This is a genomic window from Shewanella sp. Sh95 (genome assembly GCF_001308045.1).
In the GTDB taxonomy this organism is placed as follows: domain Bacteria; phylum Pseudomonadota; class Gammaproteobacteria; order Enterobacterales; family Shewanellaceae; genus Shewanella; species Shewanella xiamenensis.
In genome coordinates this window covers 1-52,887 of the sequence record NZ_LGYY01000185.1, presented here as the reverse complement: position 1 = coordinate 52,887, position 52,887 = coordinate 1, and the positions used below count along the sequence as shown (strand labels likewise).

39 protein-coding genes and 1 pseudogene are annotated in these 52,887 nt (G+C 47.4%); 25 read left to right on the top strand and 15 right to left on the bottom strand.

Features of this window, described 5'->3' with window-relative positions; genetic code table 11:
- Positions 1-453: 453 nt before the first annotated feature.
- The gene (locus AEA42_RS13705; protein WP_037416024.1) at positions 454-930 is read left to right on the top strand and encodes a MarR family transcriptional regulator; all 477 of its coding nucleotides are present in this window, start codon (positions 454-456) and stop codon (positions 928-930) included.
- 68 nt (positions 931-998) lie between these two features.
- Here the strand turns inward: AEA42_RS13705 and AEA42_RS13700 are convergent, their stop codons facing one another.
- Positions 999-1,631: a peptidylprolyl isomerase gene (locus AEA42_RS13700; RefSeq protein ID WP_047532932.1), complete on the bottom strand. Its 633-nt coding sequence runs from the start codon at positions 1,629-1,631 to the stop codon at positions 999-1,001.
- Between the two features lie 507 nt (positions 1,632-2,138).
- Here AEA42_RS13700 and malQ point away from each other — a divergent pair.
- The 9 genes from malQ to AEA42_RS13655 all read left to right on the top strand — a co-directional run bounded on the left by malQ (position 2,139) and on the right by AEA42_RS13655 (position 20,523).
- Positions 2,139-4,544, top strand: coding sequence for a 4-alpha-glucanotransferase (malQ, locus tag AEA42_RS13695; RefSeq protein WP_055648013.1), 2,406 nt, complete (start codon positions 2,139-2,141; stop codon positions 4,542-4,544).
- Positions 4,545-4,561: 17 nt separating this feature from the next.
- Positions 4,562-6,799: a 1,4-alpha-glucan branching protein GlgB gene (gene glgB, locus AEA42_RS13690; protein WP_055648012.1), complete on the top strand. Its 2,238-nt coding sequence runs from the start codon at positions 4,562-4,564 to the stop codon at positions 6,797-6,799.
- A complete protein-coding gene (gene glgX, locus AEA42_RS13685) occupies positions 6,796-9,054 on the top strand; it encodes a glycogen debranching protein GlgX (protein ID WP_055648011.1) in 2,259 nt (752 codons plus the stop codon). Before glgB ends, glgX begins: the two co-directional genes overlap by 4 nt.
- 2 nt (positions 9,055-9,056) lie before the next feature.
- Positions 9,057-11,570 carry a glycogen/starch/alpha-glucan phosphorylase gene (locus AEA42_RS13680; RefSeq protein WP_055648010.1) on the top strand — a complete coding sequence of 838 codons (2,514 nt, stop codon included), beginning with the start codon at positions 9,057-9,059 and terminating at the stop codon, positions 11,568-11,570.
- 118 nt (positions 11,571-11,688) lie between these two features.
- Positions 11,689-12,951, top strand: a complete 1,263-nt coding sequence (gene glgC, locus AEA42_RS13675; RefSeq protein ID WP_011717793.1) for a glucose-1-phosphate adenylyltransferase — start codon at positions 11,689-11,691, stop codon at positions 12,949-12,951.
- Between the two features lie 67 nt (positions 12,952-13,018).
- Positions 13,019-14,608 (top strand): glycogen/starch synthase, encoded by a 1,590-nt coding sequence (locus AEA42_RS13670; protein WP_055648009.1) that lies wholly within the window; start codon positions 13,019-13,021, stop codon positions 14,606-14,608.
- 109 nt (positions 14,609-14,717) lie between these two features.
- Entirely contained in the window at positions 14,718-17,741 is a 3,024-nt protein-coding gene (locus tag AEA42_RS13665) for an EAL domain-containing protein (protein WP_055648008.1), read from the top strand.
- A gap of 201 nt (positions 17,742-17,942) precedes the next feature.
- Complete coding sequence (locus AEA42_RS13660) at positions 17,943-19,313, top strand: DEAD/DEAH box helicase (protein ID WP_055648007.1); 1,371 nt, start codon at positions 17,943-17,945, stop codon at positions 19,311-19,313.
- Between the two features lie 106 nt (positions 19,314-19,419).
- Positions 19,420-20,523: a GTP-binding protein gene (locus AEA42_RS13655; protein ID WP_055648006.1), complete on the top strand. Its 1,104-nt coding sequence runs from the start codon at positions 19,420-19,422 to the stop codon at positions 20,521-20,523.
- 10 nt (positions 20,524-20,533) lie between these two features.
- Here the strand turns inward: AEA42_RS13655 and AEA42_RS13650 are convergent, their stop codons facing one another.
- Positions 20,534-21,310: a transporter substrate-binding domain-containing protein gene (locus tag AEA42_RS13650; RefSeq protein ID WP_055648005.1), complete on the bottom strand. Its 777-nt coding sequence runs from the start codon at positions 21,308-21,310 to the stop codon at positions 20,534-20,536.
- 342 nt (positions 21,311-21,652) lie between these two features.
- On the opposite strand from AEA42_RS13650, the gene AEA42_RS13645 reads away from it, so the two are divergent.
- Positions 21,653-22,174 carry a DUF3087 domain-containing protein gene (locus tag AEA42_RS13645; RefSeq protein WP_037425867.1) on the top strand — a complete coding sequence of 174 codons (522 nt, stop codon included), beginning with the start codon at positions 21,653-21,655 and terminating at the stop codon, positions 22,172-22,174.
- A gap of 113 nt (positions 22,175-22,287) precedes the next feature.
- Here AEA42_RS13645 and AEA42_RS13640 read toward each other — a convergent pair whose 3' ends face one another.
- Complete coding sequence (locus AEA42_RS13640) at positions 22,288-23,832, bottom strand: MFS transporter (RefSeq protein WP_055648004.1); 1,545 nt, start codon at positions 23,830-23,832, stop codon at positions 22,288-22,290.
- A gap of 422 nt (positions 23,833-24,254) precedes the next feature.
- Here AEA42_RS13640 and AEA42_RS13635 point away from each other — a divergent pair, with 422 nt between their 5' ends.
- From AEA42_RS13635 to AEA42_RS22935, 6 genes and pseudogenes are all read left to right on the top strand, one after another.
- Positions 24,255-25,601, top strand: coding sequence for an MATE family efflux transporter (locus AEA42_RS13635; RefSeq protein WP_037416048.1), 1,347 nt, complete (start codon positions 24,255-24,257; stop codon positions 25,599-25,601).
- Positions 25,602-25,830: 229 nt separating this feature from the next.
- Positions 25,831-27,342 carry a hypothetical protein gene (locus AEA42_RS13630; RefSeq protein WP_055648003.1) on the top strand — a complete coding sequence of 504 codons (1,512 nt, stop codon included), beginning with the start codon at positions 25,831-25,833 and terminating at the stop codon, positions 27,340-27,342.
- Between the two features lie 803 nt (positions 27,343-28,145).
- Positions 28,146-28,691: a hypothetical protein gene (locus tag AEA42_RS13625; RefSeq protein WP_197278440.1), complete on the top strand. Its 546-nt coding sequence runs from the start codon at positions 28,146-28,148 to the stop codon at positions 28,689-28,691.
- A gap of 68 nt (positions 28,692-28,759) precedes the next feature.
- Entirely contained in the window at positions 28,760-29,272 is a 513-nt protein-coding gene (locus tag AEA42_RS13620) for a hypothetical protein (RefSeq protein ID WP_037425858.1), read from the top strand.
- 121 nt (positions 29,273-29,393) lie between these two features.
- Positions 29,394-30,023, top strand: coding sequence for a DUF2441 domain-containing protein (locus AEA42_RS13615; protein WP_157173863.1), 630 nt, complete (start codon positions 29,394-29,396; stop codon positions 30,021-30,023).
- A 190-nt stretch (positions 30,024-30,213) separates the two neighbouring features.
- Positions 30,214-30,341: pseudogene (locus tag AEA42_RS22935) on the top strand (transposase); the annotation flags it as partial.
- Positions 30,342-30,441: 100 nt separating this feature from the next.
- On the opposite strand, the gene AEA42_RS13610 reads toward AEA42_RS22935, so the two are convergent.
- The 8 genes from AEA42_RS13610 to nadK all read right to left on the bottom strand — a co-directional run bounded on the left by AEA42_RS13610 (position 30,442) and on the right by nadK (position 41,310).
- Positions 30,442-31,620: an AAA family ATPase gene (locus tag AEA42_RS13610; RefSeq protein ID WP_037425855.1), complete on the bottom strand. Its 1,179-nt coding sequence runs from the start codon at positions 31,618-31,620 to the stop codon at positions 30,442-30,444.
- A 142-nt stretch (positions 31,621-31,762) separates the two neighbouring features.
- Positions 31,763-31,933, bottom strand: a complete 171-nt coding sequence (locus AEA42_RS22680) for a hypothetical protein (protein WP_181159879.1) — start codon at positions 31,931-31,933, stop codon at positions 31,763-31,765.
- A gap of 211 nt (positions 31,934-32,144) precedes the next feature.
- On the bottom strand, positions 32,145-32,714 hold the full coding sequence (locus AEA42_RS13605) for an LUD domain-containing protein (protein ID WP_037425853.1): 570 nt from the start codon (positions 32,712-32,714) through the stop codon (positions 32,145-32,147).
- A gap of 1 nt (position 32,715) precedes the next feature.
- Positions 32,716-34,110: a lactate utilization protein B gene (locus tag AEA42_RS13600; RefSeq protein ID WP_055648002.1), complete on the bottom strand. Its 1,395-nt coding sequence runs from the start codon at positions 34,108-34,110 to the stop codon at positions 32,716-32,718.
- Positions 34,111-34,120: 10 nt separating this feature from the next.
- Positions 34,121-34,864 carry a (Fe-S)-binding protein gene (locus tag AEA42_RS13595; protein WP_037416062.1) on the bottom strand — a complete coding sequence of 248 codons (744 nt, stop codon included), beginning with the start codon at positions 34,862-34,864 and terminating at the stop codon, positions 34,121-34,123.
- Positions 34,865-35,165: 301 nt separating this feature from the next.
- Positions 35,166-37,970, bottom strand: coding sequence for an FAD-binding and (Fe-S)-binding domain-containing protein (locus AEA42_RS13590; RefSeq protein ID WP_055648001.1), 2,805 nt, complete (start codon positions 37,968-37,970; stop codon positions 35,166-35,168).
- Positions 37,971-38,036: 66 nt separating this feature from the next.
- On the bottom strand, positions 38,037-39,680 hold the full coding sequence (locus AEA42_RS13585) for an L-lactate permease (RefSeq protein WP_047535865.1): 1,644 nt from the start codon (positions 39,678-39,680) through the stop codon (positions 38,037-38,039).
- Between the two features lie 751 nt (positions 39,681-40,431).
- A complete protein-coding gene (gene nadK / locus AEA42_RS13580; protein WP_156312340.1) occupies positions 40,432-41,310 on the bottom strand; it encodes an NAD(+) kinase in 879 nt (292 codons plus the stop codon).
- A gap of 99 nt (positions 41,311-41,409) precedes the next feature.
- On the opposite strand from nadK, the gene grpE reads away from it, so the two are divergent.
- Complete coding sequence (grpE, locus tag AEA42_RS13575; protein ID WP_037416074.1) at positions 41,410-42,030, top strand: nucleotide exchange factor GrpE; 621 nt, start codon at positions 41,410-41,412, stop codon at positions 42,028-42,030.
- A gap of 120 nt (positions 42,031-42,150) precedes the next feature.
- On the opposite strand, the gene dxs is transcribed toward grpE, so the two are convergent.
- From dxs to xseB, 3 genes are read right to left on the bottom strand one after another with little or no spacing between them, the layout of a single operon-like run.
- Complete coding sequence (gene dxs / locus AEA42_RS13570) at positions 42,151-44,019, bottom strand: 1-deoxy-D-xylulose-5-phosphate synthase (protein WP_055647999.1); 1,869 nt, start codon at positions 44,017-44,019, stop codon at positions 42,151-42,153.
- Between the two features lie 21 nt (positions 44,020-44,040).
- Complete coding sequence (ispA, locus tag AEA42_RS13565) at positions 44,041-44,922, bottom strand: (2E,6E)-farnesyl diphosphate synthase (RefSeq protein ID WP_055647998.1); 882 nt, start codon at positions 44,920-44,922, stop codon at positions 44,041-44,043.
- 2 nt (positions 44,923-44,924) lie between these two features.
- On the bottom strand, positions 44,925-45,164 hold the full coding sequence (gene xseB / locus AEA42_RS13560; RefSeq protein ID WP_011623480.1) for an exodeoxyribonuclease VII small subunit: 240 nt from the start codon (positions 45,162-45,164) through the stop codon (positions 44,925-44,927).
- A 314-nt stretch (positions 45,165-45,478) separates the two neighbouring features.
- On the opposite strand from xseB, the gene pomA reads away from it, so the two are divergent.
- From pomA to thiI, 3 genes are all read left to right on the top strand, one after another.
- Positions 45,479-46,246 carry a flagellar motor protein PomA gene (gene pomA, locus AEA42_RS13555; protein WP_047535853.1) on the top strand — a complete coding sequence of 256 codons (768 nt, stop codon included), beginning with the start codon at positions 45,479-45,481 and terminating at the stop codon, positions 46,244-46,246.
- Positions 46,247-46,249: 3 nt separating this feature from the next.
- Positions 46,250-47,170 carry a flagellar motor protein MotB gene (locus AEA42_RS13550; RefSeq protein WP_037425837.1) on the top strand — a complete coding sequence of 307 codons (921 nt, stop codon included), beginning with the start codon at positions 46,250-46,252 and terminating at the stop codon, positions 47,168-47,170.
- Positions 47,171-47,386: 216 nt separating this feature from the next.
- On the top strand, positions 47,387-48,841 hold the full coding sequence (gene thiI / locus AEA42_RS13545; protein WP_055647997.1) for a tRNA uracil 4-sulfurtransferase ThiI: 1,455 nt from the start codon (positions 47,387-47,389) through the stop codon (positions 48,839-48,841).
- A 130-nt stretch (positions 48,842-48,971) separates the two neighbouring features.
- On the opposite strand, the gene AEA42_RS13540 is transcribed toward thiI, so the two are convergent.
- Positions 48,972-49,205 carry a hypothetical protein gene (locus AEA42_RS13540; protein ID WP_037416521.1) on the bottom strand — a complete coding sequence of 78 codons (234 nt, stop codon included), beginning with the start codon at positions 49,203-49,205 and terminating at the stop codon, positions 48,972-48,974.
- A 176-nt stretch (positions 49,206-49,381) separates the two neighbouring features.
- Here AEA42_RS13540 and AEA42_RS13535 point away from each other — a divergent pair, with 176 nt between their 5' ends.
- From AEA42_RS13535 to rlmM, 4 genes are all read left to right on the top strand, one after another.
- On the top strand, positions 49,382-50,293 hold the full coding sequence (locus tag AEA42_RS13535; protein ID WP_037416523.1) for a transcriptional regulator GcvA: 912 nt from the start codon (positions 49,382-49,384) through the stop codon (positions 50,291-50,293).
- The gene (locus AEA42_RS13530) at positions 50,274-50,927 is read left to right on the top strand and encodes an alpha/beta fold hydrolase (RefSeq protein ID WP_055647996.1); all 654 of its coding nucleotides are present in this window, start codon (positions 50,274-50,276) and stop codon (positions 50,925-50,927) included. The genes AEA42_RS13535 and AEA42_RS13530 overlap by 20 nt, the downstream gene beginning before the upstream one ends.
- Before the next feature lie 93 nt (positions 50,928-51,020).
- Positions 51,021-51,413, top strand: a complete 393-nt coding sequence (locus tag AEA42_RS13525) for a DUF423 domain-containing protein (protein WP_037416529.1) — start codon at positions 51,021-51,023, stop codon at positions 51,411-51,413.
- Between the two features lie 153 nt (positions 51,414-51,566).
- Positions 51,567-52,652 (top strand): 23S rRNA (cytidine(2498)-2'-O)-methyltransferase RlmM, encoded by a 1,086-nt coding sequence (gene rlmM / locus AEA42_RS13520; RefSeq protein WP_037416532.1) that lies wholly within the window; start codon positions 51,567-51,569, stop codon positions 52,650-52,652.
- Positions 52,653-52,887: the final 235 nt, after the last annotated feature.

Genomic DNA, 52,887 nt, shown 5'->3' with positions numbered 1-52,887 from the left:
GTCGAGGTTACGGATAGAGATAGCGGGAGCGGCCATGATGAATTACCTGCAAAAGAGAGTAATAGATCAGAATGACCGATCGCCGTCAAGTTTTTTAAATCGAAAATTAGGTGCGGAATGACGGATATATCCACCTATTTGCTTGTATATTAAATTTGTTTCTTTCTGGTGACCAAACTACCAATTAAGGGGTAGCCAAGTTGTGATCTAGATCGGTTTAGATAGATTCCTGAGGTGAAATTCGCACTAAAGTTGGAACTAGATAACTAAATAATGAATTTTTATGACAGAGATTAAGGGCTGCATACGCTATGTTTTTTAACGTTTTTTTCAGCTTTTGCTTGTTTAGTTAAACTCAGATTATTACGCGATAAAATTGCCTGCCAAGGTGAGTTGTGGTTGAGTTTCTGGTAAGGTGCGGCCGTTGAGTTGATGAGGAGTATGTGAAGTACGATGGAAAAATATGAACAACTGCTGATTTCACTGCGCCGCGTGATCCGCGCTATCGACATTCATTCGCGGCAACTCAATAAGCATTCCGGCTTGACGGGACCACAGTTGATGGTGATGCAGAAAATTGCCCAACTCGGCGCTCCCTTAGCCAAGCAGGTGGCCGAAGAAATCACCCTCAGCCCAGCCACTGTGACGACGATTATTGATAGGCTCGAAGGGCGGGGATTAGTGATCCGCAAACGCAGCGAGTCAGATAAGCGTAAAGTCCATTTGTATTTAAGTGATGCGGGGCGCGCACTTTTAGAGGCGTCTCCTAAACCACTTCAGGAACACTTTATTAAGCAATATCAAAATCTTGAAGAGTGGGAGCAGAGTCAGCTACTCTCATCGGTGGAGCGAATTGCGGCCATGATGGATGCCGATAAAATCGACGCAGCACCTATGTTGTTAGTGGGTAAAATTCAAGGGGATGAATAATCTCCTTGGGCCGAGAATAATAAAAAGCACTGATAAATCAGTGCTTTTTATTTAACCCCGAGTATTTATCAAGCTTTGGGGCAGTTGGTTTCTGTCACACTATTAATCAAAATCTCAGTCACTGGTGTGTCGTTAAAACCGTTACTGGTTTTGGTCGGCACAATGCTTATCTGATCGACCACATCCATCCCTTCGATGACTTTACCAAACACAGCATAACCATAGCTGCTCGCCGAAGCATCGAGCTGGGGATTATCCAACACATTGATAAAGAACTGTGATGTTGCCGAATCTGGCACTGTGGTACGCGCCATCGCGATAGTGCCTCGTTTGTTACTGATGCCGACCGCGGCCTCGTTTTTAATCGGCGAGCTCGTTGGCTTGCTCTGTAATCCCGTGGTGAAACCGCCGCCTTGGATCATAAAGTTATTAATGGTTCTGTGGAATAAGGTGCCGTTATAGAAGGACTTATCGACATACTGTTTAAAGTTCTTGCCCGTGATGGGCATATGGGTGAGGTCGATGGCTAAGGTTAAATCCCCCTTTGTGGTACTCATTAAATAACAGACATCGGCACTTAAGCTCGGTGGAGTTGGGTCGGGTTTGGGGATATTGGGAGTGAGATCATCTTCGCCACCGCCGCAGGCACTGAGGACCATGCTCAAACTGCTGGCGAGTAAAAGTCCCGTGATTCTTTTCATATCAATTTCCTTATTTTTGCGTTGTTCGCCACGCCTTTGCCTGCTTGGATAATGTAAGCGGGCATGGGTAAATGTTGCGATTAAGTGTTTTTTTGTTTTGTGCGCGCATAGTGACAGAGCGATGAAGGGGATTTCAAGATGAAAAATGTAATTGATACAAAGTGTTGCAGCTAGTTGCCAATCTAATCACCCCCGTGCCAGAGAGGCATTCAACCTAAGGGATAAAGCTCACTAATGTACTCAAAGATAAGATGTTGTTTTGCTTGCGCCATTTAAGCGCGTTGCACCTTTTTTAATCACTCCCTGCTTCAAACTAGTGCGTTTGCTAGATAGCACGGTGGGCAAAGGCTTGGGCGATAAAGGCACGTATTTTATTCAAGATGCTGATTTATAAGTTTTCTTTGTTGTCACTTGGCTGACACAAATCTGTCTTCATGCTGTTATTTTGCGCTGGCATGGTTACTGCCTATCTAAGGCTATGGATGAGCAGTCGCGGGGGCGACAAATATGGGGCTGGAGAAGTTGCTGTATTTGCGGGGCGTGGGAGCAGACTTTACCGACTGCTTTGGCCAGTACATCCGCATTCCCGAGGCTGACAGGCAAGGGATTTTGACCTGTATGTTGCAGGAAAAAAATACTCAGTCCTGCGAGGCAAAGGATGAACCGTTAACGAGTTTACCCAGTGGCGACGAGCTTGACGCTCAGGTGTATCAACTCGATGCACACCATTGGACACAAGTGTTGCCAGCGTTTCATTGGTGTTATGTCGATGAACCTTGGGTCTGCCTGTATTTACCTCAATCTTACCGTGGCGATCTGCTGCTCACCTTTACCTGTGAGCAAGGGGAGAGGGTTATTCTTGAGGTGCCATTTTTGGCGCTAAAACCGATTGGGGATTATCGTATTCAGGCGCAGGAGTTAGCGCAGTTTGGCACCAGCTCCTTTGCCAATGAGTGTCAGTTCCTGCAATACCGCCTCGACCTCTTAGGTCATGAGTTTCATTGCCGTGATGCGGGCGATGCCGCTGAGCAAGATAGCAACGCTGAGCCGCGCCGTTCATGGGAAAATGTCAGCGCTGCGCCAAACGCATCTAGCAATAAAGACAACTTAAGTGATTTATCTTGCCTCGGGCTGGGCTACCACACTCTGAGCGTCAGTTTGCTTGGGCTGGCGGATGTTCAGCACGGCCTAGCATCGGCAAGCACCTCAGCAGCAAGCAACTCATCAGCAAGCATTTCTGCAGCAAGTAAGGCGACTGAGTTCCATGGCACTTTGATGGTGGCACCGAGAACCGCCTATCAAGGGGTGATGAGCGCTGTGGCGCAAGGAAAGCGCCATAAACCGTGGGGCGTGAGCCTTCAGCTCTATAGTCTGCGCAGCGAAAGCCAATGGGGCATGGGCGACTTTGGCGATTTAGAGCAACTTATCGGTTTAGTGGCCGAATATAGCGCCGATTTTATTCAACTTAATCCATTGCATGCTTTAGATATTGCCGCGCCGGAACATCCGAGTCCCTATAGTCCCTGCGATCGTCGAAGGCTTAATCCGCTGTATATTCATTTACCTAGCGTGCCTGAATTTGAGTCATTAAAGACGGAGTTTGGGGCGAAGGAATGGCAAGAAGCCATCGCCCTACTCAATGCGGAGAACTGGCTCGATTACCCCAAAGTCAGCGAGCTTAAGTACCGTGCCTTTGCACGTTTATACACTGTCTTTTGCGAACACCATTTACAGCCAAACACACCCAGGGCGCAGCGATTTGAGGATTTTGTGGCAGAGCAGGGCGCGCCGCTCAGGGAATTTGCCCAAGCCGAATCGCTCCGCAGTCCAAGGGCCATAGCGCAGGATGAAGGCTTTTATTTATACCTGCAGTTTGTGGCCGAAGATCAACTGCAATTGTGCCAGCTCAAAGCTAAAGAAGCGGGAATGGGCATTGGGCTTATTCGTGATTTGGCCGTAGGCGCTGCGTTGCAAGGCGTTGAGGTTCAAGCCAATTCGCAGCAGTTCTGCTTAAACGCCAGCATAGGCGCGCCGCCGGATCCCTTTGCGCCGCAGGGGCAAAACTGGGGACTTACGCCCCTCGATCCCGTCAAGCTAAAACAGCATCAATATCGCCATTTTATTGAGCTGACTCGCGCCAACATGACCCACTGCGGTGCGCTGCGAATCGACCATGTGATGGGGCTGCTGCGACTCTGGTGGTGGCCTCTAGATAAGCGCCTCGGCCATGGCGCCTATGTGTATTACCCGGTCGAAACCCTGTTGGCGATTCTCTGCCTTGAGAGTCAACGTGCCCGCTGTGTGGTGATTGGTGAAGATTTGGGGCTAGTGCCACCCGATATTATTCATCGCCTGTATCAGGCGGGGGTTTACTCCAACGAGTTGTTCTACTTCTGCAAAGACCATCAAGGCTTTAAGCCGCCGAGCCACTATAAGTTCCAGAGTTTGATGATGCTGGCAAACCACGATGTGCCGACGTTAGTCGCCTGGTGGACGGGCAGCGATTTGCACCTGAGGCGACAACTCGAACTGTTCAATACCGACGAACAATTAGGTGAGGCCTTAGCCGGACGTGAGCAGGAAAAACACCAGCTCGCGCAGTGCTTAATCTCTCAGGGCTTATTGCCGGAGACGGATATTCAACAGATTGATATTGAAGATTTATTAACGGCGTGGATGCCCTTTGGCGCATCGGGCAACAGCGCACTTTACAGTGTGCAGTGGTGCGATCTGCTCGGGGATCGCCATGCGGTGAATATTCCCGGCACTTGGCTCGAGTACCCCAATTGGCAGCGGCGATTGCCCATCAGCCTAAGTGAAGCCGCAGCTAGGCCTGCGCTGGCTGAGCGTTTGCAACGCATTGCTGCGGCAAGGCATTTGCCTGAAACGGCTGCGCATACAGATACCCCTTGACTAAAAATGGAAGCCAAATGATGACTCAAGCCCAGACTTACTTCTATGACGGTAGCGATGTCGCACTGTTAAATGGTCAATATACGGATGTGTTTTCCCTGCTCGGTATGCACAGCATCAACGAGGGTAAGGCCTTGGTGGTGCGCTGTTTTTTACGCAACGCCCAAAAAGTTGATGTGATAAGCCTTAAGGATGGCCGTAAGGTAGCGAGCCTTGAGCGCGTCAATGAGGCGGGGCTGTTTGCGGGGACGCTTGGCAGACGGGTTAAGCCCTTTTTGTATGCGCTACGGGTGACTTACCCCCTTTGTGAGCAGGATATTATCGATCCTTATCAGTTTGGCTCCCTCCTCGATAGTCAGGACTTATACCTCTTCGGTGAGGGAAGCTCTGAGCAGGCCTATCGCTTTTTAGGTGCGAATTGGCGCCAAATCGATAGCGTAGAAGGCGTGCATTTTTGCGTATGGGCGCCCAATGCTAAGCGAGTCTCTGTGGTGGGGGATTTTAACCACTGGGACGATACTCGCCATGTGATGCGCCAACATCTGGCCAACGGCTTGTGGGAGATTTTCCTGCCTGCTGTTGCCGAAGGCGCGCACTATAAGTTTGATTTGGTTTATCAAAATGGCGAGCGCCACGCCAAATCTGACCCGATGGCGACCCAAATGGAATGTGCGCCGCACAATGCCTCCATAGTGCCGAAAAAACACCAACACCCTTGGGCAGATTCACAATGGATGGACAAACGGGCGAGCACGGCTTGGCATCGCGCCGCTATGTCTATCTACGAAGTGCAGTTAGGTTCTTGGCGCCGAAAAGGCGAGTTTGGTGAGCAATATTTTGATTATCAAGACTTAATCGAGCAGTTGATCCCCTATGTGAAAGAGCAAGGCTTTACCCATATCGAGTTGATGCCGATCAGTGAGTATCCCTTCGATGGCTCTTGGGGGTATCAACCCGTTGGTCTGTATGCGCCGACCCATCGTTTTGGTGATGCCAATGGCTTAAAGGCCTTTATCGATGCCTGCCATCAGGCCGACATTGGCGTGTTACTCGATTGGGTCGCGGCGCATTTCCCTAAGGATCCCCATGGCCTTGTGCGTTTCGATGGCACTTGCCTCTATGAACATGAAGACCCGCGCAAAGGCACGCACCCCGATTGGGATACCCTGATCTATAACTACGATCGTGGTGAGGTGCGCAGTTTTCTGCTCAGCAATGCCTGTTATTGGCTGCGGGAATTTCACCTCGATGGGCTCAGGCTCGATGCGGTGTCATCCATGTTGTACCTCGACTACAGCCGCGAACCCGGGCAATGGCTGCCTAATGCCTATGGCGGACGGGAGAATTTAGAGGCGATTCATTTTCTGCAAATGTTGAATCAACGTTTGTATCAAGCTTTCCCCGGCATTTGCATGATAGCCGAAGAGTCAACCGCCTTTGCGGGGGTGACTAAGCCGACGGATTGCGGCGGGCTGGGGTTTGGTTTTAAATGGAATATGGGCTGGATGAACGACAGCCTAAGTTACCTCGGCCGCGATCCCATCTATCGCCAGTATCACCATAACCAGCTGACCTTTAGTTTGATGTATGCCTATTCGGAGCAATTTATGCTGTCGATAAGCCACGATGAAGTGGTGCACGGCAAGGGCTCTTTGCTGCATAAAATTCCCGGCGATGACTGGCAAAAATTCGCCACCCTCAGGGCCTATTACGGCTTTATGTGGGGACATCCGGGCAAAAAACTACTGTTTATGGGCAGCGAGTTCGCCCAGCGTGACGAATGGAACCATAACCATAGCCTCGATTGGCATTTGCTCGCCTTCGAGCCTCACCAAGGCGTGCAGCGCTGGCTTCGCGATCTGAATCAGCTTTATCGCCAATTCCCCGCCTTATCCGTGCTCGACTATGAGTCTCAGGGTTTTCGCTGGCTCGATTGTGACAATGGTCGCGACAGTATTTTTAGCTTTGTTCGCTATGGCGAGGGTAGTGATGTGCCCATAGTGTTTGTGGTGAATATGACGCCCACTCTGCACCAAGGATTTCGTATCGGCTTGCCCCAAGGCGGGGATTTCTGTGAGTACCTCAATAGCGACAGCCATCTCTATGGTGGCAGCAATCAGGGGAATGCGGGCAAGGTAATTGCCGAAGATTTACCTTGGCAGGGCATGGCATCGAGCGCGTTGATCACTGTGCCGCCCCTAGGTTGCTTAATCCTCGGGCCTGCGACGGATGCACCAAGAGATACCAGCCTATGACGAATCCTGTGCCTGTAAATGCTGATGGCTCAACCGCCTATAACCTAAGCGCGGGGCAGCCTTTTCCCTTAGGGGCGACGGTCGATGATGGCGGGGTGAATTTCGCCCTGTTTTCGGCCCATGCCACTGGGGTGGAGTTATGTCTGTTTGATGCTCAAGGCGAGGTGGAAATTCAGCGTATCACCTTGACGGAGCAGACCCAGCAAATCTGGCATTTGTATGTGCATGGGCTGAGTGCCGGCCAGCTTTATGGCTACCGTGTTTATGGTCCCTACGAGCCGCAATTAGGCCATAGATTTAATCCACACAAATTATTGTTAGACCCTTACGCGCGCCAGCTCGTGGGGCGTTATCACCACCATATCGCCAACTTTGGCTATGAGATAGATAGTCCTAATGAAGACTTATCTTTCAGTACCTTAGATAACGCGGACTTTGTCCCAAAATGCAAAGTGGTCGATACTCGCCCTCTTTTTAATGTCGCTAAGGCGCATACTATTCGGCCTCTTACAAGTAAGCGTGAGCCACTACCGCTTGAGCAGTGCATTATCTATGAGATGCACATAAAGGGTTTTACCGCACTGCACCCTGAGATAGATGCACCGCTGCGAGGCACCTTTGCAGGGCTAGCATCGAAGGCGGCGATAGATTACTTAGTTAATCTCGGCGTAAATTGCGTCGAGTTACTGCCGGTTCAGACATTCTTCTCCGAGCCATTTCTGCTTGAAAAACAGCTATCTAACTATTGGGGTTACAACAGCATTGGCTTTTTTGCGCCTGAGCCGAGTTATCTCTCGAGTGAGGATATTGCTGAGTTTCGTAACATGGTGGATGCGCTGCATGGCGCGGGTATCGAAGTCATTCTCGATGTGGTCTATAACCACAGCGCCGAGGGCAGTCGCCTCGGGCCGACCTTTAGCTTTCGCGGTATCGACAATCTGAGTTATTACCGCCTGCATCCAAATGATAAACGCTTTTATATCAATGATACTGGCTGCGGTAATACCTTAAACCTCAACCATCCGCGCATGTTGCAGTTGGTGTTAGATTCGCTGCGTTACTGGGTCGAAGTGATGGGCGTCGATGGTTTTCGTTTCGATTTAGCCGCCTGCCTTGGCCGCGAAGCCTATGGATTTGACCCAGGTAGCGGTTTTTTTGATGCGCTGCTGCAAGACCCAGTACTTTGCCGGGTGAAGCTGATTGCCGAGCCTTGGGATATTGGCCCTGGTGGGTATCAGCTCGGTAATTTCCCTGTGGCTTTTAGCGAGTGGAATGACAGATACCGCGACACCATGCGGCGTTTTTGGCGCGGCGATCACGGCATGTTGCCCGAGTTTGCGCGGCGGTTTCATGGCTCGGGGGATTTCTTTGAGCATAGCGGCCGGCCTCCTGCCGCCAGTATCAACTTTTTAACCAGTCACGATGGTTTTACCCTCAAAGATTTAGTGAGTTATTGCGAGCGGCACAATTGGGCCAACGGTGAAGAAAACCGCGACGGCCACCATGAGAACTTCAGCTATCACTATGGGGTAGAGGGCGACACTGAGGATGCCACCATTCTCGCGTTGCGCACCCGCCAGCAACGCAATCTATTGACCACGCTATTTCTCTCCCAAGGAGTGCCTATGTTACTCAGTGGTGATGAGGCGGGCCGCACCCAAGGCGGGAATAATAACGCCTATTGCCAAGATAACCCCTTGAATTGGTTCGATTGGTCAGCGGATGGCATGGATAGCTCATTGCTGAATTTCACCTCACAGCTGATTGCCTTGCGTAAACGCTTCCCGCTGCTGTGCGCCAAACGTTTTATCCATGAGCAGCTAGTGGCCAATGCCTTCAATTGGTCGCCGGAGGCATCTGCACTCCAAGCTGCAAGCCCTATCTCAACCCCAACGGGGGTGAGGCTGGATTGGTTTAGTCGTCAAGGGGAGCCTATGAGTAAAAGCCTGTGGAGCGAGTCTATGGGCCGCAGTCTTAGTGTGGTGTTATCAGGCAATTTAACCGCCACTCAGCCGCAGACTCAGGATGACAACCTTCAAGCACTGCTGTTGATGGTTAATGCTGATGAGCACCCTTTGGCCTTTACCCTGCCGGTTTTTGACGGTTTAGGGCCGTGGCAATGCCTGCTGCATACCCAAACGGAACCACAATTTTTAACTCCCACTGAGCCGCTGGATGCTCAGTCCTCACCGACGCGGTACTTGCTACAGGATCGCAGTCTTATGCTGTTTCATGCTGATTTTATAAGGAATTAACTATGAGTCATAACAGTGAGCTGAGCCCAAATACCAGCGGCGTTACTCCCAAAAAACATTCAACAAAAGCCGTTGAAACTAAGAACAAACCAGCACCCGAACCCTGCGAGCCCTGTGATGCCTTACCCGCTTCTTTTACTCGCCATGTTCGCTATGGATTAAGCCGCGGCGAAGGGGCGCGTGGTGAATTATTTCAAGCGCTGGCTCTCAGCGTAAAAGAGCAAATGCTGGATGATTGGCGTGAGACGCGCATCAAAGATAGCTGTTACGACAACAAACAAGTGGCCTATTTGTCACTCGAGTTTTTAATGGGCAGGACACTGGGCAATGCCTTCTTAAACTTAGAGTTAGAGCAAGATAGCCGCGAGGCGTTAAGCCATTACTCTGTTTCCCTCGAGGAGATAGAAGAGGCCGAACATGACGCGGGCTTAGGCAATGGTGGCCTTGGGCGGCTTGCTGCTTGTTTTCTCGATAGTTGCGCCAGCATGGACTTATCCGTGACTGGGTATGGCATTCGTTACGAATACGGCATGTTCGCCCAAAAGATAGTTGATGGTTATCAGGTTGAGCGCCCTGATCGCTGGTTACGTGAGGGCAACCCTTGGGAGGTGCGTGTTCCGCACCATAATGTGACGGTAAAGTTCTTTGGTCACACCGAATCCTATGTCGATAAACAAGGGCGCAGGCACATGATTTGGGTCGATACCCAAGATGTGCTCGCGGTGGCCTACGATATGCCTGTCCCCGGTTATCGTAATGGCCGCGTGAATAGCTTAAGACTTTGGAAGGCTGAAGCCACCGATGATTTTGACTTAGCAGAATTTAACCAAGGCGATTACACAGAGGCCGTGGCGCGTAAAAACCTCGCCGAGCAGATCACTATGGTGCTTTACCCCAATGATGCCAGCGAGAACGGTAAGGAGCTGCGGCTGCGTCAGCAATATTTTTTGTCTTCCGCTAGCTTACAGGCAATTTTAAAACGTTGGGTGCATCACCATGGCAATGATTTCACTCATTTTGCTGAAAAAAATGTGATGCAATTGAATGACACTCATCCCAGTATTGCGGTCCCCGAGTTAATGCGGCTGCTGGTGGATGAATATGGCCTCGAATGGGATGCCGCTTGGTCGATCACCAGTCAAACCATTGCTTATACCAATCATACGCTGCTACCCGAGGCATTAGAGCGCTGGCCTGTGCGTATGATGGCATTGATGCTGCCGCGTATTTTAGAAATCATCTATGAAATCAACGCCAGATACCTCGATTTAGTTGCCCACCACTGGCCGGGGGATGGTGCCAAACTGGCCAGCATGTCGATTATTCAAGATGGCCCCGATCCCCATGTGCGCATGGCCTATTTAGCCATAGTAGCCAGTTTTTCGGTGAACGGTGTCGCTGAATTACATACCCAATTGTTAAAGTCGGGCCTGTTTAAGGATTTTTATAGCCTGTGGCCGGAGAAGTTTAACAATCGCACTAACGGGGTGACGCCAAGGCGTTGGTTAGCCCACTGCAATCCTTCACTCGCCAAACTGTTAACCAACCATTTAGGCAAAGGTTGGGTGACGGACTTAAGCCAACTGACGGCACTCAATGCCTTAACCCAGGACGCCAGCTTTATTCAAAAGTGGCGTGAAGTGAAACAAGCCAACAAGGCGGTGCTGGCCAAGATGATTGCTAAGGAATGTGGCGTCGAGTTTGACCCTTCAATGCTGTTTGATGTGCAGGTCAAGCGGATCCACGAGTACAAGCGTCAGCTACTCAATATTCTGCATGTTATTCATCTTTACCATCAAATCCAGCAGGGGCATACAGAGCATCTGGTGCCACGCTGCGTGCTGATCGGTGGCAAGGCTGCACCCGGTTACTTTATGGCGAAGCTCATCATCAAACTCGCCAGTAATGTTGCCCATATGGTCAATTGCGATCCTGTGGTGGCGCCTTATCTGCGCTTTGCGTTTCTGCCCAATTACAACGTCAGTGCGATGGAAAAAATCTGCCCCGGCACCGATGTCTCCGAACAAATCTCCACCGCGGGTAAGGAGGCCTCTGGCACGGGCAATATGAAGTTTATGATGAACGGGGCACTCACCATAGGCACCTTAGATGGCGCCAATATCGAGATGCTCGAAGAGGTAGGCGAGGATAACTTCTTCCTCTTTGGCCTCAACGCCGATCAAGTGGCCCAAATGCGCTGTGATTACCAACCTCAGCGCATTATCGCCGAGTCCCACGCCTTATCCGAAGTCATGGCCTTACTGAAGAGCGGCCATTTTAACCTACTGGAACCGGGAATTTTCGACCCGATTATCGCCTCGATTGAAAGCGCGGACGACCAGTGGATGACTGCGGCGGATTTCGATAGTTATCGCCTCGCCCAAGAGGCTGTGGCTAAGGCTTATAAAGATCCGAAAAAGTGGACGCAAATGAGCATTCGCAACACGGCGGCCAGTGGTCGCTTCTCCAGTGATGTGACTATTGCTGGCTATCGGGATGAAATTTGGAAACTGTAAGGGAGTCGTTAATGAGCGCAGGAATACGCAGTTGTATGCAATGCTGCGGCCTTAGGGCGGCAGGGAAGAGTGATTGTGAAGCAATCGGCACTGATGTGCTATTTGGGGAGTAGAGCCTATGTCTAATGTACGTTATATCAGTAATTTAACTCGTGAAACCTATGCATTGATTCTGGCTGGTGGCCGAGGCTCGCGTTTACATGAACTCACCGACTGGCGCGCTAAACCCGCGCTGTATTTCGGTGGCAAGTTTAGGATCATCGATTTTCCGCTGTCGAATTGCATCAACTCGGGGATCCGCCGTGTTGGGGTGGTGACCCAATATAAGTCGCACTCGTTAATTCGCCACGTGATGCGTGGTTGGGGCCACTTTAAAAAGGAATTAGGTGAGTCGGTGGAGATTCTGCCCGCCTCACAACGTTACTCTGAGAATTGGTATCAAGGCACGGCCGATGCGGTATTCCAAAATATCGACATCATCCGCCATGAGCTGCCCAAGTACGTGATGGTGCTCTCGGGTGACCATGTGTATCGCATGGATTACGCTGGCTTACTGGCCGCCCATGCCGAATCTGGCGCCGATATGACAGTCTCCTGCCTTGAGGTGCCCGTGGCCGAAGCGGCGGGCGCATTTGGGGTGATGGAAGTCGATGACGAGATGCGCATCCTAGGATTTGAAGAAAAACCTAAACACCCTAAACATTCCCCAGGCAATCCAGAGAAGTGCCTCGCCTCGATGGGCAACTATGTGTTTAACACTGAGTTTTTGTTCGAACAGTTGAAGAAAGACGCGCAAAACGCCAATTCTGATCGCGATTTTGGCAAAGATATTATTCCCTCGATCATCGAAAAACATAAAGTGTTTGCCTATCCCTTTAAGAGCGCCTTCCCCAACGAGCAAGCCTACTGGCGCGATGTGGGCACCTTGGATTCTTTTTGGCAGGCCAATATGGAATTGCTATCGCCCACGCCGGCCTTAAACCTCTACGATGCCAAATGGCCGATTTGGACTTATCAGGAGCAATTACCTCCCGCTAAATTTGTGTTTGACGATGACGATAGACGCGGCATGGCGGTGGATTCGATTATTTCTGGCGGCTGTATTATCTCGGGCGCGACCGTGCGTCGCAGCGTGTTGTTTAACGAGGTGCGGGTTTGTTCCTACTCAGTGGTTGAGGATTCAGTCGTGCTGCCCGACGTGGTGGTGCTGCGCCACTGCAAGATTAAAAACGCCATTATCGACAGGGGCTGCATCATTCCCGAAGGCACTGTGATCGGTTATAACCACGACCATGACAGGGCAAAAGGCTTTAGGGTGTCCGAGAAAGGCATTACCTTAGTCACCCGCGATATGTTAGGACTGCCGGTGGGCTACGAGTAAGGCCAACCCATTAATTAGCTTGAATATTAACCCTGTTGGAGTATGAAGTTAGGTGAAACGCATATTAATGGTCGCGGCCGAAAATGGGGCGCTGAAAGGGGCTAAAGTGGGCGGCATGGCAGATGTGATCCGTGACTTGCCCCAAGCGCTGGCGGGTGTTGAGATCCAAGCCGATGTCATTATGCCCAGCTACGGATTTTTAACAGGCTTTGACGCCAAACTTATCCATGAGTTTGAGGTGAGTTTTGCCGGGCGACAGGAGCCGATTAAGTTGTATTGGCTGGCGCACCCCAAGGTGCAGGGCGCGAATATTTACTTGCTCGAGCATGGGCTCTGGCAATCGAGCCCCGGGCAGATTTATAGCCAAGGCACAAGTGATCGCCCCTTTGCCGATGATGCGACTAAGTTTGCGCTGTTGTGTGCAAGCGTAGCCAAGGCCTTAGTGGCAGGGCTTGTGCCTATGCCTGAGCTTTTACATCTGCATGACTGGCACACGGGATGTTTAGCCATGCTGCGAGCGCTGGCGCCTGAGTATCAAGCGTTAAAAAGCATAGCATGTGTGTTTTCGATTCATAACCTTGCGCTGCAGGGCATTAGGCCGCTGAGCCATGATTCGTCAAGCTTTGCGGCTTGGTTTCCTCACTTATTTGCCCAGTTGGATGAGGGCCAACGCGCCCAGATTATCGACCCCCGTTATCCCCATTGCATTAATCCGATGCGGATGGGGATTACGCTGGCGGATAGGGTGCATCTCGTCTCACCTACCTACGCCAAGGAAGTCTTGCTTCCCTCTCGCCCAGAGTTGGGCTTTTTCGGTGGAGAAGGGCTTGAGGCCGATTTGCAACATAAAGCTGATCAAGGTCGAGTACTGGGGATTTTAAATGGTTGCGAATACCCTGAGGCTTTAGCTCAAACCTCCCTCGAACGTATCGGATTAACTGAGTTTAGGGCGCTACTGAATTGCATTGAGTCGGCTTTAGTGCAGTGGCAGGGTGGGCGAAGTCAGGTGAGTGGCGTCGATATGATTGCTTTTACGCGGCTGCAAGCCTGGTGGCGCCAAGCCTCTGTGGGGGAGTTCCCGAACTTTCTGTTGATGTCTGTTGGTCGGCTTACCGATCAAAAAGTATTGATCCTGCGCCATATTTTACCTTCTGGCTTATCGGTATTAGAGACATTACTGCAACAGTTGCAGCTGACGCAGCCCAAGGCGCTATTTGTGCTGCTTGGCAGCGGCGACCCAGAGATAGGGCTGTTTTTTCAAGCCCTTGCGGCTAAGTATGCCCATTTTGTATTTCTGCAGGGATACCATGAGGAACTCTCCCTGTGTCTTTATCAAGTGGGTGATTTGTTCCTGATGCCGAGTTCTTTTGAGCCCTGTGGTATTAGCCAAATGCTCGCCATGCGTAGCGGTCTGCCTTGTTTAGTGCATGGTGTGGGCGGATTACAAGATACGGTCGAGGACAATGTCGATGGTTTTGTGTTTTATGGCGAAGATATCAAAAGCCAGGGCGAGGCTATGCTGGCAAAGCTGGCTGAAGCACTCGATAAATTTAATACGCGTGATTGGATGCAATTAAAACGCAAGGCGAAAGCGCGGCGCTTCGATTGGCATAGCATCGCCCTTGATTACCAGAAACAACTTTACAACATTTTGTGAATTACCCCATGTAATTAGATCATGATTTGTAAGCAATTCTGCTACACTTTTGGGGGAGAGTTTTCGTAAGATAGACCATTTCCTCATTTTTGGAGTTGCTTCCACATCCATGGATAAAAGCATTTTCTTACCCTTAGTACAAAATGCAGCGTTACTGCTCGCCTTAGTGTTTTTGTACGATGCGATTCCTAAAAAGCATCAGCGGCAGTATTTTTTACTATGGCGGCTGGGGATTGGCTTATTTATCGGTGGCATTGGTGTCGCGATTATGAGCACCCCATGGATGTACGAACCCGGTATTATCTTCGATACCCGCTCTGTACTCTTGTGTGTTTCGGGCCTGTTTTTTGGTGGGTTGCCGACGGCGATTGCCGTTGTTATCACTTCGCTGTACCGACTCAGTATTGGTGGTGTCGCCATGTGGGTTGGCGTTGGCGTAATTATCAGTTCCGGTCTTATCGGTGTGATATGGCGGCATTATCGTAAGTCCTATCTTGCCAATATTTCCGGTAAAGAAGTCTTTGGTTTTGCTTTTTTAGTGCATTTAGTGATGTTGTCATGGTTTTTTCTGCTGCCTAACCAGCTTGCATTGCCCGTATTGTCGAAAATCGCCTTACCAATATTATTGATTTATCCCCTTGCTACCTGGCTGCTAAGTCGTTTGCTATCTCGCCGCTTTGAGCTGGAGCGGGACGAGCAAATTCGCCTGCAAGATGATTTTTTATTCCGCAGCCAATTTAACGTCGGCAATATTGGGATTGCCATTACTGGCGTCGATCAAAAGTGGATCAAGGTGAATCCAAGGTTATGCCAGATGCTTAAATACTCAGAGGATGAGTTGCTGCATATGACTTGGAAGCAGCTCACTCACCCCGATGATGTTGACGCTGATCTATTAAAGTTTGAGCTAATGCTTGAAGGCAAAATTGATAATTACGAATTAGATAAACGGTTTATTGCCAAGGATAACTCGATTGTTTACACCCATATGACAGTGGCCTGTAAGCGCGCAAATCATCAGGTATTATTAGTGATTGCAGGCTTTTTGGATGTCACGGCGCAAACATTAGCTGACATGGAGGTGCTCGCCAGTCGTGAACAACTTGAGTTGGTACTGAGCAGTAGCGATCTTGGGGTATGGGACTGGGATATTCGTAATGACCATATCGAGCGAAACGCCCGCAGTGCCGATATTTTAGGCTGCGATATCGATATGCTCAATGCCAATAGTCGCCAATGGATGGACTCGATAGTGGCTGAGGATAGGCCCAAAGTATTGCATTCTATCGAGGCCCATATTCGTGGCGAAACGCCGCAACATAAGATGGAATATCGCTTAAAAACCCTTAACCGCGACATCCGCTGGATTTTAGATACCGGTAAAGTGGTGAGCCGTGATGCCAATAACAATGCGCTCAGAATGTGCGGTACTTATACCGATATCACCGATGCTAAGTTGATTGAAGAGTCTTTAAAACTCTCCGCGTTAGTTTATAACAATAGCTCCGAAGCCATGAGTGTACTTGATGAAAACGGAGTGATTATTACCGTAAACGCCGCATTTACCGATATCACTGGCTATAGCGAGTCTGAAATTCGTGGACAGCATATTCGTATGATGTATTGCGACCTTAATGGTCACGATTTTTATCAGCGCATGAATCATGACATTCGCGAAAAGGGCGAGTGGCAGGGTGAAATGCGCCAACGGCGTAAGAATAATGAAGAGTATGTCATTTGGCTAACCATTAATACGATTAATAATGCCGAGGGTTTGCCTTATCGTCGTGTTGCGCTTTTTTCTGATATTACCGATAAAAAACAAAGTGAACATTTAATCTGGAAACAAGCCAACTACGATACCTTGACTGGCCTGCCTAATCGACGCATGTTGCTCGAATATTTAAGTGCCGAAATCAAGAATGCCGACCGTAATCGCAATCACTTTGCGCTGATGTTCCTCGATCTCGATTACTTTAAAGAGGTTAACGATACCTTAGGTCACGCCATGGGGGATCAATTACTGATCGAAACCGCCAGTCGCTTAAAATCCTGTGTGCGGGATGCCGATGTGGTAGCGCGACTTGGCGGTGATGAGTTTACCGTAGTATTAAGTGCTATGGCTGATCATAAGGGGATTGAACGAGTTGCCGAACATATTTTAAGGCGTATTGCCGAACCCTATCTGCTCGGTGAAGAAACTGCTTATATTAGCGCCAGTATTGGTATCACGCTTTACCCAGATGATTCGACCAGTATTGAAGGTTTACTTAAACATGCGGATCAGGCTATGTATGCGGCAAAAGATCAAGGCCGCAACCGCTTTAACTACTTCACGCCTTCGATGCAGGAATACGCTAAGTACCGCATGCGATTAATTCACGATCTCCGTCAAGCCGTGCTGAATAAAGAATTTGAACTGCATTATCAACCGATAGTAGCGATGGCGACAGGGGAAGTGGCTAAGGCAGAAGCCTTATTGCGCTGGTTCCATCCGGAGCGCGGCTCTGTATCGCCAGCAGAATTTATTCCCGTTGCTGAAGATACTGGGCTGATTGTTGAAATCGGTAACTGGGTATTTGAACAAGCAGCACGCCAAAGCGCCCAGTGGCGCAAGACGTTGGGCGTGGAAATTCAGATCAGTGTTAACAAATCGCCTATACAGTTCCGTGACGAGGGCACACTGTTACACAATTGGCTTGAATTACTGCAGCAGTTGGATGTCACTGGTGCTGGTGTTTGTGTGGAAATTACCGAGGGGTTATTGCTTGATGCCAGTATGGGAGTGACTGAAAAATTGTTAGCTTATCGGGATGCAGGCGTGCAAGTTTCCTTAGATGACTTTGGTACCGGGTATTCTTCACTGGCTTATTTGAAGAAATTCGATATCGACTATTTGAAAATAGATCAATCATTTACCCGTCATATCGATACGGATGAAAATGACCACACCTTGTGTGAAGCCATTATTGTGATGGCCCATAAATTGGGCATGAAAGTCATCGCCGAAGGGGTTGAAACCGAGGCACAGCGGCAGGTGTTGCTCAATGCAGGCTGCGACTATGGCCAAGGTTATTTATTCTCTAAACCCGTCAGTGCCAGTGAGTTTGCCAGCAAGTATTTGCTGATATAAACACCTAGGCGAGAAAGGTTTATCAGGCGTGCGACGTTTTGCCTATAAATCCGCCGCGAATTTTGCTAGACTCCGCGGCCCCATTTAAGGGCATGATGCAGAAAATTAATAATGTTGAAGAGTACAACAAGTCATCTCTTCGATTCGTCTCTTTTTTGCTGCGCATTGAGCAATTCCACCGACTAACACCTAAGAGTTCCTATGAAATTTGACACACTCGGCTTATCTTCACCTATTTTGAATGCGATAACTGAGTGTGGCTATCAGCAACTCACTCAAGTGCAACAACAGGTTATTCCTCTCGCCTTAACGGGGAAGGATATTATGGCCTGTGCTCAGACTGGAACGGGTAAAACCGCTTCCTTCGCCTTGCCCGTGCTTGAGCAACTTGCTGCCCAGCTTGCCGATAAACCCTTGCTGCGCGCCTTAGTGATGACGCCAACCCGTGAGTTGGCAATTCAAGTTTGTGCGAATATTCAAAAATATAGCCAGTTTTTGCCCCTTAAAACCTTAGCGGTTTATGGAGGTGCGAATATGAATCCGCAGCGTAAAGGCGTCGAGCAGGGCGTCGATATCCTCGTCGCAACGCCAGGGCGACTATTCGATATTATTGGCCAGTTCAATTTAGACCTGTCCAGTGTAACGACCTTAGTGATCGACGAAGCGGATCGTATGCTCGATTTAGGCTTTGTACGCGACATTGAAAAGGTGAAGCGCCTTATTGCCCCAGTACATCAAACGATGTTGTTTTCAGCCACCTATAGCGATGCGGTGAAGCAACTCTCCCATAAGATGCTCAATCAACCTGAATGGGTTAATGTTGCCGAAAATACCACGGCATCGACCGTAGAACAGTTAGTGTATCGGGTCGATAAGCGCCGCAAAGCAGAGTTATTATCTGAGCTGGTGGGGCGCAATAATTGGCGCCAAGTGCTGGTGTTCGCCAGTACTAAGGAATGCGCTGAGCATTTATTGCAGGAGTTAACACTCGATGGGATCAGCGCGGGCGTTTTTCATGGGGATAAAACCCAAGGGGCGCGTAATCGTGTGCTCGATGATTTTAAAGCCGGAAAACTGCGCGTGTTGGTGGCAACCGATGTGGCGGCCCGCGGGCTTGATATTCAGGCGCTTCCCTTAGTGATAAACCTAGAGTTGCCTTTCCTCGCGGAAGATTATGTCCATCGTATTGGCCGCACTGGCCGTGCGGGCCTGTCAGGTCGAGCTATTTCATTTGTCAGCCCAGCAGATGATGAAATGCTCGCAGAAATAGAAGCTTTAATTGGCCAGCAACTCCCTGTCACTGTGCAGCCTGGTTACGAGGAGGGCACGCCACTGCCTGCACGTTACCGCGATGCTCCCGCGGCAACCACTAAAACTAAATGGAGTTATAAAGCACCAAAAGATCGCACTATTGGCAAAGTCAGTGCTGCCGGGAAGTCGAGTGAGAGCCAAGCTAGAGCAAGAAAATCTCCTACCCGCGAGGGTAAGTATTCAAAAGATAAGGCGAAATTTAGCCCATTTCAAACTCAGCGTTCTGGTGGTAAGCCGCAGGGCGGCAATAAAGTAAAATAGTGCAGTACGCAGCGCGCCCAAGGCGCGCTTTTTGTTGAGCTTTAACTAGAATATCCCTACACTCGAATGCCCCTAAACGTTGCCCGTTACCCTGCGAGTGTTGTCCATGATCGTCAAAGCTATTCCCACCAATATCATCACAGGTTTTTTAGGTGTCGGTAAAACAACGCTTATAAAACAACTGCTTAATACTAAGCCTGAGGGCGAAACTTGGGCGATATTAGTCAATGAATTTGGTGAAGTAGGCATCGATGCGGGCCTCTTAGAGGTAAACAACAGTGGGGTGCAGATTCGTGAAGTTGCTGGGGGCTGCATGTGCTGCGCGGCGGGCGTACCCACGCAAGTGGCAATCAATCAACTGATTGCTCGTGCTAAGCCTGATCGCTTGCTGATTGAACCTACGGGACTTGGGCATCCTAATGAAATTATTAAAGTCCTCAGTGCGCCCCATTATCAACATGTTATCCGCCTTCAAAGCACTTTATGCCTAATCGATGCCCGTAAATTAATGGATGAACGCTACCGCGGACATGATAATTTTGTGCAGCAGTTGCAAGTAGCCGATGTGATCGTTGCGACCAAAACCGATTTATATCCTGAGTTTGAGGCATTGCAGGGCAGGCAATTAGCTCAGGAATTAACTGATTATCTCAATGCTTTACAACTTGATGATACGCCAGTGGTGGAGCATAGTTCGCCTCAAGGCTTATCGGCTCAATTACTTGAGCTCCTTAAGCAACCACACCGTGATTTACCTAAACCGGCCAGTAACCTAGCCGTTAGCATTAACGCATTGAGCCAATCTCGGAGTGTGTTGCGTAACACTGCCGACACTTTGGGTTTGCAGGGGCTGTTTACCGAGGAGGCAAGCGAGCAAGTCTACCAGTTTGATGCGCGTGGCATAGTACGTAAGCAAAATCAGGGGGAGGGCTGTTTTAGCTGCGGCTGGGTATTTGAACCTATGCAAGAGTTTGATTTTGATAAATTAATGCAACTTATTACCCTCCAGACCCAAACAAATCCTACTTTACTGCGGTTAAAGGCTGTAATGATTACCAGCGATGGTATTGCGGGGATCAATTGGAGCAGTGGGGATATGACTGTCACTGAACTTGATGATTGTGTTGATTCTCGGCTCGAAATGATTGCAACCCAAGAGCTGGATTGGGACCACATTGAACTGGCCTTAATGGAATGTTTAGCTGGTTAATTGAAGGGGATTAATCGGTGAGCATTGAGGTGGGAATGGTAACGCCACGTTTTTTTGCCAGTGTAGCCAATTCGCCTGTCTCAACCATATGTTGCATAAATAGATCGAAACGTTGTTGAAGTGGTTGAAATTTTACGTCTTTTGGAAAGGCCATAAAGCCATCTTGGATATCAATTCTTGGCATTATAGGGGTGATTGCCTGTGGAATTTTGATTTGCGCGAGCATTGCTTGAGTATTGCGTATGTTGGTGGCAAGCAAATCGAGATCGCCACGGGATAAGCGTTCAATACCACTTTTGAGATCTGCAAATTCATTAATTGTGAGCGTTTTGGTGCGTTCGTTAAACAAATAGCCGTAACTCCAGCCTTGCATTTTGCCAATTCTTAATCCATAGATACTGGCATAACTACCATCCCAAGGCGTGGGGTGATTGACTCTGGCGTAAAAAACGATTTCATCGCGATAAAAGGGTTGGGCCGAGAAGGCTAAGTGCTTTTGCCGTTCTTCCGAAAAATAGGGACCAATTAAAATATCTGCTTGGCCGCGCTCGACCATAGATTGCGCTCGGCGCCAAGGCGCTATTTGATAATGAATGGTCACTTTTTGTTGCTGGGCAAAACGATTGAGTATATCTACCCCTAAACCGATGTATTCGCCGTTCGGTTTTTGTTCAAAAATTTGGCTAAAACGAGTCCCCACCGCAAAGAGCTCCTCTGCTTTTATAGGGGCGACTAAGCAAATGAGGGTGAGCAAAACTAACCTTCGCAAGGTGTTCTTTAATGCCATTTCATTCCTGTGATGGTTGCTTCATTCCAAGTGGAATGTGGTGCAAGTAAGGGGAGTTTGTTAAATAAATCGTTACGTACTTTGAATATCAGCAAATTGTACACTGATTTAGATCCCTATCTGCACGTACCTGTCATCAATGCGGATAACCGTGCCTCAATAACCGGAAGATAACTAAATAAAAAGATTGGTAATTTTATAATATAAATCCTTAACCATATTTGTTTCAAATTGTATCCTTTGTGGTTGGTGTGATGGCGGAAGACTTATATTATTCAGGCAAGCTCAAGCAAACTGGGTTATGCTGCGCTGCCAATGCGTATTTTGATTAAAAGAGAACCCATGAAGTTACAGCAAATTGATAAATCCCTTTATCGTAGCAATATGAACCTGTTTATGGTGGCCTTAGTGTTGGCCTTGATCGTTTGCTCCCTTGGCTTTGGGGCTGGATTAATTGCGCTCTTTGGCGTTGAGGCTTTACCCGGTGAGCCTACAGGAAATTTCCACTGGAATTTACTCGGGGTGATTTTGGCGGTATTACTTTGTAGTGCCATTGTCTATCAGCTAAAAACTCAGCCCTTTTTTAAAGAGATTTATTATGTGTGGCAGTTAAAGCAACTGCAAAATCGCATTTATCGCAAGCTGGCTAAAGTCAAAGCAGCTGCGGCGGACAATGATGTAAATGCGTTGATTATATTGCTATTTTACTTCACCAGTTTACGCCAGGTGTATTTGCTGGATGATAATACCTTGACCTTATCAGCGGTTGATAAGGAGCTTGCACAGTTACAGGCACAATGCGACGTTTTAGGATTAGCGCTATCGGCTGAACAATTTGAGGTCGAACTGTTAGCGGGTTTTTAATTCTAGATTTAATGATTTAGTCGCGTATCAAGACCGTTAAATAAAAAGTGAGTGCATGCACACTCACTTTTTAATTGGAATCGATTAGCGGCTTCGATAACGCGGTTAAGGTATTAGTTCGCTGCCTGCTGCGCACGTTGCAGCGTCAGTAACCACTTACCATAGAAATAAATACCCACCGCCGAAATAGTACCAATCGCCGCAATTATATACCAAGCCATACCAATGTTGTGGCTGTGGTAGAGCAGCTGAGTCAGATCATGGGCGTTTTCGCCGGTAAAGCTGACTAAGGTGGTAAAGGCTTCACCCTGCGGAATGGCACTCACATCCGTTGCGCTCATGCCGCGCTCGAGTAATAAGTCGCGTGAGAACAACTCTTTCGAGGCGAAAATTTCATAGAGTTTTGGGCCAAAATAACCTTCTAAGCCCCAGCCAATCCCTTGAGGTAGCATGACAAAGCCAAGGTACATGGCTTTTTTACCTTCGGGGGCAATGTTACCCATAAATTCGTTTTTCTTTGGGCTAATCATCATTTCGCCAATCGAGAACATCGCGATGGCGAGCACAATAAACCAAGCCGCATGGAAGGCACCGATAAACACAAAGGCTAAAATACTGAGTAAACAGCCAATCAACATGGCAGTAGTTATGCGGTATTTGGCGGTCAGGGCGGCAATTAAAAAGCAGCTCGTCATAATCAAGCCGGCGTTGAGGTTAAGCATGCCCTCAGGCATCACTTTCGTGCCTTCATTATTTAATCCGAGCCAGAATTGTAAAATACCGTTGCTGGTGCCTTCACTACCAAAGAGCGAAGTGACAATCACACTGGTATCGACCCACTCGGAAATATGAATCGGTAGTACATCAAACAGCGCATTAAACAAGAACCAAAAACCTGAAAATACCAGCATGTAATAGATCACAATTGGCTTTTTAAGCTCATGCCAAGCGTCTCGCCATAGGGACTCTTGTTCGACTTCACCTGATTTAATTTGTTGATTACGGATGAGGCGCTCGGCTTTTCCTGGCTCGGTATATGTCAATAAAAACAGGAAGTTTAGTGAGATAATCGCAGCGCAGGCATAAAACACATTATCCCAAGAAAGTTGACGCATATGCACGGCAACCAATGGGCCTAAGAAGCCACCGATATTCACGACTTGGTAAAATATCCCCCAAGCCATGGAGGTATTATTACGATTGGTGGAGAGCACTAAGGTGCCTTGAATACCGGGTTTAAAGATACCCGTGCCGATGGCGAGTAGCAGTGCCCCCGATAAAAAGCCCCAAAAGGTAGGGAAGAACGCCATAGTCAGGTAGCCCATGATTTTAATCACGGTCGAGCCGAAAATGGTTTCCTTGTAGCCGACTCGGTCGGAAATCCCGCCAGTAAAGACGGGTACAAATGTCTGCATAATCGCCCAGAGCGAAATAATAATGCCATAGTCGCTGAGGCTAATCCCCAGACCGCCAGCCGATTCAGGCGCTTTGGCGTATAAGCCAGCACTGGCTTTTACGCCGTAATAGGCGATTCGCTCGACCAGCTCCATGCCGCCCACTAACCAAAAAATATAACTTAGGCTAGTGATGGAGGCCCACATACCTAACTGTTTGACTTCGCGCAGATCATTCTCTGCATTTGGACTATTGTGACTCATGTCCTTCCCTTTATTATTGTTATTGACTTTAATTTAACTAATTCATTATTAATTAAATGGTTAGCTCAATTGCAGAGACAAATAATGCCTCGATAATTAACTCATTTCTGGCAATATAAACCTACACTTTACCTAATTAAGGGGTAAATACCAAAAAAGTAGTGAAAAATGATGAGTTTCGCCACATCTGTTATTGAGTAGTGTTTTATTTGTCGTGATGGGTTGGTAAAAGTGTGCCATCAGTAAGATATTGTGTAGATTAGTTTTTGTTATAAATTTATCCTGCTAATCGGGTTTGGTATTAAAGTAAAATTTAGGTACAATCCATTGCCGCATTTTTGTTCATCATTCTATTTATCTAAGTGAATACCGCTAGAACAATCTGAGTGCGCACCCTGCCTTTATTTTTGTGAGATTTGGTTATGACTGCTGTTTCCCATAGCGCAACGGATCAACGCCTGCTGCAAGAGCCGATTTCGAAGCTTTTCTGGCGCTATACCATTCCAACAATCGCCTCCATGCTGGTGACTGGGGTATATGTCACCATTGATGGTATCTTCGTCGGCCATTATCTCGGTGAAACCGGGCTTGCTGGCATGATGCTGGCCTATCCCGTGGGCGCGATTCTCTACGCCGTCGGTGCCATGATTGGCATGGGCAGCGCCGCGTTAGTCTCGATTAACTTGGGGCAAGGCAATGTCGCCAAGGCGCGTAAATTGCTCGGTAATGCCTTTAGTTTATGTTTACTCGCGGGGGCATTTTTTGCCTTAATCGGCGGGATTTTTTCGCGAGATATTTTAATCGCCCTCGGCGCTGAGGGGGAAATACTCGAAAATGCTAATGAATACCTGTTCTGGTATTTTGCCTTATGTCATTTCCCTATTATCTCAATGGCATTTACCACCTTGCTGCGTAACGATGGTCGCCCATCCATGGTGACCTTTGTGCTGATCTTAGGTGGCGTGCTGAACACCTTTTTAGATTGGCTGTTTATTGTGGTGTTTCCCTTCGGTTTAGCAGGGGCGGCGATTGCCACCATGTTGTCGCAGGCTGTAACTGGCTTGCTCTGCCTGCAGCATTTTTTTGGGGCGCGCACTCAGCTCAAAATCAACCTAGAGCAGATGAAGCTTAAGCTTGATAACTGCATCAACATCGCCCGTGTTGGTTTGCCAAGCTTTTTAATGAATCTGTATCTGTCGATTGTATTGACTCTGCATAACACCGCATTTTTATGGGTTGGTGGCCCTTTGCATGTGGCAGCATACGGGGTGGTCAGTTATACCGAAGCGTTTTTCTACCTGATTTTTGAGGGGATTGCCCTCGGTACTCAGCCAATTTATAGCTTTAATGCGGGAGCAGGGCGCTTCGATAGGGTTAAACAGGCACGCAATATTGCCTTTGGCATGACCTTACTCACCGCCGCACTTGGCTTACTGTTGATTTATTCCCGCCCTGAATGGTTGGTGTACCTGTTTGCCGGTGATAACCCAAGCCTTACGCCCGTCGCGATTGAAGGCATGCGTTGGTATTTCTGGGGCTTGCCGATGGAAGGCCTCATTTTAGTGGGGGCGAGCTTTTTCCAAGCGATTAATTGTTCGAAACAAGCATCGATTCTAACTGGCGCAAAACTCATACTGATTGCTGCGATTATCTACTGTTTTGCTTGGGCTTTTGGCGTGATCGGTGTGTGGATATCGCTCGCGACCTGTAGCACGCTATTGGTCATTTGGATGTTCATTGCCATGCAGCGGCTTAAGATTAAAGCCTAATTTTTGTTTAGTTATTATCTTAGTCTTGAAACCGACTTAATACTGGCGTGTCGGCATGCGCTCTGATACATTTCGCTGGTTTAAACCCTGCTTAAAATGAGCTCAGTCTGTAGTATGAGTGTTGTCGATAAAATACCGTTACCGACTGACAGTAATGCAGGTGGATAGGATAAATTCTGGGCCACTTTGTCTGGCTTTTCGTTTGTTATTTAAGTTTTAAGAGGCTCTTATGCACACCGCTGCAGTCATCTCTATGCTGTTGTTTGGCGTGTTAACCAGTGTTAACGCCAGCGCCAAGGATAATGAGTTAGTGTTTGCTAGCGATTTTGAGGGTAACCGCTTATCACAACCTTGGTCTTGGATCATGGGGTGCCAATTTGAGGGTGCTGAGCCCCATAGTGGCGAGAGTGCGTTGTTATGTGCAGAAGGCAATAGCAGTATTGTCAGTAAATACCCTGTATCGGAAGCGGGTCTATTAGAGTTTTGGGTAAAAACTCAAAATATCCAAACCCAATATCGGATTAATGTGCTCACATCGCCCGTATTAAAACTGGATGCCCAGTGGCAGCATGTGGCGCTTATCGATGTTACTCCTGGCACAAATGAATATTTAGCCCATCGGGTGTCGATTGACGATCCGAGTCGTCAATATGTTCGCCTCGATATTGAAGCGATTAATGGCCCTATCAGTTTGGATGATTTAACCCTCGATAAAATTCGCTTAGATATTGCCCTGCAAAAAAACGAGCAAAAAATTATCGGCGGCATTTTAGATAAACTTAAAGAAGACAAAAACTACGAGGTTCAGGCCGAATCCTTTAGAACGCTGGGGAAAAACTACGCCGCCCAGCTCGAAAGCCAAAGACAATACCTTGAGTATTCGAACGCGATTTATTCCAGTATCACCTTTGTACTGGCGACCTCTGAGCGCAATAAAATGTCTAACCCTTTGGGTTATAACACCTTTAGGTCGGTGTTAACTGACGCTAAGCGGATTGCGTCGCCGATTCAACAGGCGCGTTTAGGCTCTATGGTTAAGCCCTTTGGCGACTTAGCAACCGCCACCTTAAATGTAGTGAGTGCTGGCGCCTACTCAGCCTTTGCTGAACCTTTTAAATCCTTCCTTGCGGCCACCTTTGACCGCTCAAACTATGACAACAGCGACTTAAGTCGCAGTGATAAAAAGTTTGCCGAGGAAAACGGCCTTAAGATTTACCAGCAGGCCGAGCGCTTTATGTCTGAAATCGAAAAAGAGTTGCAACAGGTGACCGCACTCGATAATGATTTAGTCAGTATGCAGAAGAACTTAGATAATTTCCGCAAGGATTTAGACAAACATCTGCGTAGCTATCTGCAACACGCCAGCATTGCCCGTACGCCCGAAAATTACAGTAAGGTGATGAGTAAAGATGAGCAGACTCGGGCGCAAATCATGGCTGAAGTGAATGCCAATATCAGCGCCAAAGCCGAAGCCTTACTTGCCTCTAATAGTAATGCTGAACTGGTACAGTACATGATTAAAACGACTGAAAAAATGGATGAGTTTCAGGAGTTTAAAGAACGTTTTAATCAAATTACTTCAGCGATGTTAACCTTCTATGACCGCTTTGAGCGCTCGATTGCCGCCGAGCAAAATCCCTTTACCGATCCAAGCGATAGGGCGGTATGGGAACAACATGCTCAAAGTGCACGCAATTATATTCGCCAGTCGAAGGAAGCCTTTACGAAAGCCTTTATGTAGTGATGTGTTGTAGAAAGGTTTACTGGGCTTGTTCATCAAAATGGCAGCGAAGGTTTTGCGCTGCCATTTTATGTTATCCATAGTGTTGTTCGTAAACTCAAAGTGCCTCAAAGCAAGATAGCTTGATCATTAGGTGTACTGAGTGAATTGTCATTGTTTCCCCAGTGACACGCCGTGAATATGTCCCTATAGGCTCGACGGCGACATCCATGTCGCCAACGGTCACTGGTGCAACAATGCCAATCTTCACGACCCCTCTGGCAGTTCGTTCAGCTAAAAGTTATTGCCCCAAAGTGTGTTTCAAAGTTAAAAATTCAAGTAGGGTGAATAAAGCAGTGGCTATAGAAAAGCTAATGTGATGAGGTTACTTTAAACCTAGAAGTCATGCCCGTCCGATATTTTAAAGCCAGCTAGTACTCCAGCTAGGATAGCCACGCCCTCAAGATGAAGCGGAATGGCTGACAGTGAAAAGTAGTCAAACTTATAGGCGCAAGCCTGTGAGGGGGGGGGCGGTACGAGCATCAGCCTGAATGTGAGGTCAGAATGCTGTCAACCAAGGTCAAAAACCAGTCGACAGTGAGCGTAAAAGAATGAGAAAGCTAAAACGATATCAAGTAATTACCCATCAAACTGTATAAAAAACCGCTACCGCAAAAAAGCAAATTCCTATAGCATCATTTATACCAATTGGCACGGATGTAGCAACGGCCATATTTAAGATTGAGTCAACAAGCGATTTATGCCCTGCAAACAGCGCAGCGCATAAATACTAAGACGTTAAATTTCTCAGAGAGATTCGTGCGATGAACGAGAAGAAATTCCCGAATAAAGAAAGTCTAAAAAAATGGTTAATTTCTGCAACTGGCATTGTACTTACATCTGTTTCTATGATGAGCGATGTTCAAGATTTGGAGTTTCAATTTTCAAATCCAAAGGCTCTGGTTACGGTGATGGAAGGAGCTCCTACTTATTTTCCTGATGGGCAATACATCATTACCTATTCCAACAGTTCAGATCTGGATTCTGATGATCTCGATTATTCAAAAATGGCAATGGTAATATCCCTTGAAGCAAAGTTGGCTAAATCGGATACATTAATTGGTGGTTTAAGACCACTACTTACTGCACTAGCCGACTTTGAATATTGCTGTACTATAGATCGAACCAATCCAGCTTACGTGACCGCAGGCATCTGGATAGTAGAGCCGAGTAATCCCGCTGAACTTGAGAATTTGAAACAAGTTTTGCACGAAAATTCTGTATTTTATGCTTTTAATGATGGTTCTGGCTTTGTCACACTCAACAACGCAAGGATGGGTAATGGTGTGCAGAAGCTGGTCAAAATTTAACAAGCAAAGGCAGGGCGACGCCAAAACGCGGCGCGCCTGCTTTGAGCTTTATGAATTATGGATGAATTGTGGAGTATTATTTAAAAAAGTATGGGGATTGGGCGTTTCTTGTATATATCTTAGTTGGAGTCGCTCCAACATTTATGTACGACACAATCCTAAATGAATCATACGATTGGGCATTTAAGTTCTTATCTCTTCCTATCGGCGCGCTTTGTTTTTATGTGTACCTTTTTAAAGTTCCAAAATATCGAAGGAAAGCAGGAAAAGTAAAAGGTTTTCTGTGGACTTCAATGATTGCAGCAATGCTTATTTTTATAAGTGGTGGCTATGTTATGGGACTAAACGCAATGGTTGGGGAACAGCAACAAGTTCAACTAACGGGTGAAATTGTCGAGCTAGACACATATGAAAGTACTAAGGGTGGTATGAGTTACTATGTTTATATTCAAACTACTCATACCAACGAGCCAACTAAACTTGATGTTTCAAAGAGGCATTTTGAATCACTAAAAGTTGGTGACTACTTTTCAGAGAGTTGGTCAAAAGGCTCATTTGGTCTGCTTTATAAGCGGAGATAATGCATAACAAAGCAATTATGAATGGGACGTCTAAAGCTTGGCTGGCGCTCATTCTTCGCTAATTTTAGCCAAGCTTAATACGCCCCATATTGCAGCGTCTATGCAAATACAGGAGGAACAATTGACTATTGCAGATACTGCACGTGATTATTTTCACATCAATAGAGCTGCTCCTTGGTCTCCATTTGAAATGTGGAGAGAAGGACAGGAAATAGATATTGGTGGAGAGAGTAATCCATATTTCAAGTTTTTTGAGACTCAACGAAAAGAGTATTCAGTAAACACCGAATCAGGTTCTATCATGGTACCAGCTGCAAAGTTTGTTGGGAGTGTCGCTAGAGGTGAGATCAATTCTCCTCATGTGGCTGATATTGCTAGTGAGGTTATTAGGCATTTTGTTGCTTATGTTAGAGAGTTGATTTGGGAAGATATAAGAAAGCAAGAGTTTCCTCATTTGCCATCAAGGCAGCGGTGCATCTGGTTAATCCTAGAACGGGAAGGTGTCAGGTTCTGGCTTGAGCGTTTAGGGCTCGAGGGACAAAGTTTTCAAATAGCGCGGGTTAGATTGCAAGGTCGTCTGCACACTGGTAGTGATGAGCACCTTTTAGGTGATAGCGAGCCAATGGAGATGACACTAAAACGTGCAAGACAATATTGGTTAGGAATCCATAATGATTCAGCGACTCAGGAAATCCTTTTTGAAGGACGCCTTCGAGTTATGGAGTTTCTGAGCCCTGAAGAATTTGCATAACAAATAAGGATAGGCCGCGCGTAGCCGCGACCCATTCTCAAAAGGCATGGCAAGTGTTGAACAAGTCCGATGTTGGTTATTGACACTTTATTATGCAAATAGCTGATTGAGAATTTGAAGGTGCTAAGGTCGTATTTTGAAAGAGACTTTTGTGCAGATATGACCTGCCCTTAGAGAACAATTGGTAGAAGAGGATACTGGGCGAATCATTCGCAATGATAAACGTGGCGCCATCAGTGAAACTAGCACTAAGTTACTGACAAGATTAAATATCCTCATGAAAACTGGCTCAAGCCCACTACTGAGTTTGGCAAGTTAAAGGGCCTGAGGAAAGTTAACTCAGACCCTATAAGTACTCGGTTAAAGCGCTGGCCAAATAGAGTTGACCATTGAATGAGTCCATTTAGGAGGAAGAGGGTTACACTGGCTTACAACACACTCCATATCTTAAGCTCGCTCTGCGATGGAGTTCATAGACTTCACAACCTAACAATGGCTCAGTTCTATTCAGTACTGCGCCAAAACGCTCAAAGTAGTCCTCATTAACTTGCTTTGCACTGATAAGCGGCACTTCAATACTGACATCTACACGACCTTTACGTATCAACGCAGGGTCAAGATGATCGAGATGATTTGTGGTCATTATGACAAGGCAGTCATCAAGAGGAATGACGCCGTCTAACGCGTTTAGTACGCCACCTAAAGTGAGTGGTGGGTTGTCTACGTTGCTTTCAGCTGTACGTGATACCGTAGCCTTTACACAATCACAGTCCTCTATTAACAACATCGCTCCGGGCGCTACTTTTCTAATCGCTTTATGAATAGTGGCATCATTGACAGTCGATAGATTCAATATGTATAGATCGCGATGATACTCAACCGCTAAGGCCCTCGCGATACCCGTCTTACCCGTGCCCGTTTTTCCATGTAGCAGTATGGTTAGCTTACTGACAACCGATTTTCCCCGACTTGCAAAGTTATCAACTTCCCTCATCAAGTCCTGCTTAAACCCTTCATCTAGCACTAAGTCACTAAAACCCGATGATTTCAATGTACCGTAGCGACACCATTCGGTTTCTTCGAAAATATTCACTTTCGGCTCAGTAGGAATGTCTCCACGAGTATCTTCTAAAAAACGATATAGTTTATCTTTTGCCCACCATGGTGCTCTTACAGTAATAGAATCGTATGCCATCGAACTATCGACCTTAGTACGGGTTGCCAACATAAAACAACCACCGTATTTAAACAGATGCATACCATAGCCGATAGACTTAACACTGACACGCCCGTCGTAATTCACACCATAGTCAAAGTACACAGCCTCAGAGATAGAACGTGAAAAAAACGGAATGGTAGTATTACTGATCAAAAAGGACAGCTTATTGAATATCTCTGTGCGTGCCTGATGGCTATCGTCTATAGTGAGCCGCACAAATAGCAGGCTACTGAGCCAACTTAACAGTTTCGCGGGGACATCTTTTAGCATGTAGCCTACGAGTCCAATTAACGTAAATGTTAATACTCCAACAATGACAGCCGTCAACAAAGGATCACTATTGGTGAGCGCCTTTATTTGTAGTAATACCTCGTTCATTTACTCACCTTTACTATAAATGCCTAATAGATATAGTCGAGAATACGACCTGCCGCGTCGAGGATACTCGTAAGGTATCTTCAGTATTGCGCTATCGCATCTGGTTAAAGCGACTTGATAAAGATCCTTTACTTATCACTAGTTATTGCTTTAGGCTGCGGCGCTCATCAAAGAGCAGTACGGCGCGGCCTTGCATCCACTGATTGACTTGCACTACATCCGTGTTTAACAGCCCGTTCGCCATCTTATAGGTAGGACGCCTGAATGTCGTGCAATGCAGGGATACGTGAGAACGACCATGGCTCTCGTTCATAAGCTTAGAAATCCTAGATTTCTCTATTCACCGAGTCGGCGGCGAATGCCATGGCAAGCCTGTACCTGTAGGCGAATAACCCTTATAAATCAAATGTTTCAAATATTGTTATGCTAAATTTTAAATAAGAAAGCCGCCAATAAAGGTCGGCTTTCATGTTTCGATTGTCCCGTAACCTTTGCGTTTCTTGGTTACATTAAATCTTGAGGCATTACAGCAAATACACGTTCGAGCTGCAGGCGCCGTGAGCACCGACGACGAGGGCTTGTTCGATATCGGCGGTTTTTGAGGGACCGGCGATAAACACCCCAAACTCACCTGAGGCTAGCGTGATTTCTTTTGCCGCTTGATGCATGTTTGGCACAATCTTATTGGCTGGCAGGGCTAAGATCAGGTTTTCACAGATAAAAGGCGTTACTCTGTGGCCTAAGTTCTTATTGTTTACCCAAATGGCACCATTTTCGGCAACACCAATATCCCCAGGTATCACCGCATAATCGATATCCCTGAGCTCGTGAGCCGTTGGTGGCACATCACGGTTTGCTGTGATGCCCTCAACGAGGGAGATAACCTGTAAGCCTTGGGCGACAAGCTCATCCACTTTGGCTTGCAGTGCCGCGAGGCCGCCTTCACGGTGAAGTGTACCCGCAACGGTTTTCAGATTGGTTTCAAACTGGCCAACCAGATCTTCAACCCTTGGGGCGACATCGATGCTCGGCATAGGATGGTTTGTTAAAGCCGACAGTTTGAGCGCATTGAGAATTTCGTGCTTACTAGACATCTTATAGGCTCCTGTGTTTCTTAAACCAAGCTTCGAAGCTGGAGTTGGGGGCGACTGGCAGTTCACGGTATTTACCCCAGGCACCGCTAAAGGGCTTGAGCAGACTACCCGGCAGAATGCGCAGTGCAGTTCGGGCCGCGCCCATTGAGCAATTGAGCAGAGTCGTGCTTGCCATAAATTTACCCACTAATGGCATATAGCCGTTTTTGCCGTAGGGGAGTTGTCCGGCTTCGGCCTTAAGGCGTCTGTGGTGGTGAATAATCTTATCGAGCGGCACCTTGGTCGGGCAGACATAGGTACAGCTACCACACAGAGTACAAGCCCAAGCGATGGAGTTGGTATCGTCATGCTTGGCACCCACCGCAATCCCAATCGGGCCGGGAATGGTGTAGTTGTAGCTGTAACCACCAGAGCGGCGATACACAGGACAAGTATTTAAACAACCGCCGCAACGAATACATTTCAATGATTCGGCAAGGATTTTATCCTTCATCATCTCGGTACGGCCGTTATCGACGATGATCACATGCATCTCTCCATCGACCTGTGGTCCACGGTAGAAGGCGCTATAAGTAGTGACGGGTTGGCCAGTTGCGTTGCGTGCGAGGGTGCGTAGTAACACGGCGGCGCTGTCGATATCGGGGACAATTTTGTCGATCCCCATTGAATGCAACTGCAACTTGGGCAGGTTAGCGCCCATATCGGCGTTACCTTCGTTGGTACAAACGACCACGGCGCCCTTATCGGCAATCGCCATGTTTACCCCTGTCATGGCGGCATCGGCGCTGAGGAATTTTTCACGCAAATGCGCGCGGGCGGCACGGGTTAAATACAAGGGATCGGCTGCCCCCGCTTTAGTGCCGAGTTTCTCATGGAAGAGGTCACCGACTTCTTCTTTTTTCATGTGAATAGCGGGCACCACAATGTGCGAAGGCGGCATTTTCGCGAGCTGAATAATGCGCTCACCTAAGTCGGTGTCGATGACTTCAATTCCACGCTGCTCTAAGTAAGGATTGAGATGACATTCCTCGGTGAGCATGGATTTGGACTTAACTAACTTCTTCACTTTATGGCTAGCTAAGATCTCGTGCACGATACGGTTGTGCTCGGCACCATCTTTAGCCCAATGCACTTTGATGCCGTTGGCAAGGCAGTTTTGCTCAAAGGTTTCAAGGTATTGTGCAAGGTTGGTTAAGGTGTGCAGTTTGATTTCAGAACCTAACTGACGCAGTTGCTCCCATTCGGGTAAGCTGCCAGCGGCGCGGTCACGTTTTTCGCGCAGCACCCAAAGGGCTTTAGAGTGCCAGTCAACTCGGGTTTCATCGCGGCAGAAAATATCGGCTTTATGAGCGTGAACCTGTGAACCCGTGGCCCCGTGATTATGTTGATATGCCATAGTGGGTCTCCTAGAGCGCGGCGTTAAGCACTTGCGCTATGTGGCGAATTTCAATCGGCAATTGCTGTCTGCGGATCATGCCATCGAGGTGCAAGAGGCAAGAGGGATCGAAGCCAACCACATATTGCGCGCCTGTTGCCGCGTGGGCTTGGGCTTTGTCTTTACCCATCTTGGCGGATACGGCTCCTTCATCGACGGCAAAAGTACCACCAAAGCCACAGCATTCATCGCGACGGTCTGGATAGACAATGTCGATACCAGCGATATTGGCAAGCACGGCTTCAACTTTGTTGAATCGTGGACCCATTTGCTCGCTTGGCGTGGCAAGGCTCAGCATACGAATGCCGTGACAGCTTAGTTGCAGGCTGATCTTATGGGCAAAAGGTTTGTTGAAGGCGGGAATGGGAGCGATATCGTGGAGGAACTCGGTCAGCTCATAGAGTTTGTCGATAACGGCTTGAGCTTCTGGGCTGCTATCAAACTCGTGGAAATTTTCTTTGGCGGCCACTAAACAAGAAGCGGCAGGACAAACAATGGCATCGCATTCTACACCTTTGAAAGCATTGAGTAATTTCAAGGTGGTACTGCGTGCTGCATCAAAGCAACCCGAGTTAGTCATCGGTTGGCCACAGCAAGTTTGGCCTGCGGGTAGAATCACTTGGTGTCCGAGTTTTTCCAGTAATTCCAGAGTGGCAATGGCCACATCCGGCATCATTTGGTTAACAAGACACGGGATGAAAAGGGCGATTTTCATTGTGCTTTCTCTTTCTTGTTAGTGAACGACATTGCCTTGCATTGTGGCCCCAAAGTCCACACAAATGCTAAGGTAGTTGATCCAATATAGGCTTATCTAAAGTAAATAAGTAGCCCTAATTTAGTAAATGATCTACTAGATTTTTGCAAAAATGAGAAGTTTTTAACAATATGATTTTAAATGGTTAATTTGGTTTTTATTTTAAGATTTATTTCGTTAACTTTGCGGAGTTGTCGATAAATGAGAATAGTTTTCTTCTAAAGAAAAACGGGGCTATCTTTAGCCCCGTTTGGTCAGTGTGTTAGCGACTGCACTCTTCGAGCAGATACGCTAAGTGGCGGTAGGAAATACCACTGTGTTGGGTCAAGCCGACCTCGCACATACGGTTGGCGTAATAGCCTTCTTTAACCTCAACTGGGATTAACTTCTTAATATTGCGCAGGGCGCTGGCGTTGATTTCTGGCTTATATAAACCTTTTTCACCGGCGTATCCACAACATTCAATACCCGCAGGTTTGAGCACTTGCGCCGAGCAAGCATTGGCAATGGCTTGCATCTTAGGCTCTAACTTCATCTTGCGAGCACTACAACCTAAGTGCAAAGCAACATTGACCTTTTTGTTGATGGTCAGCTTGTCCAGCAGCTTGTCGTGCATAAACTCAACTAGATCCGTAATTTGTACCTTTGGGTTACCCGTGAGGGTGCGATAAGTACAAGATAGGGCATCGACTAACACTGGGATCTTGCCGCCATTGCTCATCTTGCTGAGCACATCGATAAGCTCTTGGCGTTTGGCGTCGGCGTTTTTAAAGTCGCCCTTTGATTCCCACATTTGGCCGCAGCATAAATCGCGGGTCTTTTCTGGCGTGATAACGTTATAGCCCGCGCGCTCTAGTAGGGTTACAACCACTTCTGGCAAGGTGCGATTATCGGGATCCTTAGGTGTTGGACCAAAGGTCCGGCCACCACAGGCTGGGAAGTAAACAACAGTTTCTTGGCCTGCTTTGGCGGGTGACGGTTTAGGCAGTTTGCCGCCTTTGGGGAAGTCCGGATTCCAGTAGGGCACTTCTTTAGAAATCAGCCGACCCGTTTTCATCAGTGCATTAGTAATGCCATCGCCGGTGATTTTATGGATAACGCCAAGTACATCAAAGCCCGTACTGATCACTTGGTTTACCGCGCCAAAATGCTTGGCTTGGAAATCCAATACTTTTTGCTCTGTGGTGCTGATATAAGGTGTACGTAGTTTACGGACTAACTGACCCATGCTGTTATCGACTGGACAGGCGATAGTACAAAGCTGACAGGCGGCGCAGGTATCAATCACATCGTATTTTGCATCGGCGCGCATTTTAGCGGCCGCAGCTTTATCACCGGACTGCTCTAAGCGTTCGATTTCACGCAGAGTAGCGATACGTTGACGTGGCGAGAAGTTAAGTGCTGATGTTGGGCAGGTTTTTTCGCAGAAGCCACATTCAATACATCTATCAACAAAATCATCGACAACAGGGCAGGGCTTAATATTTTTAACGTGGACGTTCGCATCATCGTTAAGAATAACGCCTGGGTTTAGAATACCCTGAGGATCAAATAGTTGTTTGATGCTCTTCATCAAAGTGTAAGCATCTTGTCCCCATTCTTTTTCAACAAACGGTGCCACAGCGCGGCCGGTGCCATGCTCAGCTTTCATTGAGCCGTTGTACTTGTTAATCACCATATCGGCAATATCGTCCATAAAGGCATGGAAGCGGTCGATATCGGCTTGAGTGGAGAAGGTCGGAGTAATAATGAAGTGGAAGTTACCTGCCAGCGCGTGGCCATAAATACAGCCTTCAGGGTAACCATGTTTATGGAAAAGCTCAGTGATATCGTGAGCTGCTGCGGCTAGATGTTCAAGCTCAAAGGCCACGTCTTCGATGATAACTGAGGTTCCTTTTGGACGCTCGCCACCGACAATTGGGAAAAGCCCTTTACGCATCGCCCAGTACTTGTCGTAAACCGCGGGATTGGTACTGAATTCCATCGGACGGATGAAGTCAAAACCAGCCAGCTTGGTACTGACATCTTGGGTATAGCGTTCGAGCGTTTGAGCATCATCCGCACGGGATTCAATCAATAGAATCGCGGATAACGCAGGCAGTTCCGACAACCAATCTGGCATGCCTGGCTTGCCTGTTACCGCTTTAATGGATGGCCAGTCAAGGAGTTCGGCCGCAGAAACACTTTCACCATTAATCAGCGGAATGGCGCGTGCAGCATCTTCCATATTATGGAATACAGCCATGGCTGAGGCTTTAAATTTAGCTTCATTTACAGTGTGGTAAGTGACTTCGTTAATGAAAGCTAACGTACCTTCCATCCCGACCATTAAGTGGTTAATGATGTCAAATGGGTCGGTAAAATCGATTAAGGAGTTAATACCGTAGCCAGTGGTATTTTTGATGGAATACTTTTTACGAATGCGCTCGGCTAATACGGTGTTATGGCGTGTCAGATGGGAGAGCTCGCTCAGATCTTGCAGTAATTTTCCGTGGGTCTTAGCAAACTCAGCCTTAGATTTTTCACAGCCAGTATCGAGTTCAGTGCCATCGGCAAACAACAGTTTTGCCGATGCGATGGTTTGGTAACTGTTTTGAGCAGTACCACAGCACATGCCTGAAGCGTTGTTAGCAACAATTCCGCCAATTTTTGCCGAAGCAATCGTCGCTGGATCGGGGCCGATTTTGCGATTCAATGGCGCTAGCACAGCATTCGCGTCTGAACCAATAACTGCGGCACCTAAGGTAATTTGTTTTGCATCGCTACTGACTTCAATCTTTCTAAAACCATCATGGCCAAGGATAAGTAGTATCCCTTCACCAATCGCTTGGCCAGATAAACTGGTGCCTGCTGCTCTAAATGTGACGGGCGCATTATGCTTGCGGGCAACGGCTAAGGTGAGTTTTACCTGTTCTAAGGTCTCGGCATGGACAACAACTTCGGGCACGATTCTGAAGTAGCTGGCATCGGTAGACCAAGCAAAACGACGGACGGGATCATCCGTCACCGGACGATCACCTAATTGTGTTCTGAGATCACTGATGACCTCTTTGTAGTTAATCGACATAACATCACTCTCTTTATCTTATAGAAGAAAGTCGAAGTCACTCGGCGTGACTTCGAACAAGATGGATTAGAAGCCACCCCAAAGTGTTGCGATAGTGCCTGCAAGTAAGGCGTAGCCAAGGGCTACAGGCATGGTTTTACGAATAATTTCCGACTCTCTACCCGCCATACCTACTACAGTTGCTGCGGCAACCACGTTCATTACGCACATCATGTTACCGGCGTTTGCACCGATACCTTGCAGTGCCAATATCAGCGTATGGTTCATGCCAACATTATCAGCCACACTGTATTGCAGGCTTGAGAACATCATGTTTGAGAATGTCGCTGAACCTGATAGGAAGGCACCAAAAATCCCCACGATAGGCGCCATCCATGCCCATACCGCGCCCATTGAATGGCCCAACATATCGGCTAAGGCCACTGGCATAGAGGCTAGTCCAGCACCATTAGCACCTGAGTTTAAGAAGATTTTCACCATAGGTACTGAAGCACCTAATGAAATAATCGTCGGTAACATTGATTTGCATGAAACACCGATGGATTGCTTAATCGCAGGACTTTTCATTTTGAACAGGAAGAAACCGATAATACACACTGCGACGAAGAAGGCGCCAGGGGCGTATAAGGTTGCAAAGCTCGCTTTAAGCTCAGTACCCATCAGGCCTGTCCAGCTAATGTTGAAACTCGATAACCAAGCTTTCAGTGGTGTGACTGTACGAGATAACACTAACAGCGCAGCCATGATGATATAAGGTGTCCAGGCGGCAATTTGTGAAAACTGGGCTTTCGCTTCGATCTTCACACCTTCTTGGTTGTCATTCTCTGCGAAATCATTCCAAGGTGTTTTAGGCAGTAGGTAGCCCTTACGCGCAACAGGGATCACCAGTGCCATACCGATTAATGCACCAATAACTGATGGGAATTCAGGGCCTGCAAGGTAGTTAATAATCCAGGCGGGGACAGTAAAGGCAAGACCTGCGAAAATCGCAAATTTCCAAATGGCTAAGCCTTCTTTAAAGGATTTGTTGCGGCCAAAGAACCCGGTCAGCATTGTCACCATAACCAGTGGAATTAATGAACCTGTGATTAAGTCGATAGTGATCATATGCATTACGATATATCGAGCATAACCCGCATAGGTTCCACCATGGGCAGCAAACTGCTCAGCAGCCATGCTTACACCACCTTGGATAAGACCCTGTTCCATCCCAAAGAGCACGGGTAAACCAATTGCCCCAAATGATACGCAGGCTGAGTCAGCAATTAAGGCGACTACGGCGGCGGCGACAGGAGGTACTCCCAGCAGTACCAGCAGTGGCGCGCCAATGGCGGCTGGCGTACCAAAGCCAGCGCTACCTTCGATAAAGGCGCCGAATAACCAACAAATAATAATCACCTGTACACGGGCATCGGCACTGATGTTAGTGAAGCCTGCGCGGATAGTATCCATTGCACCTGAATATTTCAGAGTATTAAGTAGGAATACCGCACCGAAGATGATGGTTAATGGCGTGATCGCTGACAGCAGTCCTTCAAGAACGGATGCGGCCAATAGAGTGGTATCCATTTGCCAAATAAATACGGCGGCGATGGCCGTAACTACCATGGAAATGGGCATAGCTTTTGACGCGGGCATTCTCAGTAATACAAGAAAGATCATTACACTGAGCACTGGCGTCAAGCTGGCGAGGAGTTGGAGTATTGTCATGCTTGCCTCTACATAAAGTGGTCTGTCTTATTTTTTATAGGAATCTTATTGGTGCTTCGATATCAGAACTTATGGTGGATAAATCAGCAGTATTCACTACTAATAATCACTGTTACGACATTCTGTGGTGTGTACTAGACGCTATTCGGGGTTGAACTTATATGATCTAGATCATTTTGACTGCTGTATGAAATGCTAATTTACAGTGCTGCGGGAGGCTTCTCTCATAGGATTTCTTCAACTGTGACCAATGTCACTTAAAGAGTGGTTTGTATATTCCTATGCTCAATAATTAATTTAACTTGTGTGCTTTTTAGTTATAAAAAATCAGATCTTCACTAAATTAGCGATCAGTATTGCAATTAACTGATCCATTTATTTCATTAATGGGCACTTAATGAATTTTTAAGACAATATTAAGGTGTGATCTATGTCACTCAGATTCTTATTAAAAGGAACGGTGGTTTTTAATGATTTATTTTAAATATATGATTTTTATTATTTTATATCATTTTTAGACTGAGGTTTTTAGCGTGATGTAGCTCACGCTTTATCGGATGGGGAAATTGAGTGTGAGCAATGTCACTTTATGAAATATGAGTTAATCTGAAATTTAATAACGGTTAATAAAGCTGTTTACAGCAATGCAGCTGCACAACTCCATTTTGTTAACAACTATAGTCAGTCATTATCTCTATTTTTTTATGGTAGGTTGCTTGAGTTAAGCTTCGCATCATCTCATCGTACAAACTCAAAACAACTTACTGCCCCAGCCGAGTTTACTTCGCAACACATGGAAGTAATTATGGCCTTTAGGATGGATAAGCCTAAGTTGCTCAGAGCTGCGGCGCACGATGATCTCATCGCCGGGTAATACCGCTAAATGCACATGGCCATCACAGCTAACCTCAAGGTTTTCGCCATTTTCAGGGGAAACCACCATCTTAATGGTGCTGCAAGCATCGACCACGATAGGGCGGCATGACAAGGTGTGTGGAAACATCGGGACTAAAATTAATGCCTGTAAATTGGGGGTGAGAATCGCCCCACCTGCTGACAGTGCATAGGCGGTTGATCCCGTGGGAGTGGAAACTATCATGCCATCGGCGCGTTGGCTGTACATGAATTGATTGTCAATATAGACCTCAAATTCAATCATGTGAGCGATCTTACCCGGATGCAGCACCGCTTCATTCACCGCGGTATTACTGGCTTTTAGCTGTCCATGGCGATAGACCTCTGCCTCAAGTAAAAAACGGTGCTCGGTATCAAACTCACCATCGAGCACTTTAGCGAGCGCCTCTTCGAATGCATCCGGCGGTAAATCCGTTAAAAAGCCAAGGTTGCCACGGTTTACACCAATCACGCCCACATCGAAGCGTGCCATTACTCTGGCGGCGCCGAGCATATTGCCATCACCGCCAACGACTATCGCTAAATCACAACGCTCGCCAATCTCTAATAAATCAACCGCCACAATTTGTGGGCCTAACTCAGTTGCTACCCGCTCTTCTACGAGGACTTCATAACCTTGCATTGTCAGCCAGTGGTGCAGACGTTTGAGGGTTTGATTTGTCCCTGGATGATGCGGCTTACCAATTAGGCCAATGGTGTGGAACTTTGTGGTCATATTTATGCTAGATCTGGCCTTAGGCCTTGAAACGTCAAAATTGATCCCCATAATATGCCCAGAGTATTTAGAAACAAAGCATTTTTAGCTGGAGTGAAAATGAGCAACGAGTCGATTAAAGCAGAACAGGATCTGATCCAAGAGGGTGTAGAGTCTGAAGTTTCTACCGAAGAAGCAAGTCTGATTGATGAGCTTACCCAAGCCAATTTCCGTATTGAAGAGCTGGAACAGTTACTCGCTGACGCTTTGGCGAAAGTTGATGAGCAAAAAGATTCAGTAATACGTGCAGCTGCCGAAGTGGATAACATTCGTCGTCGCGCTGCGATGGATGTAGAGAAAGCCAATAAGTTTGCTCTGGAAAAATTCGCCAACGAATTGCTGCCAGTGATAGACAATATGGAGCGAGCGCTGCAAGGGACTAATCCGCAGGATGAAACCACTAAAGCTATCTATGAAGGTGTTGAGTTAACACAAAAGAGTTTGTTGACCGCTGTGGCGAAATTTGGTGTAAAACAAATTGATCCTCAAGGACAAGCCTTCAACCCTGATCAACATCAAGCGATTGGTATGCAACCAAGTGCTGAATTCCCAGCCAATACTGTGATGTTAGTAATGCAAAAAGGCTATGAACTGAATAGCCGTTTATTGCGCCCAGCCATGGTGATGGTGTCTCAAGGTGGCCCTAGTCAAGAGTCTGCTTCGATTGATATTGAAGCGTAAGCGGTAAAACGTTAAACCAATAAAAAGGACTGCAGATGCAGTCCTTTTTAGTTTAAAACTTTTATTGTAAGTTAATCAGTAGCTTATTTTATCATAAACAGGGAGCAAGCTCCCTTGAGCTTAATTGGCAAGATAGGCATTAATCTGCGCTAACATGCCTTCGGCATCGAGTTGTAAGTCATGGATCACTTCTTCTGGTGATCCATGTTTAATAAACTCATCGGGCAAGCCAATTTGTAGTACAGGTTTAGGCATTTTAAGCTTTTGCAGAAGCTCTAGCACACCTGAGCCAGCGCCGCCCATAATGGCGTTTTCTTCCACTGTGACGAGCACATCGTGGGTTTGCGCCATCTCTTTGACTAAATCCACATCCAGCGGTTTCACAAAGCGCATATCGACCACTGTTGCATCTAAACTCTCTGCGGCAGTGAGTGCTGCGGCTAAGGTAGTCCCGAAGTTAAGCATCGCGATACGTTTGCCTAAACGCTTAATCACCCCTTTACCAATTGGCAGCGCCGTCATGGCTTCAACTTGAGTCGCACCTGTTGCACTACCTCTTGGATAGCGTACCGCGCTTGGACCTGCATCATAGCAATACCCGGTATACAGCATCTGGCGACATTCATTTTCATCCGATGGCGCCATAATCACCATATTTGGAATACAGCGCATAAAGCTTAAATCAAACGCCCCTTGATGGGTTGGGCCGTCGGCACCGACAATACCTCCACGATCAATGGCAAATAGTACGGGTAAACGCTGCAATGCGACGTCGTGGATCAGCTGATCATAGCCGCGTTGTAAGAAGGTCGAATAGATTGCGACCACAGGTTTATAGCCCTCACAGGCAAACCCTGCACCTAAGGTCACCGCATGTTGCTCGGCAATGGCTGCATCAAAATATTGTTTTGGGAAGCGCTGCGAGAACTCCACCATACCCGACCCTTCACGCATGGCAGGGGTAATGCCTAAGACTTTTTCATCCTGCTCAGCGATATCACATAACCATTTGCCAAACACTTGAGAGAAGGTTGGTAGTCCCGGCTTAGTCGCTGGCTTCTTAAATTGTGATGGGTCAAATTTAGGGACGGCGTGCCAACCGATAGGATCTTTTTCTGCTGGCTCATAACCGCGACCTTTTTTGGTCATAATGTGTAGCACTTGTGGCCCCTTGAGATTGCGCATATTGCGCAGGGTTTCCACTAGGGCATCGACATCGTGGCCATCGATAGGGCCGATATAGTTAAAGCCTAATTCTTCAAACAGTGTGCCAGGAACCACCATGCCTTTGAGGTGTTCTTCGGTGCGCTTGGCCATTTCTTTGATAACAGGCATGCCCTTGAGCACTTTCTTGCTGCTTTCACGAATCGTGGTGTAGAAGCGGCCTGACATCAATTGGGCTAAGTGATTGTTGAGTGCGCCGACATTTTCTGAAATCGACATTTCATTATCGTTTAGCACCATCAGCATATCATTGTGCAAATCACCCGCGTGGTTCATTGCCTCGAATACCATGCCGCCTGTCATTGCACCATCGCCAATCACGGCAACCACTTTACGGCCTGCCTGTTCTTTTTCGGCTGCAACGGCCATGGCTAATGCGGCACTGATGGAGGTGCCTGAGTGGCCTACGCTAAAGGTGTCATATTCACTTTCTTCCCGCCAAGGGAAGGGGTGTAAACCGTTCTTTTGCCTAATGGTGTGCATTCTATCACGGCGACCAGTGAGGATTTTATGGGGATAGGCTTGGTGACCAACATCCCAAATCAAACGGTCAAACGGGGTGTTATAGACATAATGCAGGGCAACAGTCAGCTCGACAGTGCCAAGCCCAGAGGCAAAATGTCCGCTGGACATGCCAACGGACTTAAGAAGGAACTCCCGCAACTCATCGGCCAATTGGGGTAATAGGGCCTGTGGAAGCTGGCGGAGTTCATTAGGTGTGTTGGCCTGTGCCAACACTGGAAACTGAGAAATGTCCAAACTCATAGCGAGATACTTCGTCTCTTTTTATATTCTTCGCTCAATAATATAGCGGGCGAAGTCTGCAATTAACTGGCTATTGTATGGCAATTTAGCCAGCGCTGATAGTGCCTCTTGGATCAGTTGCGCGGCGGTATCTTTTGCGCCTTGCAGTCCAAGTAGTTGCGGAAAAGTACTCTTATTTGACTCGGCATCTGAGCCTTGAGGTTTGCCGAGTTCTTCCGTGGTGGCAATAATGTCCAGAATATCGTCTTGGACTTGGAAGGCAAGTCCTACGGCATGGGCAAATTCCATCATAGTCTGATATTGATCTTTTGGCGCGTTCGCGGCGATCAAGGCTAACTCAACGGCGCAGCTGATCAGCGCCCCTGTTTTCATATTATGCAGTTGAGTTAATGCTTTAAGATCAATGTGCTTATCGGTGGAGGCTAAGTCGATGGCTTGACCGCCGCACATCCCCCGATAACCAGAGGCTTTTGCCAATGCTCTGACCATAGCGATATGTTGCTCGCTGGTAATCCCTGGCACGGCTTCAGTCACAATCTCAAAAGCTAAAGTTTGTAGTGCATCCCCAGCAAGAATTGCGGTGGCTTCATTGAAAGCGATATGCACTGTGGGTTGACCACGGCGAAGTGCATCATCATCCATAGCGGGTAAATCGTCATGGATTAACGAATAGGCGTGGATGCATTCAATCGCGGCGGCGCAGGCATCGAGTTTTTCAAGTGCTACGCCAAACATTTGCCCGACACTGTAAACCAAGAAGGGACGAATGCGTTTTCCCCCTAAAAGGGCGCCATGGGTCATCGCGGCTTTTAACTGAGGAGCTGTATCTTCGAGTGTACTAAAACGTTGTTTTAATTCGTTATCAACTCGTAGTTGATATTCTTTTATTGCATTGACTAACACGCTTATTCGCCCTCAACGGCATAGGGAGAGAGGGGCGCATTTTCATCCTGCTTGAGTAAAATGGCCACTTTTTGCTGAGCTTGTTCAAGTTTTGCCTGGCTGTTACGCACCAGATTGATGCCTCGTTCAAATTGTTTTAACGCATCATCGAGAGAGACATCGCCCTGCTCTAACTCAGCAACGATGCGCTCGAGTTCACCAAGGGATTCTTCAAAACTGAGATTTTCGGGTTTCTTTGCCACGTTAATAATTCCTTTGAAAGAGCGGACACAAGGTATATCAGGGCGGCTCAAGGGTCAAATTCAGTCGATGGATATTTGCTCGATAGCACGCTTTGTTGCTGAATTTTTTTCAGAAAATAGAAATTGCCGCTAAACTTGCTTAGAGCTTGTCCGATAAATGACAATAGTAGCATTATGCTTATAATCATCTTAAGACATCATAAAATAAGGCTTGGGTTAAGACCAAAGTGTTAACCGTTGACGGATGACATTTAGTGTTATTTTGCCAATAGAGTCAGTATCATGTCGTTTATACAGAATATTGAGGAGCCGTTGTGGATTTAGCTACAGTTATTGGACTAGTCGGGAGCTTTGGTTTTATCCTTTGGGCCATGGTAACCAGCGGCGGCATTGCAATTTTTATCGACATTCCTTCCGTCTTTATCGTGTTTGGTGGCTCCTTCTTTGTCGTGATGATGAAATTCAATTTAAAACAGTTTTTAGGTGCGGTAAAAATCGCAGTAAAAGCCTTTATGTTTAAAATTGATAAACCTGAAGATCTTATCGAACAATCTGTGACGATGGCTGATGCGGCGCGTAAAGGTGGATTTCTTGCTCTTGAAGAAGCACAAATTTCCAACAGTTTTATGCAAAAAGCCGTCGATATGTTAGTGGATGGTCATGACGGTGAGGTGGTACGTGCCGCGCTTGAAAAAGATATCGCCCTCACCGAAGAGCGCCATCGCAACGGCATCGCCATTTTCCGGGCTTTTGGTGACGTAGGACCCGCGATGGGGATGATTGGTACCCTAGTGGGCTTGGTGGCGATGTTATCCAATATGTCGGACCCGAAATCGATTGGCCCTTCAATGGCGGTTGCGTTGTTAACTACCCTATATGGTGCGGTAGTGGCTAACATGGTGTGTATTCCTATCGCCGATAAATTAAGCCTTAGAATGGGTGAGGAAATGCTAAACCGTAACTTGATTATGGATGCGGTATTGGCGATTCAAGATGGCCAAAACCCTCGAGTAATTGAAGGCTTTTTGAAGAACTATCTTGCTGAAAAACAGCGGAAAATCGATACAACGGACGGAGAGTAGCCCATGGCTAAGTGCAACTGTCCACCGCCCGGAGCACCACTCTGGTTGGCAACATTTGCCGATTTGATGTCCCTCTTGATGTGTTTCTTCGTGTTGCTGCTGTCATTCTCCGAAATGGATGTGATGAAGTTTAAGCAGATCGCAGGTTCGATGAAGTATGCATTTGGGGTGCAAAACAAAGTCGAAGTTAAAGATATTCCTAAGGGGACCTCGGTGATTGCCCTCGAGTTTCGTCCTGGTCGTCCCGATCCCACGCCGATTGAGATCATCAACCAACAAACCAATGAAATGACCGAACCCACGTTGGATTTCCAAGCGGGGGAAGATGATAGTGCGGGTGGGGTACAACAACAGAACGGTTCGCAGCGAGGTGGTGAAGCAACGGCCACGGCTCAAGAAACCGCTGATGCGGTGAAGGCAGAGGCTGCGGCAGCTCAGGATAAGATCAATCAGCAAGTGAAAAAAATGGCGCAGGAGCTCAATAAAGAGATCACCGATGGGGCGATTGAAATTGAGTCACTTGGACAGCAAATTATTATTCGCATCCGTGAAAAAGGTTCATTTGCCTCAGGCTCTGGTTTCCTACAACCGCGATTTAAACCAGTGGTGCGTTCGGTGGGGGAGTTGCTCAAAGATGTGCCGGGAATTATCACCGTATCGGGTTACACCGACGATATGCAGATAAGTGATGAGCTCTATAGCTCAAACTGGGATCTCTCCAGTAAACGTGCTGTAGCTGTGGCTGATGTGTTATTGCAGGTCAAGGGCTTTGATCCTAAACGGATGAAAGTGGTCGGTATGGCCTCAAATAATCCAATTGTTTTAAATGATTCGCCTGAAAATCGCGCGCGAAATCGTCGAGTTGAGATTGCGATTGAACAAGGTAAAGCAAAAGAATCCGAAGAAATTCAAGTAGGTAAATAGCTTTTAATCCAAATAAGTTATTTGATAAAAACGCCGTGACTTGCTCACGGCTTTTTTATTTGGGCTTTTTTGACTATAAGTTCAACTGTGCGTAAGCGCACGCCACGAGCAGCCCTAGTGTGGAAACAGGTGCGCCAATCGCCGTGAGTTTGTTATAATCCGGCGATTATTCTTTTAACCAATTTTGCTGTTGCCAAAATTGCCCGCGGAAATCCCATGAAGTTTATTGTAAAGCTGTACCCAGAAATCATGATGAAGAGTAAGCCTGTGCGCATGCGCTTCACTAAAATGCTTGAAACCAACATCCGTAACGTGCTTAAAAAAGTTGATGAAGATGCCAAAGTGCAACGTCAATGGGACCGTATTTGGGTAAAGGTGCCAAATGATAAACCTGAATTAGCTCAGGCCTTTGGTGAGCGTTTAGCCTGTATTCCTGGGATCGCCCATGTGGTGCAAGTGGATGAATACAGCTTTACCTCTGTTGACGATATCTACCAGCAAGTTTTACCCGTTTACCGTGACCAAATTGCCGGTAAAACCTTCTGTGTGCGCGTCAAACGCACTGGTAATCACGATTTTAACTCTATTGAAGTAGAGCGTTATGTCGGTGGCGGCTTAAACCAGTTTACCGATGCGATTGGCGTGCGCTTAAAGAACCCCGAAGTCACCGTTAACCTCGAAATCGAGGGCGATAAACTGTATATGGTGACTAAGCGTATCGAAGGCTTAGGCGGTTTCCCAATGGCAACGCAGGAAGATGTGTTGTCGTTAATTTCGGGCGGTTTTGACTCGGGCGTATCGAGTTATCAATTTATTAAGAAGGGCGCTCGTACCCATTACTGTTTCTTCAACCTAGGCGGCGCGCAGCACGAGATTGGCGTTAAGCAGGTTGCTTACCATTTGTGGAAAACCTATGGTGAATCCCACAAGGTGAAGTTTGTGTCCGTGCCGTTTGAGCCTGTGGTGGCCGAGATTTTAGAGAAAATCGACAATGGTCAAATGGGCGTGGTGCTCAAACGGATGATGATGCGCACCGCGGCACGTATTGCCGAGCGTATGGGCATTCAGGCGATTGTGACTGGTGAAAGCTTGGGTCAAGTGTCGAGCCAAACCTTAACCAACTTAAACGTGATTGATCGTTGCACCGATATGTTGATTTTGCGTCCGCTGATCACTATGGATAAGCAAGATATTATCAATGAATGCCGCCGTATCGGCACCGAAGATTTTGCTAAGTCTATGCCGGAATATTGCGGGGTGATTTCACAAAAGCCGACTGTTAAAGCGGTACTGGCTAAGGTGGAAGCGGAAGAGACGAAATTCTCTGAGGATTTGATTGACCGTATCATAGAGCAAGCCGTGGCCATTGATATCCGGGAGATAGCAGAACAAATGAATACCCGTATCACTGAAACTGAGACCGTTGTTGCTATCGACACCAATGAAGTGGTGATTGATATTCGCGCCCCAGAGGAAGAAGAGAATAAACCGCTGGAGATTGAAGGCGTGGAAATCAAGCGCATTCCTTTCTTCAAATTAGCGACTCAGTTTGCCGATCTCGATAAGCAAAAGACTTACCTGCTGTACTGTGAGCGTGGCGTGATGAGTAAATTACAGGCACTTTACCTGATTGAGCAAGGTTATCACAATGTTAAGGTTTACCGCCCTTAAGCGATAACCAGCAAAGTGTATGCAAGGTCAAGCCTCGGGTTTGACCTTGATATGCAGCAATCTACGGGATTATGAATACAAAAAAGCCGCATTGGAATGCGGCTTTTATGTTATTGCGAAGCAGTGCAATTTACTCGGTTTTGACCACTTGCTGTGCTGGTAACACCTCATCGGCAATCAATAAGGTGGGATCTTGCAGCGCTTCTTGGTGCATTTTTTCCATCGTTGCCGTCAGTTCGGCATTGATACTTGTTTGTAAATCACTGGTGTCGATAATAATTTCAGCATTGATAACATTAGCGTAGACATTGGCACTGAGTGCGCTGACTAACACTAACGCAAAAGCAGATTTTAAATTGAACATAGTCGCCTCCGGGCTGACAAAGTATTGCTGTCAGACATTCCCATCACCCGTTCGAGATTGTCCAACTCATGTGTTTCGTTGGCGCAAAATTTAATCAAAAATGCTGGCCTTTACAAACGATTAAATGTAACAATACGGATTAGAAAAACTAATTAAAAATTGAGATAGAGATCACTATGTCAAGACGCTTACCACCACTGAATGCGGTTAAAGCATTTGAGGCCGCCGCACGGCATTTGAGCTTTACTCGAGCGGCTGAAGAATTGTTTGTGACTCAGGCTGCGGTGAGTCATCAAATTAAAGCGCTGGAAGATTTTCTCGGATTAAAATTATTTCGCCGAAAAAATCGTTCACTGCTGCTAACCGAGGAAGGCCAGAGTTATTTTCTCGATATTAAGGACATCTTTATTCAATTGGCAGATGCGACCGATAGGCTGCTCGCACGTAGTGCTATTGGTTCGTTGACCGTGAGCATGTCGCCAAGCTTTGCGATTCAGTGGCTGGTGCCGCGTCTGTCCAAGTTTAGTGAAAAGAATCCTGATATTGACGTACGGATCAAGGCGGTGGACACAGAGGCCAGTTCCTTAACTGACGATGTTGATGTCGCGATCTATTATGGTTTAGGCAATTGGCCTGGGCTGCGGGCCGATAAACTTCGCAATGAAGTGCTTATTCCGGTGTGTTCACCCATGCTGTTAAATGGCCCTAAGCCGCTGTCAAAGCCGGAAGATTTAAAACACCACACATTGCTACACGATATGAGTCGCCACGATTGGCAGGCGTGGTTTAGACAATGCGGTATTACCGATATCAATGTGAACCAAGGTCCAATTTTCAGTCATTCTTCCCTCGTCTTGCAGGCGGCAGCTCATGGTCAAGGTGTGGCGTTAGGTTATAGCGTGTTGGCTCGGCCCGATATTAAGGCGGGACGACTGGTATGCCCATTCCAAGAAGTGCTAGTGAGCAAAGATGCTTACTACCTCGTTTGCCAACAGAATCATGCCGAGCTGGGTAAAGTGGTCGCGTTTCGTGAGTGGATGTTAGATATGTTTGCCGAGGAGTCACGCAGTGAGTTGTTGCCCGGATAATCCCTCGGTAAATGTTGCACTGAGTGCCCATGTGTTAGAAGGTGAACCCTCAGAGATCTTGATTTTATTTGCCCATGGCGCGGGAGCGAATCGAGACTCAGACTTTATGTGCCAAATGGCAGCAGGTCTTGTTGCCAAGGGCTTTCAAGTGATGCGTTTTAACTTTCCCTACATGCAGGCTAATGCCATGGATGGTAAAAAGCGACCGCCAGACAGGGCTCCAAAGCTGCTTGCCTGTTTTAGCGAGATGCTCGATGTGGCACACGCTCAGCCTAAGGTTAAGCGTGTGGTCTTGATGGGCAAATCCATGGGCGGACGCATGGCGGCTTTACTGGCTTGTGATAGCGTACAAGCCAGCCGTATCGATAGGGTTATTTGTTTAGGTTATCCCTTTATTCCGCTTAAGGGCGGTGAGCCTAGGTTGGAACCCCTGAACGACTGCCAAGTGCCCGTGTTAGTGCTGCAAGGGGAGCGGGATAAGTTTGGCGGCAAGATGCAAATCCCCACTAATGATATTCAAATTGAATACTTAGCTGATGGGGATCATAGTTTTGTCCCAAGAAAGTCGTCAGGTACGACTGAAGCGGCTAACCTTGCACTGGCTGTTGATTTATCAGCAAAATTTATTGGCTAATGTTTCTTCTTGATATGACGTAAAGTGCTCAGAGTCTGGATTAACGGCTCGGGCGTCATCCGTTGTAAAGCCTATTGGTTTTTGGAGGTTAAAATGCGTAAAGGATTGTTGTTACTCGCCGCGGTAAGCGGTTTTTTTGCGGTCGCGCTAGGTGCTTTTGGTGCCCACGGTTTAAAAGCCGTGGCGCCCCCAGAGTTGATTGAAGTGTTTAATCTTGGGGTGCAATACCACTTCTACCATACCTTTGCCTTGATTGTGGTTGCTTTTGCGGGGCAGTGGTTAACCTCACGTTTACTCGATTGGGCGGCGTATTTATTTATTGCGGGTATAGTGCTGTTTTCTGGCTCGCTCTACGGTTTGGCGCTGGTCGGCAGCAAATGGTTTGGCCCTATCACGCCGATGGGCGGCGGCTGTTTCCTCTTAGGTTGGTTATTGCTGGCCGCGGCCGTATGGCGCCATAAAGTGGTGGATGGTAACGAGTCATAATGCTTGTATGGCGCAGCTACTGCGCCGTGCGTCCACGCAGCCAATAGCACAAAAGCCCGATAGCAAATCGGGCTTTTGTGTATTGAAATTGCTATACTGGCGCCCAAATCGATAGTCGGCCATGTTTATGGCTTGGATTTCTTAAGGATCTCCATGAAAAACCTATTTTTATTTTGCCGTGCAGGCTATGAGAAAGAATGCGCAGCAGAAATCCAACAGCGAGCCGCCGAGCTCAATGTGGGTGGCTTTGTTAAGGCCAACAATAACGATGCCTATGTGGTATACCAATGTTTTGACGATGATGGCGGCGATACCTTGGCTAAGCAGCTGTCGTTAGATTCGCTGATCTTTGCTCGTCAGATGTTTGCCGCGAGTGAACTGCTAGCCGATTTGCCCGAGTCTGACCGTGTCAGCCCGATTGTGGCAGCGCTCAGTGAGGTGAGTAAAGCGGGCGAGCTGAGGGTTGAAACCCCTGATACCAATGAAGCAAAAGAGCTGTCGGCATTTTGCCGTAAGTTTACTGTGCCTTTGCGCCAGCATTTGAAAAAATCAGGTAGTTTACTGGCGCAGGAAAACCCTAAGCGTCCGATTATTCATGTGTGTTTTGTTGGCCCAGGACGCGCCTACGTTGGTTATTCCTTCAGCAACAACAGCTCACCCTATTTTATGGGGATCCCGCGCCTGAAAATGGCTGCCGATGCACCAAGTCGTTCAAGCCTGAAACTCGATGAAGCATTCGCGCAGTTTGTGCCTAAAGAAGCGCAGGAAGAGCGGGTTCGCAGCGGCATGAATGCGGTGGACTTAGGCGCTTGCCCAGGTGGCTGGACCTATCAGTTAGTGCGTCGTGGCATGATGGTCTCCGCGGTCGATAATGGCCCAATGAACGAAAAACTGATGGAAACCGGACAAGTGAAACATTTCCGTGAGGATGGTTTCCGCTTCGAGCCACAGCGTAAAAACATTTATTGGTTAGTGTGTGACATGGTTGAAAAACCCGCGCGCGTGGCTGAGCTGATTGAGGCTTGGGCCATCAATGGCTGGTTTAAAGAAGCCATTTTCAACCTCAAGCTGCCGATGAAGAGCCGTTATAAAGAAGTGATGGCGATTTTGAATACCATGCAGGAAATCCTCAAGGAAAATGGTATCAACGAATTCCAGTTGCAGTGTAAGCACTTATACCATGACCGCGATGAAGTGACGGTGCACTTATGGCTTAAACCTAGCCAGCCTTGGAACTAATCTACGGTTTTTTACCGTTCTGTTAGTGAGTGAAGCCCCAAGTCATGTTTGGGGCTTTTTATTTGGCTGTTCTGCTAAATGGCGGGCATAAAAAACGCACCCTAAGGTTAATGCCGTTCACTTAAGAGTGAACGGCATTTTTCTTTGGTCTAACCGGAAACTTGTTTTTGCTCATTTTAAGGACTCGTGGATATGCCCTTTCCCGTTTACCATCCAGCTTAAATTGCCGTGCATT

Excerpts from the sequence above, each read along its gene's own strand:
- glgX (WP_055648011.1), top strand. The coding sequence starts at position 6,796 with ATGACGAATCCTGTGCCTGTAAATGCTGATGGCTCAACCGCCTATAAC.
- AEA42_RS13680 (WP_055648010.1), top strand. The coding sequence starts at position 9,057 with ATGAGTCATAACAGTGAGCTGAGCCCAAATACCAGCGGCGTTACTCCC.
- AEA42_RS13660 (WP_055648007.1), top strand. The coding sequence starts at position 17,943 with ATGAAATTTGACACACTCGGCTTATCTTCACCTATTTTGAATGCGATA.
- AEA42_RS13645 (WP_037425867.1), top strand. The coding sequence starts at position 21,653 with ATGAAGTTACAGCAAATTGATAAATCCCTTTATCGTAGCAATATGAAC.
- dxs (WP_055647999.1), bottom strand. The coding sequence starts at position 44,019 with ATGAGTTTGGACATTTCTCAGTTTCCAGTGTTGGCACAGGCCAACACA.
- AEA42_RS13635 (WP_037416048.1), top strand. The coding sequence starts at position 24,255 with ATGACTGCTGTTTCCCATAGCGCAACGGATCAACGCCTGCTGCAAGAG.
- AEA42_RS13700 (WP_047532932.1), bottom strand. The coding sequence starts at position 1,631 with ATGAAAAGAATCACGGGACTTTTACTCGCCAGCAGTTTGAGCATGGTC.
- AEA42_RS13550 (WP_037425837.1), top strand. The coding sequence starts at position 46,250 with ATGGCTAAGTGCAACTGTCCACCGCCCGGAGCACCACTCTGGTTGGCA.
- glgC (WP_011717793.1), top strand. The coding sequence starts at position 11,689 with ATGTCTAATGTACGTTATATCAGTAATTTAACTCGTGAAACCTATGCA.
- AEA42_RS13650 (WP_055648005.1), bottom strand. The coding sequence starts at position 21,310 with ATGGCATTAAAGAACACCTTGCGAAGGTTAGTTTTGCTCACCCTCATT.
- glgB (WP_055648012.1), top strand. The coding sequence starts at position 4,562 with ATGATGACTCAAGCCCAGACTTACTTCTATGACGGTAGCGATGTCGCA.
- AEA42_RS13670 (WP_055648009.1), top strand. The coding sequence starts at position 13,019 with ATGGTCGCGGCCGAAAATGGGGCGCTGAAAGGGGCTAAAGTGGGCGGC.
- AEA42_RS13625 (WP_197278440.1), top strand. The coding sequence starts at position 28,146 with ATGAACGAGAAGAAATTCCCGAATAAAGAAAGTCTAAAAAAATGGTTA.
- thiI (WP_055647997.1), top strand. The coding sequence starts at position 47,387 with ATGAAGTTTATTGTAAAGCTGTACCCAGAAATCATGATGAAGAGTAAG.
- AEA42_RS13655 (WP_055648006.1), top strand. The coding sequence starts at position 19,420 with ATGATCGTCAAAGCTATTCCCACCAATATCATCACAGGTTTTTTAGGT.
- AEA42_RS13585 (WP_047535865.1), bottom strand. The coding sequence starts at position 39,680 with ATGACAATACTCCAACTCCTCGCCAGCTTGACGCCAGTGCTCAGTGTA.
- malQ (WP_055648013.1), top strand. The coding sequence starts at position 2,139 with ATGGGGCTGGAGAAGTTGCTGTATTTGCGGGGCGTGGGAGCAGACTTT.
- AEA42_RS13600 (WP_055648002.1), bottom strand. The coding sequence starts at position 34,110 with ATGGCATATCAACATAATCACGGGGCCACGGGTTCACAGGTTCACGCT.
- AEA42_RS13610 (WP_037425855.1), bottom strand. The coding sequence starts at position 31,620 with ATGAACGAGGTATTACTACAAATAAAGGCGCTCACCAATAGTGATCCT.
- AEA42_RS13630 (WP_055648003.1), top strand. The coding sequence starts at position 25,831 with ATGCACACCGCTGCAGTCATCTCTATGCTGTTGTTTGGCGTGTTAACC.
- AEA42_RS13665 (WP_055648008.1), top strand. The coding sequence starts at position 14,718 with ATGGATAAAAGCATTTTCTTACCCTTAGTACAAAATGCAGCGTTACTG.
- nadK (WP_156312340.1), bottom strand. The coding sequence starts at position 41,310 with ATGACCACAAAGTTCCACACCATTGGCCTAATTGGTAAGCCGCATCAT.
- AEA42_RS13595 (WP_037416062.1), bottom strand. The coding sequence starts at position 34,864 with ATGAAAATCGCCCTTTTCATCCCGTGTCTTGTTAACCAAATGATGCCG.
- AEA42_RS13605 (WP_037425853.1), bottom strand. The coding sequence starts at position 32,714 with ATGTCTAGTAAGCACGAAATTCTCAATGCGCTCAAACTGTCGGCTTTA.
- AEA42_RS13540 (WP_037416521.1), bottom strand. The coding sequence starts at position 49,205 with ATGTTCAATTTAAAATCTGCTTTTGCGTTAGTGTTAGTCAGCGCACTC.
- grpE (WP_037416074.1), top strand. The coding sequence starts at position 41,410 with ATGAGCAACGAGTCGATTAAAGCAGAACAGGATCTGATCCAAGAGGGT.
- rlmM (WP_037416532.1), top strand. The coding sequence starts at position 51,567 with ATGAAAAACCTATTTTTATTTTGCCGTGCAGGCTATGAGAAAGAATGC.
- AEA42_RS22680 (WP_181159879.1), bottom strand. The coding sequence starts at position 31,933 with ATGAACGAGAGCCATGGTCGTTCTCACGTATCCCTGCATTGCACGACA.
- AEA42_RS13525 (WP_037416529.1), top strand. The coding sequence starts at position 51,021 with ATGCGTAAAGGATTGTTGTTACTCGCCGCGGTAAGCGGTTTTTTTGCG.
- AEA42_RS13590 (WP_055648001.1), bottom strand. The coding sequence starts at position 37,970 with ATGTCGATTAACTACAAAGAGGTCATCAGTGATCTCAGAACACAATTA.
- AEA42_RS13640 (WP_055648004.1), bottom strand. The coding sequence starts at position 23,832 with ATGAGTCACAATAGTCCAAATGCAGAGAATGATCTGCGCGAAGTCAAA.
- AEA42_RS13535 (WP_037416523.1), top strand. The coding sequence starts at position 49,382 with ATGTCAAGACGCTTACCACCACTGAATGCGGTTAAAGCATTTGAGGCC.
- AEA42_RS13705 (WP_037416024.1), top strand. The coding sequence starts at position 454 with ATGGAAAAATATGAACAACTGCTGATTTCACTGCGCCGCGTGATCCGC.